This window comes from Alistipes sp. ZOR0009 (assembly GCF_000798815.1).
In the GTDB taxonomy this organism is placed as follows: Bacteria; Bacteroidota; Bacteroidia; order Bacteroidales; family ZOR0009; genus Acetobacteroides.
On sequence record NZ_JTLD01000012.1, the window covers coordinates 1 to 57,671 of the forward strand.

Annotated in this window: 53 protein-coding genes and 4 tRNA genes (1 of these 57 running past the window's edge); 32 read left to right on the forward strand and 25 right to left on the reverse strand. The window is 44.9% G+C overall.

The annotated features are described in order from the left end of the window. Window positions 1–676 precede the first annotated feature (676 nt). The 8 genes from L990_RS03670 to L990_RS03705 form a co-directional block, all read right to left on the reverse strand. A complete protein-coding gene (locus tag L990_RS03670; protein ID WP_047445672.1) occupies window positions 677–1,021 on the reverse strand; it encodes a hypothetical protein in 345 nt (114 codons plus the stop codon). Between the two features lie 322 nt (window positions 1,022–1,343). Then, window positions 1,344–2,882 (reverse strand): M28 family peptidase, encoded by a 1,539-nt coding sequence (locus L990_RS19070; RefSeq protein ID WP_052180695.1) that lies wholly within the window; start codon window positions 2,880–2,882, stop codon window positions 1,344–1,346. 167 nt (window positions 2,883–3,049) lie between these two features. Beyond that, entirely contained in the window at window positions 3,050–4,417 is a 1,368-nt protein-coding gene (locus tag L990_RS03680) for a DUF3570 domain-containing protein (RefSeq protein WP_047445674.1), read from the reverse strand. Window positions 4,418–4,441: 24 nt separating this feature from the next. Next, a complete protein-coding gene (locus L990_RS03685; RefSeq protein WP_052180697.1) occupies window positions 4,442–4,666 on the reverse strand; it encodes a DUF4266 domain-containing protein in 225 nt (74 codons plus the stop codon). A gap of 38 nt (window positions 4,667–4,704) precedes the next feature. Beyond that, complete coding sequence (locus L990_RS03690; RefSeq protein ID WP_047445676.1) at window positions 4,705–5,646, reverse strand: FAD:protein FMN transferase; 942 nt, start codon at window positions 5,644–5,646, stop codon at window positions 4,705–4,707. Window positions 5,647–5,649: 3 nt separating this feature from the next. Continuing rightward, window positions 5,650–6,075 (reverse strand): thioredoxin family protein, encoded by a 426-nt coding sequence (locus L990_RS03695; RefSeq protein ID WP_047445678.1) that lies wholly within the window; start codon window positions 6,073–6,075, stop codon window positions 5,650–5,652. 241 nt (window positions 6,076–6,316) lie between these two features. Next, window positions 6,317–6,389 (reverse strand) — tRNA-Met (locus L990_RS03700). A 143-nt stretch (window positions 6,390–6,532) separates the two neighbouring features. Then, window positions 6,533–6,605, reverse strand: a tRNA-Met gene (locus L990_RS03705). A 170-nt stretch (window positions 6,606–6,775) separates the two neighbouring features. Between L990_RS03705 and L990_RS03710 the strand changes: the two genes are divergently transcribed. The 8 genes from L990_RS03710 (at window position 6,776) to L990_RS03745 (ending at window position 12,784) form a co-directional block, all read left to right on the forward strand. Continuing rightward, window positions 6,776–7,159, forward strand: a complete 384-nt coding sequence (locus L990_RS03710) for a desulfoferrodoxin family protein (RefSeq protein ID WP_047445680.1) — start codon at window positions 6,776–6,778, stop codon at window positions 7,157–7,159. A 116-nt stretch (window positions 7,160–7,275) separates the two neighbouring features. Continuing rightward, window positions 7,276–8,139: a murein hydrolase activator EnvC family protein gene (locus L990_RS03715; protein ID WP_047445681.1), complete on the forward strand. Its 864-nt coding sequence runs from the start codon at window positions 7,276–7,278 to the stop codon at window positions 8,137–8,139. A gap of 3 nt (window positions 8,140–8,142) precedes the next feature. Then, entirely contained in the window at window positions 8,143–9,294 is a 1,152-nt protein-coding gene (locus L990_RS03720; RefSeq protein ID WP_047445683.1) for a 1-deoxy-D-xylulose-5-phosphate reductoisomerase, read from the forward strand. Window positions 9,295–9,297: 3 nt separating this feature from the next. After that, window positions 9,298–10,608 (forward strand): RIP metalloprotease RseP, encoded by a 1,311-nt coding sequence (gene rseP / locus L990_RS03725; RefSeq protein ID WP_047445685.1) that lies wholly within the window; start codon window positions 9,298–9,300, stop codon window positions 10,606–10,608. Window positions 10,609–10,636: 28 nt separating this feature from the next. Next, on the forward strand, window positions 10,637–11,635 hold the full coding sequence (locus L990_RS03730) for a DUF4837 family protein (RefSeq protein ID WP_047445687.1): 999 nt from the start codon (window positions 10,637–10,639) through the stop codon (window positions 11,633–11,635). Next, entirely contained in the window at window positions 11,625–11,996 is a 372-nt protein-coding gene (locus L990_RS03735) for a hypothetical protein (RefSeq protein WP_047445689.1), read from the forward strand. Before L990_RS03730 ends, L990_RS03735 begins: the two co-directional genes overlap by 11 nt. A gap of 276 nt (window positions 11,997–12,272) precedes the next feature. Then, a tRNA-Ser gene (locus L990_RS03740) sits at window positions 12,273–12,357 on the forward strand. 342 nt (window positions 12,358–12,699) lie between these two features. Next, a tRNA-Ser gene (locus tag L990_RS03745) sits at window positions 12,700–12,784 on the forward strand. A 378-nt stretch (window positions 12,785–13,162) separates the two neighbouring features. On the opposite strand, the gene L990_RS03750 is transcribed toward L990_RS03745, so the two are convergent. The 4 genes from L990_RS03750 to L990_RS03770 all read right to left on the reverse strand — a co-directional run bounded on the left by L990_RS03750 (window position 13,163) and on the right by L990_RS03770 (window position 15,697). Continuing rightward, window positions 13,163–13,498: a hypothetical protein gene (locus L990_RS03750; RefSeq protein WP_047445691.1), complete on the reverse strand. Its 336-nt coding sequence runs from the start codon at window positions 13,496–13,498 to the stop codon at window positions 13,163–13,165. Window positions 13,499–13,959: 461 nt separating this feature from the next. Further along, window positions 13,960–14,640 carry a carboxypeptidase-like regulatory domain-containing protein gene (locus tag L990_RS03755; RefSeq protein ID WP_047445693.1) on the reverse strand — a complete coding sequence of 227 codons (681 nt, stop codon included), beginning with the start codon at window positions 14,638–14,640 and terminating at the stop codon, window positions 13,960–13,962. Then, window positions 14,634–14,927 carry a hypothetical protein gene (locus L990_RS03760; protein ID WP_047445695.1) on the reverse strand — a complete coding sequence of 98 codons (294 nt, stop codon included), beginning with the start codon at window positions 14,925–14,927 and terminating at the stop codon, window positions 14,634–14,636. The genes L990_RS03755 and L990_RS03760 overlap by 7 nt, the downstream gene beginning before the upstream one ends. A gap of 518 nt (window positions 14,928–15,445) precedes the next feature. Beyond that, window positions 15,446–15,697: a hypothetical protein gene (locus L990_RS03770; protein ID WP_047445698.1), complete on the reverse strand. Its 252-nt coding sequence runs from the start codon at window positions 15,695–15,697 to the stop codon at window positions 15,446–15,448. A gap of 150 nt (window positions 15,698–15,847) precedes the next feature. Between L990_RS03770 and L990_RS03775 the strand changes: the two genes are divergently transcribed. The 6 genes from L990_RS03775 to L990_RS03800 all read left to right on the forward strand — a co-directional run bounded on the left by L990_RS03775 (window position 15,848) and on the right by L990_RS03800 (window position 24,191). After that, window positions 15,848–16,474, forward strand: a complete 627-nt coding sequence (locus L990_RS03775) for a TetR/AcrR family transcriptional regulator (RefSeq protein ID WP_047445700.1) — start codon at window positions 15,848–15,850, stop codon at window positions 16,472–16,474. A 5-nt stretch (window positions 16,475–16,479) separates the two neighbouring features. Beyond that, the gene (locus L990_RS03780; RefSeq protein ID WP_047445702.1) at window positions 16,480–17,109 is read left to right on the forward strand and encodes a TetR/AcrR family transcriptional regulator; all 630 of its coding nucleotides are present in this window, start codon (window positions 16,480–16,482) and stop codon (window positions 17,107–17,109) included. Between the two features lie 58 nt (window positions 17,110–17,167). Further along, window positions 17,168–18,472, forward strand: a complete 1,305-nt coding sequence (locus L990_RS03785; protein ID WP_047445704.1) for a TolC family protein — start codon at window positions 17,168–17,170, stop codon at window positions 18,470–18,472. A 26-nt stretch (window positions 18,473–18,498) separates the two neighbouring features. Beyond that, window positions 18,499–19,629: an efflux RND transporter periplasmic adaptor subunit gene (locus tag L990_RS03790; protein ID WP_047445706.1), complete on the forward strand. Its 1,131-nt coding sequence runs from the start codon at window positions 18,499–18,501 to the stop codon at window positions 19,627–19,629. Between the two features lie 18 nt (window positions 19,630–19,647). Next, window positions 19,648–23,058 (forward strand): efflux RND transporter permease subunit, encoded by a 3,411-nt coding sequence (locus L990_RS03795; RefSeq protein WP_047445707.1) that lies wholly within the window; start codon window positions 19,648–19,650, stop codon window positions 23,056–23,058. Window positions 23,059–23,261: 203 nt separating this feature from the next. Further along, window positions 23,262–24,191, forward strand: coding sequence for a TerC family protein (locus tag L990_RS03800; RefSeq protein WP_047445709.1), 930 nt, complete (start codon window positions 23,262–23,264; stop codon window positions 24,189–24,191). A gap of 39 nt (window positions 24,192–24,230) precedes the next feature. On the opposite strand, the gene L990_RS03805 is transcribed toward L990_RS03800, so the two are convergent. From L990_RS03805 to L990_RS03820, 4 genes are all read right to left on the reverse strand, one after another. After that, entirely contained in the window at window positions 24,231–25,529 is a 1,299-nt protein-coding gene (locus L990_RS03805; RefSeq protein WP_047445710.1) for an NAD(P)/FAD-dependent oxidoreductase, read from the reverse strand. A gap of 141 nt (window positions 25,530–25,670) precedes the next feature. Further along, a complete protein-coding gene (gene gltX, locus L990_RS03810) occupies window positions 25,671–27,203 on the reverse strand; it encodes a glutamate--tRNA ligase (protein WP_047445713.1) in 1,533 nt (510 codons plus the stop codon). A gap of 117 nt (window positions 27,204–27,320) precedes the next feature. Continuing rightward, complete coding sequence (locus tag L990_RS03815) at window positions 27,321–27,983, reverse strand: hypothetical protein (protein ID WP_156121327.1); 663 nt, start codon at window positions 27,981–27,983, stop codon at window positions 27,321–27,323. 157 nt (window positions 27,984–28,140) lie between these two features. After that, window positions 28,141–29,103 (reverse strand): NAD-dependent epimerase/dehydratase family protein, encoded by a 963-nt coding sequence (locus tag L990_RS03820; protein ID WP_047445717.1) that lies wholly within the window; start codon window positions 29,101–29,103, stop codon window positions 28,141–28,143. Window positions 29,104–29,562: 459 nt separating this feature from the next. Between L990_RS03820 and L990_RS03825 the strand changes: the two genes are divergently transcribed. Then, a complete protein-coding gene (locus L990_RS03825) occupies window positions 29,563–30,063 on the forward strand; it encodes a cupin domain-containing protein (protein ID WP_047445719.1) in 501 nt (166 codons plus the stop codon). Window positions 30,064–30,102: 39 nt separating this feature from the next. On the opposite strand, the gene L990_RS03830 is transcribed toward L990_RS03825, so the two are convergent. Next, window positions 30,103–32,025 (reverse strand): LTA synthase family protein, encoded by a 1,923-nt coding sequence (locus L990_RS03830; protein WP_052180699.1) that lies wholly within the window; start codon window positions 32,023–32,025, stop codon window positions 30,103–30,105. Window positions 32,026–32,541: 516 nt separating this feature from the next. Between L990_RS03830 and L990_RS03835 the strand changes: the two genes are divergently transcribed. The 7 genes from L990_RS03835 (at window position 32,542) to argH (ending at window position 40,870) form a co-directional block, all read left to right on the forward strand. Next, window positions 32,542–33,210 carry an N-acetyltransferase gene (locus tag L990_RS03835; RefSeq protein WP_047445720.1) on the forward strand — a complete coding sequence of 223 codons (669 nt, stop codon included), beginning with the start codon at window positions 32,542–32,544 and terminating at the stop codon, window positions 33,208–33,210. 98 nt (window positions 33,211–33,308) lie between these two features. Further along, on the forward strand, window positions 33,309–34,508 hold the full coding sequence (locus tag L990_RS03840; RefSeq protein ID WP_047445722.1) for an argininosuccinate synthase: 1,200 nt from the start codon (window positions 33,309–33,311) through the stop codon (window positions 34,506–34,508). 101 nt (window positions 34,509–34,609) lie between these two features. Next, window positions 34,610–35,584, forward strand: a complete 975-nt coding sequence (argC, locus tag L990_RS03845) for an N-acetyl-gamma-glutamyl-phosphate reductase (RefSeq protein WP_047445724.1) — start codon at window positions 34,610–34,612, stop codon at window positions 35,582–35,584. Window positions 35,585–35,675: 91 nt separating this feature from the next. Further along, window positions 35,676–36,803 carry an aspartate aminotransferase family protein gene (locus L990_RS03850; RefSeq protein WP_047445726.1) on the forward strand — a complete coding sequence of 376 codons (1,128 nt, stop codon included), beginning with the start codon at window positions 35,676–35,678 and terminating at the stop codon, window positions 36,801–36,803. A gap of 509 nt (window positions 36,804–37,312) precedes the next feature. Continuing rightward, a complete protein-coding gene (argB, locus tag L990_RS03855) occupies window positions 37,313–38,104 on the forward strand; it encodes an acetylglutamate kinase (protein ID WP_047445727.1) in 792 nt (263 codons plus the stop codon). A gap of 150 nt (window positions 38,105–38,254) precedes the next feature. After that, entirely contained in the window at window positions 38,255–39,319 is a 1,065-nt protein-coding gene (locus L990_RS03860; RefSeq protein WP_047445729.1) for a M20 family metallo-hydrolase, read from the forward strand. 219 nt (window positions 39,320–39,538) lie between these two features. Next, window positions 39,539–40,870 (forward strand): argininosuccinate lyase, encoded by a 1,332-nt coding sequence (gene argH / locus L990_RS03865; protein WP_047445731.1) that lies wholly within the window; start codon window positions 39,539–39,541, stop codon window positions 40,868–40,870. 45 nt (window positions 40,871–40,915) lie between these two features. Here argH and L990_RS03870 read toward each other — a convergent pair whose 3' ends face one another. Next, window positions 40,916–41,137, reverse strand: a complete 222-nt coding sequence (locus L990_RS03870; protein ID WP_047445732.1) for a hypothetical protein — start codon at window positions 41,135–41,137, stop codon at window positions 40,916–40,918. A 211-nt stretch (window positions 41,138–41,348) separates the two neighbouring features. On the opposite strand from L990_RS03870, the gene L990_RS03875 reads away from it, so the two are divergent. The 8 genes from L990_RS03875 to L990_RS03910 all read left to right on the forward strand — a co-directional run bounded on the left by L990_RS03875 (window position 41,349) and on the right by L990_RS03910 (window position 49,799). Then, a complete protein-coding gene (locus L990_RS03875) occupies window positions 41,349–41,702 on the forward strand; it encodes a YraN family protein (protein ID WP_047445734.1) in 354 nt (117 codons plus the stop codon). A 79-nt stretch (window positions 41,703–41,781) separates the two neighbouring features. Further along, complete coding sequence (locus L990_RS03880) at window positions 41,782–42,135, forward strand: MmcQ/YjbR family DNA-binding protein (protein WP_047445735.1); 354 nt, start codon at window positions 41,782–41,784, stop codon at window positions 42,133–42,135. A gap of 21 nt (window positions 42,136–42,156) precedes the next feature. Continuing rightward, window positions 42,157–42,972, forward strand: a complete 816-nt coding sequence (locus L990_RS03885; RefSeq protein WP_047445737.1) for a hypothetical protein — start codon at window positions 42,157–42,159, stop codon at window positions 42,970–42,972. A 233-nt stretch (window positions 42,973–43,205) separates the two neighbouring features. Beyond that, a complete protein-coding gene (locus L990_RS03890; protein WP_047445738.1) occupies window positions 43,206–44,414 on the forward strand; it encodes a hypothetical protein in 1,209 nt (402 codons plus the stop codon). 64 nt (window positions 44,415–44,478) lie between these two features. Further along, window positions 44,479–46,563 (forward strand): hypothetical protein, encoded by a 2,085-nt coding sequence (locus L990_RS03895; RefSeq protein ID WP_052180701.1) that lies wholly within the window; start codon window positions 44,479–44,481, stop codon window positions 46,561–46,563. 99 nt (window positions 46,564–46,662) lie between these two features. Further along, entirely contained in the window at window positions 46,663–47,865 is a 1,203-nt protein-coding gene (locus L990_RS03900; protein ID WP_047445740.1) for an L-serine ammonia-lyase, read from the forward strand. Window positions 47,866–47,961: 96 nt separating this feature from the next. Next, window positions 47,962–48,834 carry a CPBP family intramembrane glutamic endopeptidase gene (locus L990_RS19075; RefSeq protein ID WP_052180703.1) on the forward strand — a complete coding sequence of 291 codons (873 nt, stop codon included), beginning with the start codon at window positions 47,962–47,964 and terminating at the stop codon, window positions 48,832–48,834. Window positions 48,835–48,863: 29 nt separating this feature from the next. Beyond that, window positions 48,864–49,799, forward strand: a complete 936-nt coding sequence (locus tag L990_RS03910) for a ketopantoate reductase family protein (protein WP_047445742.1) — start codon at window positions 48,864–48,866, stop codon at window positions 49,797–49,799. A 76-nt stretch (window positions 49,800–49,875) separates the two neighbouring features. Here the strand turns inward: L990_RS03910 and L990_RS03915 are convergent, their stop codons facing one another. From L990_RS03915 to L990_RS03945, 7 genes are all read right to left on the reverse strand, one after another. Then, entirely contained in the window at window positions 49,876–50,313 is a 438-nt protein-coding gene (locus tag L990_RS03915; RefSeq protein ID WP_047445744.1) for a hypothetical protein, read from the reverse strand. A gap of 101 nt (window positions 50,314–50,414) precedes the next feature. Beyond that, window positions 50,415–51,296, reverse strand: a complete 882-nt coding sequence (locus tag L990_RS03920) for a hypothetical protein (RefSeq protein WP_047445746.1) — start codon at window positions 51,294–51,296, stop codon at window positions 50,415–50,417. 143 nt (window positions 51,297–51,439) lie between these two features. Next, window positions 51,440–51,841: a lipocalin family protein gene (locus L990_RS03925; RefSeq protein ID WP_047445747.1), complete on the reverse strand. Its 402-nt coding sequence runs from the start codon at window positions 51,839–51,841 to the stop codon at window positions 51,440–51,442. A gap of 142 nt (window positions 51,842–51,983) precedes the next feature. After that, a complete protein-coding gene (locus L990_RS19080; protein WP_052180705.1) occupies window positions 51,984–53,537 on the reverse strand; it encodes a fibrobacter succinogenes major paralogous domain-containing protein in 1,554 nt (517 codons plus the stop codon). 282 nt (window positions 53,538–53,819) lie between these two features. Next, entirely contained in the window at window positions 53,820–54,692 is an 873-nt protein-coding gene (locus L990_RS03935; protein ID WP_047445749.1) for a hypothetical protein, read from the reverse strand. Between the two features lie 395 nt (window positions 54,693–55,087). Beyond that, complete coding sequence (locus tag L990_RS03940; RefSeq protein WP_047445751.1) at window positions 55,088–55,558, reverse strand: hypothetical protein; 471 nt, start codon at window positions 55,556–55,558, stop codon at window positions 55,088–55,090. Between the two features lie 28 nt (window positions 55,559–55,586). Further along, window positions 55,587–55,979, reverse strand: a complete 393-nt coding sequence (locus L990_RS03945; RefSeq protein WP_047445753.1) for a hypothetical protein — start codon at window positions 55,977–55,979, stop codon at window positions 55,587–55,589. A 372-nt stretch (window positions 55,980–56,351) separates the two neighbouring features. Between L990_RS03945 and L990_RS03950 the strand changes: the two genes are divergently transcribed. Continuing rightward, window positions 56,352–57,308 (forward strand): sensor histidine kinase, encoded by a 957-nt coding sequence (locus tag L990_RS03950; protein ID WP_047445755.1) that lies wholly within the window; start codon window positions 56,352–56,354, stop codon window positions 57,306–57,308. Window positions 57,309–57,353: 45 nt separating this feature from the next. Further along, window positions 57,354–57,671 carry the 5' portion of a response regulator gene (locus tag L990_RS03955; protein ID WP_047445757.1) on the forward strand. It continues 303 nt past the right edge of the window, so only the first 318 of its 621 coding nucleotides appear in the window; the start codon lies at window positions 57,354–57,356; its stop codon lies off the right edge, out of view.

A 57,671-nucleotide genomic window follows, 5' to 3' on the forward strand; every position in this document is an offset into this window, starting at 1 on the left:
CCTTTTTTTGTTTATTCCCCTAACGGAAGGCTTCCCCTGAGCTCTGTGTCCTAATTCTTCCAGCCCGCTCCACGCGGCGCTGCCGGCCGCCCAAGGCGCTTCGGGGAGTTGGTATGGTTGGCGCCCTTTTCGGGTAAAATGGGGTCGTTTTACGGTGAATTTAGCTTTCTATCTTTCCCCCTTTGGTACTACATCCTCGAATTTGGCGCATGCGGCCGGAGGCCGTACCGAACCCAGCTTAGCGAGGACGCTAAGCCGAGCGGTGGTGGCCTCTGCGCAAGTTGAAAGAGCTAGAGGGAAGTTGCAAGAGGTTCTGCGCAGGTTGCAAGAGCTAGAGGGAAGTTGCAAGAGGCTCTGCGCAGGTTGCAAGAGCTAGAGGGAAGTTGCAAGAGCCTCTGCGCAAGTTGCAAGAGCTCGTGGAGAAGTTGCAAGAGCTTCTGCGCAAGTTGCAAGAGCTCGTGGAGAAGTTGCGAGAGCTTCTGCGCAGGTTGCAAGAGCTCGTGGAGAAGTTGCAAGAGTCTCTGCGCAAGTTGCAAGAGTTCGTGGAGAAGTTGCGAGAGCTTCTGCGCAAGTTGCAAGAGCTTGTGGGAAATGGCAAGACTATCTGTTAATAGCCAAAGGCGCTTAGGTGCTGGCCTATCATCTTTGTAAAATCTGAACTGGCTGTTTTTATGAGCTAAGTTAGCTTGCCAGCGAAGTGGCGATGAAGCGTAACGATTGTGTTTTTTAGGTTGCTGCGTAGAACTTCCGAAATGTCACTTTCTGTTATATAGAATTCGGAGTGGTTATTTTGAATATACAGGCGGAGGACTTTAAAGTATTCTTCGGGTTGATTTGGGGAGAACTTGATGTAGATATGATCGAGGTGAAGATTGATGCTACAAAAAAAGAGGCAGGATGTGTCGTGCGTTGACCATATTTCGAAGCTGGCTTCGGTGTTTTTGGTGATGCAGCGAGGCTGAACAATGGTGCTAAGATTTGTTTTTATGTCGTTGTAAAAGGATTCTAGTGTTTGGCTCATGGCTTTCTTTTTTTTATTAAACACTATTGGCGTTTTAAGGGTTTACTGGAGCACGGAATTTTTATTGGTGGGAGAATATGTCTATAGAGCAAATCCGAGTTAAAAGCTGCGTGAATTCTACCCTATACAGGAACAGAACCATCGATGTATTTTCCATCTTTATCACTATAATGGGGCTATAGAACCATGATTGTAGCCATAAATATGAAGCTAGGATGAGCTTTAATGGGGTATAAGGAACGGATAATGCTAGATTGGTTGTGTGCGACATTGATAAAAAGAAAAGCCGAGAATTCCTCGGCTTTTTATGTATTGTATCTGCTTACTGGTTGGCTAGCTCCCATACGGTGAAGTAGGTAAACGTGGAAATGCGTTCGAGGCGCTTAAAGTTTATTTTTTGAACCTCATCGGCAGGAGTGTGATAGTCGTCGTGCATCCCGGTTGTAATGACAATTGCCGAGATATCTTTATTTACAAAGGAGGCATGGTCGGATCCGCCACTCCAAAGCAGCATTTCGAACGGAGCTATTTCTTTCCAGATGTCTATCTTAGCTCTTTTGGCCGATCGGTTTAGAACTTTTTGCAGGGTTAGCGTATCTCCAAATGTAAGCGGATAGGCGTACATGTCCGAATCGGAGTGGGATTCATCCGTTCTGCCGACCATATCGAGGTTAACAACCGCTTTTATTTTGCTTAGTGGGAAAAAGGGATTCTGTGCCATATACTGCGATCCCAATAACCCCATTTCTTCGCCTGTAAATGCGGCAAAAAGGATGCTTCTTTTAGGTTGGATTCCCTTACTCTTTGCTTTGGCAAAAAGCCTGGAGATTTCCATTATGGCAGAGGTTCCTGAGCCGTTATCGTCGGCACCATTACAAACTGAATCGGCATTCGCATTTTCTTTTTGGGCTACTGGCTTTACTCCTATATGATCGAAATGGGCGCTTACGACTATGGCCTCCCCATTTGGGTCGGTCCCCTCGAGCTTGGCCACCACGTTGGCTACCTTCTTAAAGGTTACCTTCTCGGGCGAAATTGTTCCGTTCACTAGAATGGTATTCCCGATGATGGCTTTGCTGGTGTTGGATAGATTATCGAGCGTATTGCTGGCAAAAAGTTTTTTTAGAAGGAAGCTGTCGGTTATGCTTAAGGTGATGCTGGGATGCGTAGAGATGAATTTTAGGACATTTGAGAAGTAAATATTTGACGAAAAGGGAATCTTTTCGCCATTTCGTCCTAATGTTATGGTATCGCCAGGGGTATTTGTAAAGGTAACTTTAGCTGCTGTGAGATTAAGGCGCGCCTTATTATACTCGACCATCTTTTTTATGGGAAGCACCAGCATGTACGAGCTTATTGAACTATTTGTTGCGAGCTGCTTTTCGATCTCCAAGATGCCCTCTTCGAAGGATGTGGCTACAATAACCTTTGTATAAAGCTTGCCTTTTAGCGAGTCCGATGCGCCGATAAATGGAATAATGGGGCTGTCGGTAATACTTTTGCCGGTGGCAATAATAATGTCTTTAAGGGGGGATAGCGCTTCGCCAGACTCCTTAATCGTGAGCTGATGGTTGCTAGGAAAGGTGGAGGAGGCAAGGTAAAAGCTTTCGAAGTAGGGATTTTCCTTCTCGTTCGAAACTCCTTTTAGTCCGTGCTCCTTAAACTTATTGGCAATGTAGCTTGCCGCCACTTCCTGCTCCTTACTTCCCGTTGCTCGCCCTTTTAGGCTGTCGGACGAAAGAAAGGTTAGGTCTCTTTTCAGACTTTCGGCCGAAGCCTTTTGCTTGTAGGGGATGCTTTGCGAAAAAGTTAGGGCGGAGAAGGATAGTAAATAGACGAGCAAAGATGCTTTTTTTATCATAAATAGGTTAGTTTAATGGGTTGGGGTACTAAATGCTGCAGATTAAGTATCCATTGGATAGTAAATGTAGCAGATAATTTTTTCCGAGGATGATTTTAGTTAGCGATTATCAAAAAAAAGCGCCTCGAAATTAACTTTCCAAGCGCTTTGTGTATAGCTAAGGTTGCTTACTTAAACTTGAAGGATACTGCAACCATATTGGAGTTTAATCCATCAGACCGGTTGTAGTGTCCGTAACGAATTTCAAGCGCATTGAAGAACTTCATTCCAAGGATGCCATCAGCCGATGTAAACCTTACGTTTAACCCAAAATATTGGCTATCAAACTTAGATAAGTCGTAATCGCTGGTGTAGAATGGTTCGTCTATGGTGTGTACCTTATAGGGGGCAAAATATTTGGCAGCAGATTGCTGGTAGTATCTTCCAAAAGGCGAAATGGAGAAGAAAGGGGTTAGCTTAACCGGCATTTCGAGCTCAAAAGTATTTGCCTTGATGCCCCAGTCGTCCCAATAGTACCTATAGAAACCTTTTAAAATAATACGATCACCAGCAAAGTAGCTTGCTTTTACGCCTACGGGAACCTTATACCGGCTATCCGGAAGATTCTCATAGTTCTCGAAGTTGTTGTTAAAGTAGACCCGCTGATACCGTGTGGCAAGCAGCCCATGCTGGTAGGCTAAGTCTAGTAGTATGGCCAGCTGTAGCCGCGTGGTTACAATCTGAGAAAAGATTAGCGATGCGTTGTACGATGTGCGCGGTTCGTGCTTGATAGGGGTTGGATCTTCCTCTGATCCCGAACCGTAAGGTTTTATCCCTCCATAGCCCGACTCCCTCAGCTCTTTGGGGATGATAACTCGCCACTCATCAAAGTATCCTGAAAGCTTAACGGCAAGCTCCCTATTGTTATCCTTCGAAAATTTTGCAAACGATATGGTTGCACCCTTCGATTCGTAGTCGAACTCGTGGGAGTAGGCCAGGTTGGCGCCGATTTGAAAGTGCTTCAGCTCATTTTTGAGGCTGTACGATAGCGATGGGTAGATATGGTTATCGCTGCGCGAGGCTCTAGAGTAAACCGACGAGGAGGCTCCTGTTTGGGGAGTAGTCGGGTTGATGCTTGAAGCTTTCGAAACGGGGCCGCTCTTTAGTAGGTTGGATTTTTTCTCGAACTCATCGTTATCGTCATCTGTGGTGCCGCCCGAAGGAAGCTTTCCGCCCCTCCATCCGTCAATCATATCCGACGATGCGGAGGTATAGTGGTCGATACCCACGTCCAAAGAAAAAGTATGCAGCTTATGCTTGCTTCTTTTTGATAGATTTAGGTTGATGACATTCGAGAAGTTGGTGAGCTCCTCTGTGCCCACACCTCCCGTAACTGCCGAGTGGTTTCCGTTCTGCGAGTAGTACCCAGATACAAAGTTAACCTCGTCGAATTTAAGAGGGGTAGATTTGTAGCTGCTGGTATCCTTGTTCGCTTGTCCAAAGGCCATTAAAGCCGAAAGGTAAATCCCCAATAGGGATAAGGTGATTTTCTTCATAAACCTTAGCTGCTAAAATTTGGGCTAGTTGCAGCCGCAACCTCCACCTGTTTTTCCTCCGTTTGCACCCGATGCTCCCTCGCGATACATCAAGAAATTGCTCTCCAGCAGCTGTACTCGGCGTGCTGAAAGCTCCATCTCGGAGTCGTTAAGGTACATCTTTTGGTACTCCTTGACTGTTGCACAGGAGGGGAGCAGCAATACTAGCAGCAGCACTACTCCTAATCCGATCGATTTTTTTCGTCTCATCCTATTTGTATTAATGATGATGGGCAGCCAGAGGGCTGCTAACTGATTCTAACGTTACTGGAACAAAAAAGCTGATTTTCGTCGGTAATTATAATACAGGCAATGTCTCTCATTTGGTTGATAAGGTTTAATCCAACCTTTACCCCCATTACCGTTACGGGTGTAGCCATGGCGTCGGCCAGCTCTGCCGATGTGGTAATTATCGTAACGCTTTTTATACCAGATACCGGAAATCCTGTTTTGGGATCAATGGTATGCGAATATCTCTTTCCATCTATAACTGCGAATTTCTCGTAGTTTCCAGATGTTGCTACCGAGGCGTTATCAATCTTGAAAGAGGAGAAGGACTCATCTGCCAGATCGGGATTGGCAACCCCGATTGTCCAGGAGTCTCCGTTGGGCTGTTTCCCCCAAACGGTTAGGTCTCCAGAGGCGTTAACCACACCGCTAGCGACCCCATTTTTTTGCATAACCAGCTTTGCCCTGTCGGCAGCATAGCCTTTGCCTATTCCACCAAAGCCAATTCTCATCCCGCTCTTTTTCAGGAACACGGTACACCTCTCGTTATCGAGAATCACATTTTTGTAGCTGATTAGAGACACCGACTGCTTGGCGACTTTAGGGTCGGGTAGCGAAGTCATCTTTGTATCGAAGTTCCAGAACCGCTTATCTAGCGAGCCGTAGGTTATATCGAAAGCTCCCTGTGTAAGAGCCGAAATTCTAACGGATCGGCTGATTAAATCGAAGACCTCCCGATCTACAGCAACTGGTGCTATGCCAGCGTTCTGGTTAATGCGGTTGGTTTGGCTGCTATCCTTAAAGGTGGTTAGCAGCTCTTCGATGCGCTGTATCTCCGTTACGGCTTCATCAATACGTTCGTTTGCCCAAAGCTCGTCTGCGGCAACAACGCTTATTTCAAAGCGGTTGCCCATAAGCTTCATTGCACGCGAGAAAAGTTGAAGTTCGTGGGGACTACTCATCGGCTACTTAGCCTTAATTTGTTCTATAAAGCTGTCGGGCTGGATTCCGTTGTTGCCCTCCCATGTTTTAAGAACTTTACCATCTGCATCGAGCAGCAGGGTAAGCGGAAAGATGCCCTTGGGGTTGTACCTTTCGGCCAAGGCTTCGTTTTGGGTGATTTGGGCCTTGCTTAGCTGGTTCTTCTTTAATCGGGGGAAGTCGGCATTGATAAGCACTAGGTTTTGCTTTGCAAAATCTTGGAATACGGATGCTTCGAATACATCCCGATGGAGCTTAATGCAGGGGCCACACCAGTCCGATCCCGAGAAGTTTAGAAGAATTAGCTTGTTCTCCTGCTTGGCCTGCTGTTTAGCCTGTTCAAAATCGTTTGTCCAAATAGAAGCTGCCGATAGTACGGCAGAAATTACAAATGCGGTAATGATGTTCATACGCTGCTTTTGATAATAGCGATACGCTGTTTTCCTTAGTTAACAAATTTCCCCACCTTCAGTTTGCAAACGTGACAAATAGTTTTGTTAAAACCATTTAATGCTTTGTTAAAGCTCCTAATTTGAATGTAAGGTAGAATTGCTGATTTAAGTAACAGGAATATAGGCTGGTAGTAGTATAACCTATTTGTTTAGTAGGGAAAAAGAAAAAGCCCCTAGAATTTCTAGAGGCTTTTGGTAGTAGCGGGGACAGGACTCGAACCTGTGACCTTTGGGTTATGAGCCCAACGAGCTGCCAACTGCTCCACCCCGCAATGTTATATCTTTAGATTACTATCTTTCTTTTCTTAAATGTTTGGCAAAGGTAACTTTCGCAGCGTACACTTCCAAGCCAATTAGTCTTAAATGTCTCTCCATAAATAAGAAAGCCTGATAAATTGCTTTATCAGGCTTTTAGTAGCGGGGACAGGACTCGAACCTGTGACCTTTGGGTTATGAGCCCAACGAGCTGCCAACTGCTCCACCCCGCAATGTTATATCTTTAGATCGTTATCTGCGTTTCTCAATTGCTCTGCAAAAGTAATGCTTTATTTTAAAACTGCAAGGGCTAACCAAAAAATATATCCATTTAATTTTAGGAGACTCCGCTCGATTTATTGAAAATGATGTTTTAAATTCGTAGAAAAATAAACTTTGCCGTATGCCATTAGTATTTAAACCTGTTGATATCAGCCTAGAGGAGAAGGAGTGCCGTAAGGACTACTTCGATCGTCACACGCCCTTTGTTGTTTGCGAAAAGGAGACGAAAAGAAATGAGAAGTTTAAGGTGAAGGTTACCCTTGGCGATCAGTATACCCATCCCGACGATTACGATCACTACATTAGCACCGTTCAGCTTTGGAATAGGGAGACGCTTTTGGCCCAGGTATTCTTTACTCCTGGTGCGCTGGGAAACCAGCCCGGGCATGTGGAGGTTGACTTTTACGTTGTTCCGAAGATGACCATGAACCTAACTGCTATGGCCGTATGTACCAAGCATGGTTTTTGGGAGAGTGAAACCGTAGATGTTAAGGTTGTAGATTAACATCAACAAGAAGCTATAGTATAAGCCGATGGGAGGCATTCGTTGCTGGCCTGTCGGCTTTTTATACGTACTTACCTTAATTCTTATATATTTGTGGTCTCCAATAACAAAGAATAATGGCCGAAAGCAAAAAGAAGAAGCTTATAACAAAGCTACACCATAAGTACCGTTTAAGTATCTACAACGATTCGAACTTGGAGGAGGTTTGGTTCCTTCGTCTTTCGAGAATGAACGTGCTGCTCGTTTTTGGATCACTTCTTATACTGATCATCTTTGGGGTGACCATCCTCATCTCTTTTACCCCGCTTCGCGAGTTTATTCCTGGATATCCCGATAAAAACACCCGAAAGAACATCGTTGCCAATGCGCTTAAGGTCGATTCGCTCGAGCGCGAGCTGGTTATGTGGCAGCGCCATCTGGATAACGTAAACCGGGTGCTTTCTGGTCGGCCAACAGAGGTTATTGAGAGCAAGCCCGATACGACTAAGAAGTATAAGAACTTAAAGCTGGGGCGGTCGAAGGAGGATTCGTTGCTAAGAGCCAAGGTTGAGGCCGAGGAGAAGTATAAGCTCTCCGTGTTTAACGACAATAAAAAGCCTCAAGGTATAGCAGGGGTAAGGTTCTTTACGCCTGCAAAGGGTAAGATACTAAAACCCTACAATGCGCAGGCAGGACAGCTGGGTGTCACCTTGTCTGTTGCGCCAAACGAGCTGGTACTTGCCTCGCTCGAGGGTACCGTTGTCGATGCCGGATGGAGTATGGAAAATGGGTACAGCATCATCATACAGCATAGTGGTAATGTGGTGACTGTTTATAAATATAATTCACGAGTCCTTAAAAAGATAGGCGAAAAGGTACGTGCAGGGGAGGCCATTGCCGTGGTAGGAACTAAAGGTGAGCAAAAGAATACAGCGCTGCTGCTCTTTGAACTTTGGTACAACGGCGTGCCCATTAATCCGCAGCAGTACGTTATTTTCTAGAAGATGAGCAAAAAAGGAATTGCAATTTTAGGCTCTACCGGCTCTATTGGCACGCAAGCGTTAGAGGTGGTAGAGGCTAATCCTGATTTATTTGAAGTAGAGGTGCTAACGGCCAACAACAGCGTAGAGCTGCTTGTTCAGCAGGCCATCAAGTTTCAGCCCAACGCCGTGGTAATTGGCAACGAGGCAAAGTACCAGCAGGTGGCCGACGCCTTAAGCAGCTACCCCATAAAGGTGTATGCCGGGAGTAAGGCCATAGAGCAGGTGGTGGAGATGGACACTATTGATACGGTACTTACCGCAATGGTTGGCTACTCTGGCCTAATGCCAACCATCAACGCCATCAAATCAAAGAAAAAGATAGCTCTTGCCAACAAGGAGACCTTAGTGGTGGCCGGAGAGCTGGTTATGGGGTTAGCCGACGAGTATCGGGTTCCGATAATACCTGTCGATTCGGAGCACTCCGCCATATTTCAGTGCCTAGTTGGGGAGATGAGCCCCATTGAGAAGATTCTGCTAACGGCATCTGGAGGCCCATTCCTTCATACCCATATTGATGAGCTGAAAAATGTGACCGTTGATGATGCCCTAAAGCATCCCAACTGGAGCATGGGGGCTAAAATAACCATCGATTCGGCTTCGATGATGAATAAGGGCTTTGAGGTGATTGAGGCTAAGTGGCTTTTCGATGTGAAGCCCGAGCAGATTGAGGTGGTGGTACATCCGCAGTCTATCGTACACTCCATGGTGCAGTTCCAGGACTCCTCCATTAAAGCGCAAATGGGATTACCAGACATGAAGCTGCCCATACAGTATGCCTTTACCTTTCCCCAGCGTTTGCATACCGATTTCAAGCGGTTAGATTTTAGGGATTACCAAACGCTCACCTTTTTGGAGCCCGACATCAACAAATTCCGGAACCTTGGGTTTGCCTTTGAGGCAATGCGACGAGGTGGAAACATGGCCTGCATCCTGAATGCGGCCAACGAGGTGGTGGTCGATGCCTTCCTAAAGCGTAAGGTCGGATTCCTTCAGATGTCCGACATTATTGAGCAGGTAATGCAGAAAGCTACCTTTATAGAAAAACCAACCCTTGCCGACTACTGCGACAGCGATGCAGAGTGCAGGCAAATTGCTATATCGTTAATTCAGTAAAAAATGGAAATACTTGTTAGAGTAGCACAGCTACTTTTAAGCCTTTCGATTCTGGTGCTTCTGCACGAATTTGGCCACTTCTTTTTCGCGAAGCTTTTTAAGACGCGGGTGGAGAAGTTTTACCTCTTCTTTAACCCTTGGTTCGAGCTGTTTAAAATTAAAAAGGGCGAAACCGAGTATGGGGTAGGTTGGCTTCCACTTGGTGGCTACGTAAAGATCTCGGGAATGATAGACGAGAGCATGGATAAGGAGCAGATGAAGCAACCTGCCCAGCCTTGGGAATTCCGCTCTAAGCCATCGTGGCAGCGCCTGCTAATCATGATTGGTGGTGTTTTGGTAAACTTCCTTCTGGCTCTGTTTATCTACATTGCCGTTTTGTACACTTGGGGCGAGGAGTATATTGCCAACAAGGATGCCAAGTACGGTATTCAGGCCGACAGCTTAGCCCAACGAATTGGCTTCCGCAACGGCGATAAGATTATCTCTTTGGATGGAAAACCGTTGGAAAATGTAGCCACCCTACAGGCCGACATTATTTTTAATGAGGTAAAGAACGTAAAGGTGGAGCGTAATGGCCAGCAGGTAGATGTGCCTATTGCCAGCAAGTTCGTACCCGAGATTTTGAACGCTAAGGGGATGTTTGCCCCTCGCGTGGTGTATAAAGTTGGCGATGTAGCCAAGGATATGCCAGCTAAGGCGGCTGGCGTGCAGGTGGGAGACGTATTTATCTCTGCCGACACCACCAAAATGACCTTTGTTGATGAGTTTCGCTCGTACTTCCAAGCCCACAAGGAGAAGGTAGTTGCAGTTACGCTTCTTCGTGGTAAGGATACCGTAAAAATAAACGTAAAACCCAATGGCGATGGCCTTATTGGTACCATGCTCGACTTCGATCAGTTTAAGATTAGCAAGATAGAGTATGGCTTCTGGGAGTCTATTCCTGCTGGTATAAGCCACGGAATCGACAAGGGGGCTAACTACCTAAAGCAGCTAAAGCTGATCTTCTCGCCAGAAACCAAAGCTTACGAGTCGTTGGGTGGCTTTATTGCCATAGGGAAGATTTTTCCTGGAACATGGGACTGGTACGCATTCTGGAATATGACTGCTTTCCTATCCATCATCTTGGCAATAATGAATATTCTTCCTATTCCTGCTTTAGACGGGGGACATGTTATGTTCCTGCTTTACGAAATGGTTACTCGCCGCAAGCCTAGCGAAAAATTCATGGAATATGCGCAGATTGTTGGAATGGTAATTCTGTTTTCGCTACTAATTTATGCCAATGGTAATGATATCGTAAAGCTATTTCGTTAACTTTATGCATTATCTCAACTGTTGAGCCATGAATATATTTAAAACATTAATTATTGCCCTTACCCTGCTGGCTGTAACAGCCGGCTGTAATAAAAAGAAAAGTAGCTCATCTTCACTACCTAACCCTGCTGGTGCCATCTGCGATGTGCTGGTGGTGCTCAACGAGGAGAGCTGGAAGGCTGAGCTTGGTAAAACATACAAGGAGGTACTGGAAGACCAGTACCCCTACCTTCCTCAGGCCGAACCATCCTTTAAGGTTAACCACGTAACCAAGGATGTTTTTGCCAGTACGGCTCAAAAATACCGTAATCTGATCATCAATAAGTTTGGTGCAGAGTACAAGGAGCCAAAGTTCATCATCCAAAAGGATGTGTATGCATCCTCACAGGTGGTGATAACCGTTCAGGCGCCAAGTCCACAGGAGGCTGCCATTTACGTAAAGGAAAACGGGGCGCGCCTTCGCGAGATCTTCGATCAGACCGAGAAGGATCGCTATGCTGCTGTCGTTAAATCTTCTGCTTTGGCTGAGCTTACCGCCGCTGTAAAGGAAAAATTCGGGTTTGAGCTCTTTTTCCCCAGCGGATATGCGCTTCGTACCAGCAAGCCCAACTTCATGTGGCTTTCGTTGGAGACCAACTACTCCAGCCAAGGGCTGCTTATTTTCACCTCGCCCTATAAAAGCGAGCGCGACCTCTCCGATAAGGGTATTATTGCCGTTACCGACGAGCTGATGAAGCAGTATGTGCCCGGGCCAAGCGAAGGAAGCTACATGATTACCGAGAATATGGTTCCGCCAAAAGCCGAAAAGGTGACCTACAAGGGGCGCGAGTGGGTTCGCATGCGCGGCTACTGGGATGTGGAGAAGGAATTTATGGGCGGACCGTTTATCAGCTATAGCACCCTAATTAAGGAAAAGAACGAGGTGCTTACCATTAGAGCTTACGTGTATTCTCCTAAAAAGGATAAGCGCAAGCCGCTGCTTCAAACCGAAGCCATCATCTTTAATTTGGATTTGGATGGAAAGTAAGCCCGAACGATTTGGTGGTATGATTACCCGCGAGCAGATGGAGGATGCCCTGCTCCGCGAGGAGATTGTTGCCGATGTTGCTCGTCAGCTCGAAAAGGATTTTGGCATGTGGGGCATGGCTATCACCTTTAGCCACGACATCTCAAATGCCTACGAGGAGCTATACGGGCAGGTTTTTCATCATATTACCGAGCTTTCGGCTAGGGATACCAGCATCCTGAAAAATCTGCTTTACCAAATAGACATCAGCGCGGCAAAAATGTTGCGCCAGCCTATTAACGGTACGGTGGAGGAGGAGCTCTCGCATAAGATAATAGAGCGCGAGCTGCAAAAGGTGCTTTTACGACGGTTTTACAAGTAAAACATACAATGCCGAGCTTAGTCTCGGCATTTTTTTTGGCTGTAGGCGCCCCTTGGGACTACCTAAACAGGAGGTTTTTCGTTTTTATTTTGTGCTTAGGGACTCTTTTTTTGGTAGTAAGGCTTACTCTATTTCGCTCTACTACCAGCTTATTTCTGAGGAGAGTCCATAAAAAGAGGTCAATTTGAACTATTTTGCCCCTATTATTCATATTTTTTTGAAAAACAATAGCAGGTTGCTATTGCAGGAATAAAAAATGGCAGTACTTTTGTGCCCGGAGAGGTGGCAGAGTGGTCGATTGCGGCGGTCTTGAAAACCGTTGAGGGTCAAACCTCCGGGGGTTCGAATCCCTCCCTCTCCGCAGAAGTTGCCGAGCATTGTCTCGGCATTTTTTTTACCCCTACGCTAAGCCTACGTCGCTTTAGCCAAAGTAGGGTAGCCTTACCTACCTTTGGGCAGCAAATAAATCCGAACAATTCACCATATTTTTTTGGCAGGCCGATGGCTCTGGATGCTCATAGGCTTCCCGCTTACGGTATGTCTGTTTTCCTCCTTGTCCAGATTTTTTCCCTTTTTTTATCCCATTAACCGCTCTTGTTGCCCGTCGATTCTCAGAAAACGGAATCCCTATTATTCATTATTTTTTTAAAAACAATAGCCGGAAGCTATTGCAGGGAACAAAAATGGCAGTACTTTTGTCCTCGGAGAGGTGGCAGAGTGGTCGATTGCGGCGGTCTTGAAAACCGTTGAGGGTCAAACCTCCGGGGGTTCGAATCCCTCCCTCTCCGCAGACATTTTCGGTAAAAGATTAAACCCTGTAGAAGTAATATCTGCAGGGTTTTGTTTTTTGCTAAAGCTGTATTTGCTTTCGGCTATCGGCTTGTAATGCCATTCTCATAGCCGCTTTACAAGGTTTAGGTTTAGCGGCTGCGGTTTAGCCCGTAAAAAGTAGCGAGCAGCTATATTTCCGAAAGTATTCATTTTGTTTCTTCTCTTTATAAGCGTAGTAATGCAGGGAAAAGGGGAGCCTTCTTTAGCCGAAAAAGAGGTTACCCTTTTCGGAGTAACCTCTTCAATAAAACAGGATTTAGTATCAAGGAATGCATATAGGGTTATAAGCAAATTCGGATATCTTCTTTCAGCTGGGTAGTGGCATAACGGGTAGCCTATTCAATTTTTTTGCCTTCGTTATCCAGTATCACCTCCATCTTCGATTTATCCGCATTCGACGAAATGACTACTTTGGTAATTTGGCGAGCTTCGTTATACCAAACTTCGTCGATTTGATAGCTCTCCGCCAACTTTTTTATTGCCGATTGCACGTTCTCGTTAAGCTGATTTACGTCTATCCTTTTGAATTCATCCACCTTCTTGGTTGTTGTATCCTGCTTTGCTAGAGACGGAATTTCTGTACTAGCAAGGAAAGGCTGGTGTGCCGATATGCTTGCAATGGCAAAGTTTGCCGCAAGCAAAACCAATGTGATAATCGTAATTCTCTTCATAATTGTGTGTTTTAATAGTTAGTATGACTTTGTAAATGCATTTACATTAAAATATGATTCAAATTCTATACAATATACCTGCAGCAGCGGCTGTAAATGTAGAAAGTGGTAGCAACCAGTTTTTTACGGCATTGTAAATATACTGCTGAACGGCAAAGGTATGTTGAGGTTATTGCAGCAGTAGGGGAAAAAGCTCCCCTGTTTTCCTCAAATGGCTGTTTGGCGGATGGGATGGTAGGGTGAGCAAAGCCTGCTGCTTTTTGCGGCTGGCACAATCTATTTTTGGGGGAGGAAAGAATGCCTTTATCGAAGGTTTAGCCCATGGCTGCCCTGCTTACGTAGTCTCGCAAAAAGAAGAAAGAGGAGCAACGCCTTGCCACTCCTCTTTCAGATACCGCCCACCACCAATCACTGCGGTATTGCGGCAGCGTTGTTATTCAAATCAGACATTTTCTTTTATATCAGCTAAGGTTTACAAGTTTCACGTCTATTCTAAAGGTGTTCATAGGGTTTATGTACATCTTTAGCACCACCGACTTATAGCCATTCATCGAGATATGCACCGTGTAGCTGCCCGGTTCTAGGGTATGGCAAATAAACACCCCGTTTTTGGTGGTTATTTTGATGCATACTGGCTTTTCCTTGATGTTGGCTATTGGTACCTTTTCTTCTACCAGCTGCTGGTAGATGCTTCCATCTTCGTCCCTAAATATCTCCGTTTTGGCGCAAACCATTGGTTGGCTATCGGTGTCGGTAATGCTTGCCATAACCGACCACTTTCGGCTGGCAGGCTTACGCTTATTCTCTAGCAGCCCGCTGATGTAGCTTGCCTCCTCGGGAAACTCGCGCGAGAACGACGGAATCAGGATCTTTAGGTCGTCGAACACCCTGCGGTAGGCAGCCTCCATCTCGTTAACTATGGCAACCGACATGGTGTACTTCCGCTTATGGTCGTTTTTCTCGTTGAGCAGCATCCGATAGCCCTTAGATCTATCATCTAGGTTTTTAAAGTTCTCCTCTTGGTAGAAGTAGTCTTTTAAATCGGTCTTAATCGGTTTTATTAGGGTTACCAGCTCCTCCGCAAAGGTGGCAAGCGCTGGCTGAGTCATGTTCTTCAGGTCGTTCCTGCCCTGCTTCACCATGGTGGTGATTTTAGGTTTTTTTCCATGTGGGCGTAGGCCAGCAGCTTCTCGCTGGCAAAGCGTACCTCCTCTACAAGCCCTGCTCGTAGTGGTCCAAACAACCCTTTGCTCGAGTAGCGCTCCAAGATGAGCTCCGGAAGCTTTTCCTCCAACGCGAGGTTTCTGTTTTGTAGCGTTTCCTTAACTTTTATGACTCCGGCATGCGTCAGTAGCTCGGGAGTTCTTGCAAGGCATTGATCGATGTCCATTGCCTTTGAATAGGAGTTAAAAAGATCATCACCGACCATAATATAGATGGTTTAAATTTATTTCTATCTGATTTTTATAACATTGCTTAGTAAAAATAAAAATTAGAAAAGAGAAATTCAAAATGGAGATTAGCCCTTCAAATTGGATGTGCAATTTTTTGAACAACTTTTGTGGATAACGTGGCGTGGTTTCAAATCGTAATTGCAGCTTTCTCGGAATCTTTCGATATGTAACTTTAGGGTTGGCTCAATTTTTAATGTGTTACCAATTGTTGGTGTTAAAACAAAAAATATTCCCGACAGTACTACCGTTATTCCCAGCCCATCAATCGTTATTCCCGTAGTGGCAAACAGTATTCCCGTCGCGTCAAACATCTATCTCCAGCTGGCAAGCCTGTTTTTTTTGAGGCTAATCGGGCTAAAAAAGGCGAATATTTATGAATTATTAACGTTTAAATGCAATTTTCTTATTATTAAGCCAGCCTTTTTGGCTGTCAGGTGGCAAAAGCGGGCAGCCTAACGGCATTTCCTTCAGCTCTAACGCTACTCCCCGCTGGTTAAACGGCGTTTCCTAAATGCCAATCGGAGTATGGCGGCTTGCCCAACGGCATATCCCGAAGGGCAAGCTGCGTTGCGGTTCTTCCAGCCTTCGCTTTTTTTGAGGTCAGCTTGGCTTTTGGCGGAGCCAACGGTAGGCTTTTAGACGTTGGGGCTGCTCCTCCCGATTCCATCTCCTTTTTCCCCCCGTTCGTCGCCCTTTTATGGCTGCTTGTCGAATTTATCTTGAGCCGATTTGCTAAAAATTCCATTTTTGTTGCTGAAATTAGGTTGGTATGCAGAAATCATGGCTCAAAAACATGCAAAAACTTAACGTTAATTAGAGGTCGGCGGGAGCTAACCAAGCATTAATACTCAGGAAACTATTTATATTGCCAAAGTTTCCATAGTATATTAAGTTTATGACTGAAGAGAGAAAAGAGTTGATTAATAAGATAATGGGATTATTCACGAAGTACGGCATTCGTAGCATTACTACGAACGATATTGCCCGAGAGCTGGGTATTTCCAAGAAAACACTTTACGAGTACTTCAAGGATAAGTCCGAGATAGTGGAGTGTTCGCTCAACTTAATTTATGAAAATAGGCTGAAACAGTTCGAAGAGATTAAGCAGAAGAAGCTAAATGCCATTGAGTCGTTGCTTGAGATCTACCAGCTCGTTACCGAGATGATTAAGACCACGAGTCCGACGCTGGAGCACGACCTCCGCAAGTACTATCCCGAGACCTTTACTAAGGTATACGGAAAGGGGAAGGAGATGCTTTACAAAATGCATGTCGAGAACATACGCCAGGGGCAGGCAGAGGGGCTGTTTAGGGATGTAGATCCCGATATCATTGCCCGGTTGGTATGCCACCGAGCGCAAACCTTCATGCTGGAGGTTTTTAGCACCGAGGAGATATACTCGGGCAAGATTCACCGCGAGCTGTTCCTGTACCATCTCTTTGGGATGTGCAGCGAGAAGGGGTATGCGATAGTTGCCAGCCAAATGGATAAGTTTAATGCAAGTACTACAACACAAAATTGAGGGCCATGAAATCAAAACGTTTACACTACACCAACAAGATTGCCGAGGTTTTCATGAAATTCGGTATCAGCACGCTTACCGTTGATGAGATTGCCGAAAAAATTGGCGTTACCAAAAAAACCCTATATAACTACTTCGAAAGCAAGCAGCAGATGGTAGAAAGTTTTCTGGACTACATTTCGATGAAGCAGAAGACCGAGATATCCAGCGTGCTGTCTAAAAATATGAACCCGATAGAGACGCTGGTTGCCATCACCAAATCGATTTACAACCTATCGCAAACCTACCATAAGCGGTTGGAGGCTGATATTATGCCCAAGTACCAGGAGAATCTGCAGAATATCATCTTTAAAAGAAGGGGAGAATTATTAGATTTTATAAGCTTTAACATCAACAAAGGGGTTCATCTTGGGTTATTTGAGAACGATTTGGATGTGGACCTAACCAGCAAGTACTACCTCTTCGAAATGGAGAATCTGTTCCTGTCTCAGTACCGGTTTATGCCGCTAATAAAGGGCGAGAACGAGATAGACCAGCTTCTCTACTACCAGCTTAAGGGGGTTTGTACGCCAAGTGGTCAGGTTTTGCTCCGAAATTCGATAAATTTTAGGGTTAACCTAGAAAAACAAGCGTAAATATAGATATCCAGCCGACTCGAAAGGGGCGGTGCATACAAAGAAAACAGAGAATTAAATGAAACAGGTTACCACACTCTTAGCCCTGGCGTGCTTGCTGGTGGGTAAGGGCGCCTTTTCGGCGGATAACGAGGCAAAAAAAATGCAGCTGAGCCTTAAGCAGGCGCAGGAGTATGCCATGGAGAATTCCTTGACGGTTAAGGATGGTCTCTACGATTTGGATATTGCACAGAAGAAGATTTGGGAATCGACAGCCATCGGTTTGCCCCAGGCAGAGGCAAAGCTGATGTACAACCACAATCCTGGATCTATACCAACAATTCAATTTGGGAACGATTTGGTTCCTGTTGGCGTTAAGAACTCTACCAACGTTACCGCAACGGTTTCGCAGCTGATCTTTAGCGGTTCCTACATTGTTGGGCTGCAGGCTTCGAAAACCTACAAGGAGATGGTGGCGCAGACGCTGGAAAAAACCAGAATCGATCTTCGCGAATCGGTTGCTCAGAGCTACTACCTTGTTTTGCTGATGTCGGAAACCAGCGCCGTTTTAAAGGACAACCTAACCAACCTTCAAAAAACGCTTTTCGATACCGAAAAAATGTTGGAGAAGGGGTTTGCCGAGTCTACCTCGGTCGATCAGCTTAAGATTGCGGTAAACGACCTGCTGCTTTCGCTATCTACCACCCATAACCAGGAGCAGGTGGCGCGTCGCCTGCTAAACTACCAGCTGGGGCTAACCCTCGATTCTGAGATTGAGCTTACCGATAAGCTGGAGAACATTGCCCTAAGCTTTAACCGTGATCGAATTATCGAAACCCCTTTCGATATCTCGAAGAACATCAACTATAACATGGCCGAGACACAGGAAAAGGTGAAGAAGCTGCTTTATAGGTTGGAGCTTACCAGCTACCTGCCAACCGTTGCAGGCTTTTACCAGTTTCAGAAGCCGCTTCCTGCTCCTCCCGTAAACTTTCAGCCAGTTAACATGCTAGGTCTTAGCGTTACGCTACCTATTTTTAGCAGCGGTGAGCGCTACTCTAAGGTGGGACAGGCTAAGCTTGCTCTTAACAAGGCGCAGCTGGCCAAGGAGCAGGCCACACGTGGGCTCAACATGGAGTACCTCCAATCTCGCGATGACTTTAATACCGCGTGGGACAAGTACCTAAATAGCAAGAGCAGCCTTGCCCTAGCGCAAAAGGTGCTCCGCGAGGTTACCATTAAGTTTAACAACGGTTTGGCAACCAGCATGGATGTTACCCAAGCTAACGATAAGCTGCTCCAATCGGTTGGCAACCTGTACAGCGCAGAGTTCGACATGCTTAAGGCTAAGCTACACCTCGATAAGGTTACCAGCAATTTATAGTACCGTAAAATAAAACAAACCAGTATATGAGAACAGGATTACTATCAGCGGCCGTTATCGTTCTACTGCTTTCGGGATGCTCCCAAAAGCCCGATGCTGAGAAGATTCGCGCAAAGATTACCGAGCTAAAGGGAGAATCTTTTAAAATAGAAAAGGAAATTAGCGATTTGGAGAAGCAGCTTGCCGAGCTGGGAACCAAAACTGGTGCCGGCTTGATACCTGTGCAGGTTAAGGAGGTTAACCCCGAAAACTTTAACCACTACCTCGAGCTTAGCGCAATGGTTGAGGCCGAGAATGATGCGATGGTTAGCCCCGAGGCATCCGGACAAATTAGAAAGATACTAGTAACCAAAGGCCAGTCGGTTAGAGCAGGGCAGCCGCTAGTGCGCCTTACCACCGAGATTATGGACAACTCCATCATGGAGGTGAAGAATCAGCTGAGCCTAGCTAAGGATATTTACGAGAAGCAGAAGGCTCTTTGGGATCAGAAGATTGGTTCTGAGGTGCAGTACCTTCAGGCAAAGAATAACAAGGAGGCAATGGAGCGTAAGCTGGCCACCCTACGTTCGCAGCTAAACCTTTCTACCATCAACGCAGCATTTAGCGGCGTGGTTGATGATATTTTTCAAAAGGAGGGAGAGCTTGCCACTCCTGGTAAGCCTGTACTTCACCTGGTTAACCCTTCATCGATAAAAATTAAGGCAGAAGCCTCTGAAAGCTTTATCGGAAAAATAAAGAAGGGCCAAATGGTGGAGGTTCGCTTCCCTTCAAATCCGGATATCAAGCTGAACCTACCCATTCAGCGTGTAGGTAATGTGGTAGACATGCAGACTCGTACCTTCCCGATAGAGGTTAGCTACAGCGGCAACGGAAGCCATATCCTTCCCAACCAGATGGCCTCCATCGTGCTGAAGGATTTTAGTAGCAACACCTCGTTTGTGGTTCCATCCATCATCGTGAAAAACGACGAGAAGGGGCAGTTCCTTTTTGTTGCCGATAAAACGGCCAAAGGGCTAGTTGCTAAGAAGGTTTACGTAAAGGCTGGTGTTAGCTACCAGGATAATAGCACCATTGAGCGAGGGCTAAAAGCAGGCGACAAGGTGATTGTGGCCGGATACAACCAGGTGGCAACCGGGAGTCCTGTTAGCATTAAGTAAACTAATTGACCCAAATCTATGTCAGAAAGTTTAGAGCGTGAGATAAAACGCAGCTTTGGGCCTACCAACTGGGCGCTGAAGAATAAAATAACGATTTTCTTGGCTACGGTGATGATTTCCATCTTTGGAATCTTCAGCTACACGAGCCTTCCGAAGGAGCTTTTCCCTGAGCTGGTAATTCCCACCATCATGGTGCAAACCATCTACCCGGGTAACTCTCCTGTAGATATTGAGAACCTGATAACCCGCCATCTCGAAAAGGAAATCGAGTCGGTTAAGGGGGTTAAAAAGCTTTCCTCCACCTCCTACCAGGATGTGTCGATGATTATTGTGGAGTTTAACACCAATATCGACATCAAGGAGGCAAAGCAAAATGTAAAGGATGCGGTTGATAGAGCTAAGCGCGATCTTCCTAACGACCTTAAGCAGGATCCGGTTGTAAACGATATCGACTTTTCGGAAATTCCGATCATTAACGTCAACCTTTCGGGCGACTTTAGCCTTGAGGAGTTGAAAAAGTACGCCGACTACCTGCAAGATCAGTTTGAGGCGCTTCCTCAAATCTCGAAGGCCAACATCCAAGGGATAGAGGATCGCGAAATCAAGGTTAACGTAGACCTTTCCAAGCTCGAGTCGTACAACCTTTCGTTTAACGATATCGAGGGAGCCATTGCAGGCGAAAACCTTTCGGTGTCGGGTGGCGAAATTAAGCTTGGACAAACGCAGCGCTCGGTACGTATCGATGGCGAGTTTAAGAGCATTGCCGATATAGAGGGCATCATTGTAAAAAAGGATAACGGCAAGACCGTTTACCTAAAGGATGTGGCCGAAGTTAAGGATGGCTTTGCCGAGGCAAAGACGATTGCTCGTCTCGACCACAAGCCAGTGCTCTCCATTCAGGTGGTTAAGAAGAGCGGACAAAATCTGCTCGAAGCGGTAGAGAAGATTAACCTAGAGCTGAAGAAGGCGCAGGACAACAATATGGTGCCCAAAAACCTGATGGTAACGCTTACCAACGACCAAAGCGACGCCATCAACATGCAAATCGAGGACCTGCAGAATAACATGCTGCTGGGTATTATCCTTGTGCTGCTGGTGCTCTACTACTTCTTGGGTACACGTAACGCCATGTTTGTGGCTAGCGCCATCCCGCTATCCATCCTTATTACCTTTATTGTAATTAAGGCTCTTGGCTTTACGGTAAACATGATGACGCTCTTCTCGCTAATCCTTGCGTTGGGGATGCTCGTAGACGACTCCATCGTGGTGGTCGAGAACATTTACCGATTTGTTGACAACGGCTACAAACCGTTCGAGGCGGCTAAGAAGGCCACCGGCGAAATTGCCATACCAGTTATTACCACCACCATGACTACCCTAGCTGCGTTTATGCCGCTTATGTTCTGGGAAGGTATAATTGGCGAGTTCATGAAGCAGCTCCCCATTACGCTTGTAATTGTAATGTCGGCCTCGCTTTTTGTTGCGCTGGTTATTGTGCCCGTTTTTGCAGCGGTATACATACGTATTGATAAGAATGAGGACTTTGTGGCTAAACGTAAGGCTGTACTAAAGCGCTCGCTAATTCTTATTGGGGTGGCAGTGCCTCTATATGCTATTGGCTGGATGTTTATTGCCAACGTGCTGGTAATTATTGGGGTGATAATGCTCCTCAATATCTACTACTTCCACCGCCTGCAAAGCTGGTTTATGGATATTGGCCTTGTACGCCTAGAGGAGAAGTATAAGCAGGCGATTGGCTTTGCGCTTAAGGGGAAAAATCCTCGCAAATTCTTTGCCCTAACGGTCATCCTATTTATTGTTGCCATCGCTCTTTTTGCTATCAGGCAGCCCAATGTGCTTTTCTTCCCCGAGAACGATCCTAACTACATATCGGTGATTGTGGAGCTTCCTGCAGGTTCGGATGTTAGCGCAACCAACGTGGCTCTAACTCGCATCGAGAACGATTTGGATAGCATCCTTAAGCCTAACAAGTTTATGGTGGAGTCTATGCTTACCACCGTTGGTAAGGTGGTTCGCGACAATGAGTTTTCGGGTACCGAGCAGCCCAACAAGGGGATGGTTACCATCTCTTTTGCCAAGTATGTGGAGCGTAAGGGTGTTGATACCAAGAAAATCCAAAAGCAGGTGGCTACCGAGCTGGTTGGAAAGTACCCCGGTATCATTGTAAGCGTAGAAAAGGAGGCGAGTGGCCCTCCCGTTGGTAAGCCAATCAACCTCGAGGTGGCTGGCGAAGACTTCGACCGCCTGATATCGCTATCCGATTCGCTAATTGGGTTTATCAACTCTAAGCGTATGGATGGTATCGAAGGGCTTAAGATGAATATTGATATCGGTAAGCCAGAGCTTCGTGTAAATATAGACAGGGATAAGGCCCGCCGCTTTGGTCTTTCGACTGGACAGGTGGCCATGGCCATACGTACTGCGCTTTACGGTAAGGAGGCTTCTAAGATGAAGGTGGGAGAGGACGACTATCCAATCCAGATAAGGCTGATGGATAAGTATCGCTACAACCTTTCGACGCTGCTGAACCAAAAGATTGCCGTGCACGATAACAACCAGGTACAGATGATTCCGCTTTCGGCCGTTGCCTCGTTTGTTCCAGATAATACCTACATGTCGGTAAACCGTCTCGATCGTAAGCGCGTGATTACCGTATGGAGTAACGTTATTGAGGGATATAATGCAACCGCCATCAACGATCAGCTGCGCATGATCCTTCCTAACTTTAAGCTGCCCGAAGGCTATACCATCTCGCAGACAGGTGAGCAGGAGAAGCAGGAAGAGTCTATGGCGTTCTTGGTATGGGCACTTCTGATTGCTTGTGCGCTTATCTACATCATCATGGTGACCGAGTTCAACTCTACGTTGCTGCCCTTTATCATCATGGGTACGGTTGTCTTCTCGTTCATTGGAGTAATTGGTGGTTTGGCAACCTTTAAGATGGATTTCATTGTCATCATGACGGGTATTGGAATCGTTTCGCTGGCGGGTATCGTGGTTAAGAACGGTATTGTGCTGGTAGACTACATCGAGCTGCTAAAAAATCGCAAGGCGCACGAGCTTGGGCTCAGCTCTCCTTTCGATCTTCCATCGGACGTTGCCCGCGAATGCGTGAAGGAGGCCGGAAAGGTGCGTATGCGACCTGTAATTCTTACGGCAATCTGTACCATGCTGGCGTTGGTGCCAATGGCTATCGGGTTAAATATCGATTTTGTGGGATTCCTTACCCATCTCGATCCGAACATCTACTTCGGTGGCGATATCGTGGCCATGTGGAAGCCTATATCGTGGACTATCATCTTCGGATTATCGTTTGCGACCTTCCTAACGCTAATTATCGTGCCTGTAACCTATACCTTGGTTATCGACATGCAGATTAAGTTTAGAAAAAGATTTCGCAAGCACTAGGATTTGACAAAATAACACAGCTAGAAAGGGTCGTACTCCGTTGGGGTGCGGCCCTTCCTTTTTCAGGGGGCATACTCCAGAAGCTATCGCTATATCCTGCCAAATGAATATCTTTGCGAGCCCTTAGAAAGCAGCGTTAGGCAAACATTAGCAGCCTAACGCTGTTTATCTCGGAATAAAAATTAAAAACTAAAGGATTAAAAATGGGTAGCAATGCTCTTCTGTGGATTGGCTTCAATCTGTTTGTTGTATTTATGCTTGCGCTCGACTTGGGCGTGTTCCATAAAAAGAACCACGAGGTAAAGGTAAAGGAGGCGCTAACGTGGAGCGCGGTTTGGATTGCCCTTGCGCTGCTGTTTGCTGGTGGTGTCTACTACTTTATGGGAACCCAAAAGTCGTTAGAGTTTCTTACGGGTTACGTGGTGGAGAAGGCGCTTAGCATCGACAACCTTTTTGTGTTCATTATGCTTTTCGGATTCTTTAAGGTGGAGCAGAAGTACCAGCATAAGGTTCTTTTTTGGGGTGTGTTTGGGGCCATTATTCTTCGCGCGCTGTTTATCTTTTCGGGCGTTGCCCTTATTAATAAGTTCCACTGGATTATCTACATCTTTGGGGCATTTTTGGTTTACTCGGGCATAAAGCTGATTTTTGAGGAGGAGGAAAAGGAGATTCATCCCGATAAAAATCCGCTGGTAAAGTGGATAAAGAAGGTTTATCCCGTTGCCGAGAACGACGAGAAGGGGAGCTTCTTCCGCCGTATCGATAAGACGCTTTACATTACGCCTCTTTTTATTGTGCTTGTGCTTATTGAGTTTTCCGACTTGATATTTGCGGTGGATTCGATCCCTGCTATCCTATCAATATCCAACGATACCTTTATAGTATATACATCCAACATTTTTGCCATCTTGGGTTTGCGCTCGCTTTACTTCGCCGTTTCGGAGGTTATGGGGCTATTCCGCTTCCTAAAGTTTGCGCTGGCAGGTATCCTCGCCTTTGTGGGGGTAAAGATGTGTATATCCGGGTTTTTCCATATTCCAATTGGATTGTCGCTGCTGTTTATCCTAGGGTCTGTGGTGGTTGCCATTTTGCTATCTAAGCTCTTCCCCGAAAAGGTCGAGGAGTCTAAATAAAGGTTATACAAAAAAGGCTGTCGGAAGACAGCCTTTTTGCTATTGCTCATTTTCGTTTGGGATAACCTTTCTAATTTTTCGTGCTGGACGAATCATAAGCCCTAGTGGGCGGTCGTAGTTTACGTAGTTAATCATCCAGTCCACCAAGGTGATGACCTTATTTCTAAAGCCAACTAGCGACATTATGTGGACAAACATCCAAACGTACCAGGCAAATGCGCCTTGGAATCGGATGTTGGGAAGGTCAACCACGGCTCTTCGTCTTCCAATGGTGGCCATAACCCCCTTATTTTTGTACACGAAAGGAATGGGCGCTTCGCCCTTTGTTTCGCGTACTAGGTTGGCTGCTAGCAGGTGTCCTTGCTGCATGGCAACAGGGGCAAGCATGGCATCTCCGCGTGGGTTGGCCTCCGTAATGCAGGCAGCCACGTCTCCTATGGCAAAGATGCGTTCGGTTCCGGGTACACGGTTAAACTCGTCGGTTTTAATGCGCCCGTTGGGTAGCAGCACGTCGGTTGGGATGCCATCAATGGTAGCACCCTTAACGCCAGCTGTCCAAATTACGGTTTGTGTGTCAACAATGCTGCCGTCCTCTATGGTTACATGGGCACCGTCGTAGTCCATAACCTTCGAGTTCACTTTTACAATAACGCCCAGCTGTTCGAGGTACTCGTAGGTCTTTGCCGAGCCTGCTTCGGACATGAAGGCTAGCAGCTTGGGTGCCGCCTCTATCAGGTAGATCTTCATTCTCTCAAAGTCGAGCTCCGGAAAATCTTTTGGGAGTACGTACTTTCTCATCTCGGCTAGCGCTCCTGCCAGCTCCACTCCGGCAGGCCCCCCTCCAATAATTACAATATTTATGGGTTGAGGGGCTCCCTTTTGGTCGGTCTTGTTGGCCGCACGCTCGATATTCTGAATTATGGTGCTGCGCATATCTAGCGCCTCGGGGATAGACTTCAGCGAGAGTAGGTTCTCCTTTATTCTGTCAAAACCAAAGAAGTTGGTGGTGCTTCCTGTTGCAATTACCAGGTAGTCGTACGGTATGTCGCCAATGGAGGTTTCCAACTTTTTTTCGTCAGCCTTAACCGAATGAACTTCGGCCACCCGAAACTTTACGTTGCGTGCTTTTCTAAAGATTCTACGGATAGGAAATGCGATGCTATCGGGCCCAAGACCTCCGGTAGCCACCTGATACATCAGAGGCTGGAAGTTATGGTAGTTGTGCTTGTCTATTATTAGTACGGAGAAAGGTTTCCCTATTAGCTTTTTTGCCAGCTCTACCCCTCCAAATCCTGCTCCTACGATTACTACAACAGGATGGCTGTTGTTACTTGTCATGCTGCTAATGTTTGTTTGCAGAATAACAATATCAGCGCAAATTGTTCGGGGTGCTTTGTTAATTTTCGCTTTATTCTTGCTCCTAATGGGTATAAAAAAGAAGGGTGCCCGCTGGACACCCTTCGTATGTTTTTGTCTAAGCTACTTGCTTAGCGCATTCTTTCCGTTTACGATTCGGCTGATGGCCTCTTCGCGGCCAACGATGGCGATGATATCTGCAATGCCAGGACCTTTGCTGGCGCCAACAAGCAGCAAGCGAAGGGTGTTCATTACCTGTCCCATCTTTAGTCCGCTATTGTGGATATACTCCTTAATTGCCGTTTCGATGGTGTGGGTATCAAACTCGGCAATGGAGGTAAGGATTTGGGCAACATCTTCGGTTGCTTTTACCATATCTTCGCTCCAGAATTTGGCAGCAACCTTTTCGTCGTAAGAGGTTGGAGCATCAAAGAAGAACGATGCTTGCTCCCAGATATCTTTAGCAAATACTAGGCGATCCTTAACGGTTGAGGTAACCTTGGCGACGAACTCGCTTGCGGCATTTACATTTAGCTTTGCCAGTTCGGCCTGCACCATTGGTGTAAGCTCCTCTACCGATAGGCGCTGGATATGCTGCTGGTTAAACCATTTGGCTTTTTCTGGGTCAAATCGAGCTCCCGACTTGCTAACCCTCTCAAGCGAGAATAGCGGGATAAGCTCCTCGATTGTGAATAGCTCCTGGTTGTTTCCGGGGTTCCATCCTAGTAGGGCAAGTAGGTTTACGAACGCTTCAGGAAGGTATCCTGCTTCGCGGTATCCGCTTGCTGTCTCACCCGTTTTTGGGTCTGTCCAAAATAGGGGGAATACGGGGAATCCAAGCTTGTCGCCATCGCGCTTGCTAAGCTTTCCTTTGCCGCTTGGCTTAAGAAGCAGCGGTAGGTGGGCAAACTGAGGCATTTTATCTTCCCATCCAAACGCACGGTATAGTAAAACGTGTAGCGGTAGCGATGGTAGCCACTCCTCTCCACGAATTACGTGCGAGATATCCATTAAATAGTCGTCTACAATGTTGGCCAAGTGGTAGGTTGGTAGCAAGTCGGCCGATTTATATAGCACCTTGTCATCGAGCGTTGAGGTATTTACAACAACCTCGCCACGAATAAGGTCGTGCATTACAACTTCCTTATTTTCGGGCATCTTAAAGCGTACTACGTACTGTTCGCCAGCCGCAATCTTTTGCTCTACCTCTTCAGCCGATAGGGCTAGCGAGGTGGCGAGCTGCTCTCTAACTTCGTAGTTGTAGGTAAAGGTTTTGCCTTCGGCTTCGTAGCTGTTTCGAAGCTGCTCCAGCGCTTCGGCAGAGTCGAAAGCGATGTAGGCATTGCCGCTGGCAATTAGCTGGTCGGCATATTTCTTGTACAGATCTTTGCGCTCGCTTTGGCGGTATGGCGCATGTGGCCCCCCAACCGAAACGCCTTCGTCGATCTGGATACCACACCACTTCAGCGATTCTATAATATACTCCTCTGCTCCTGGTACAAATCGGTTAGAGTCGGTATCTTCGATTCTCAGCAAAAAGTCGCCACCATGCTGGCGGGCAAATAGGTAGTTGAATAGGGCTGTTCGCACACCACCCATATGTAATGCGCCTGTTGGACTGGGTGCAAAACGTACCCTTACTCTTCTTTCGCTCATCTTTTTGATAATTTCGTAATGTAGTGCAAATATAGAGCGAAAGTTTGAGGTATAAAGCGATGGGCTACCACTAAAAAGGATAAACAATATAAAAAGGGAACCAATTGGTTCCCTTTTCTACTGTTTTATCTTGTACCGTTTTAGATTCCAAATCTCTGTTGCGCCCGTTTCGGCATTCTTTACTTGCATCTTAATTATCCATCGGTTTCGGGCAATCCAGTAGTGGTTTTCGTAGATTTTATCTTTTAGAAAGCCGCTGAGCCCTTTTACCGCACACTTGACGTGAATCACATCGTTAATTACCTCCTTGCCGATCTCCACTTTTTCGTTTGGAGCAATTATGGAGAAGTCGAGATTTTCAGGTTGATCTATGAAGTCGAGCGGAAAAACGAGGATGGTTTTGACCGATGAAATGGGGCTGTTCTGCTTGTCAAACATCGATATTTTGAGGCAGTTGCCTCGCGGTAGGTTCTTTTCAACCTTGGTGATGTAGTAGCCGTGCTGGCTGGTAATGGTTATTTCGAGCTGCTGCTCGCGAATGGTTCCATTGGCATCTGTTTCCTTCTTGTTGTACTCGTTATATTTCGAAACATAGGTCGAGTCTAGGGTGGTGGTGCCACTTAACTCGTACACCCAGTAGCTACCCTCCTTAAATGCAGTCCATTGGCGGGTCTCATTCTCAATATTGTAGTTGCGAATGGGATCTTCTTTGGTGCACATGGTGAGCATGAGTAGCAGGATGATCGCAATTCCAACAGGTTTCACAGATTTCATTCTCATTTCCCTCTAAATTCGGGCGCTAATATAGTACCGTTTTTTACACTTCCTACACCCAAAAGTAGATTTAACATCAGGATGCTTGGACAGCAACGCTAGTTCTATGAAAAGAAAAAGCCCTGTCTTGGTTAGGACAGGGCTTTTTTCGTTGTTTCCTATTTTAGAATGCGTTTGCAGCAAACTTTTTTCCAATCACTTCGAGCATATCGTCGGTCATATTCTCGATATTCCATTTAGGATTCCATCCCCACTCTTCGCGAGCGCAAGAGTCGTCCATCCAGTTTGGCCAGCTGCGAGAGATAGCCTCCTTAACTGGGTCTACGTTGTAGCTCATGGTAAACTCAGGGATACGCTTTTTGATGGCGGCGTAAATCTCTTCTGGAGTAAAGTGCATGGCGGTGATGTTAAAGCTGTTTCTGTGCTTTAGCTTCGAAGGATCTGCCTCCAAAAGCTGAACCATCGCGTCAATAGCATCTGGCATGTACATCATGTCCATGCTTACGTCCTTTGGAATAGGGCAAACAAAGCTTTTATCCTTTATTGCACCATAGTATATCTCCACTGCATAGTCGGTAGTTCCACCTCCTGGAAGGGTAACGTTAGAGATGATACCAGGGAAACGAACCGAACGGGTGTCAACACCAAAACGGGTATAGTAGTAGTCCGATAGCATTTCGCCAGTTACCTTGCAAACCCCATAAATCGTTGTTGGGCGCATGATGGTATCCTGTGGTGTGCCATCGTGTGGTGTATTTGGACCAAATGCACCGATTGAGCTAGGCGTAAATACGGTACAGCCATTTTCTCTTGCTATTTCTAGCGAGTTAAGTAGGGCTCCCATGTTGATCTTCCACGCCAGCTGCGGATTCTTTTCGCCTGTAGCAGAAAGTAGGGCAACCATGTTGAAGATAGTGTCTACCTTATATTTTTTTACTAGCCCCGCAAATTGTTCGCCATTAAGCGCGTCTAATTCCTCAAACGGACCGTTATCTCCAAGAGAGCCTTTGCACTTGTCGGAAATATCGGTAGCAATTACATTGCTATTCCCATAAATGCTTCTGAGATGAGGAACCAACTCAGAGCCAATCTGTCCACCTGCACCAACTATGAGGATGTTTTTCATACGAAATATAATTGTTTAATGGTCGTATGTTACCCGCAGAACAAGTTTTTACGTACAACTGTTTAATCCTGCGTATAATGCGGGTTGCATAAAATCTGAAGTTTAACGTAAATTCCCCCCGCTTTGGGGTACACAAATGTAGGTATATTTTGATTTACTAGTTATCATCCTTTAGAAAATATTCTCTTTTAGCTCCAATCTGAAAGTTAAAGCATGCAATTTGTTGTAGTATCCCTCAAAACTCACCTTTTTTTGAAATGTTTTAACAGGCCAAGTGCTCCACTGCTGATGTTGGCGCTGAAAATGGGGATGTTGCTGGTGGTGTTTTATCCCTGAAGCATGCATTTTATTAAATATTGGTATTGTCTGCTGTAGGCTTCCATTTATTTTATTGGATTAGATTCATTTCGGGCCATTCCTGCCGCAATAAATATTTTGTATATTTAAAAGAAAAAGACCATGAGTACTGCTAAGGAGGTTGTTGACATGCTGCAGCTGCAACCTCATCCGGAAGGAGGATATTTTAGGGAGATGTACCGTTCGGGCGAATTTATAAGCGGAGATTCGTTACCCATTCAGTTTGGTGATAGTTCTAGATCCATTAGCACCGCCATCTACTTTATGCTCGAGAAAGGAAACTTTTCGGCGTTTCATCGCATTAAGTCAGACGAGGTATGGCATCACTACGAAGGTGCTGCGGTAGAGGTTGTCGTTATTCACGCTGATGGAAGGAGCGAGGTGCTACCACTGGGGAAGGACTACGCCAAGGGGCAACGCCCGTTGCAGGTGGTACCTGCCGGATGCTGGTTTGCCTCGCGCGTAACTGATTGTGGCTTTGCGCTAGTTGGATGTACGGTTGCTCCTGGCTTTTGTTTTGATGATTTTGAGCTTGCCGATAGGGACGAGCTGATTGCGTGCTATCCGCAGCATAGATCTTTAATTGTTGACCTTACTAGATAAAAAAAGGAGACCTCTGGTCTCCTTTTTTATAAGTATCTTTTACTTGTTCTTCATTAGCCCATCTTTGTAGAGCTGGTAGGCTCCTTGATAGTACGAAACGGCCTCGTTGAGCAGCTGCTTATCCTCTTTAGAAGGCGTAAGGTTGTTGGTGCCCTTATCGTAGGTAAAGAATTCGCTTTGGCGTTGTACGTCAAGAAGCACAAACTTGCTGCCTTTTAGGTAGCCCAACTTTTGGTAGGTACCAACAAGCGCACGCTGCTCCTCTGGTTTCATGGTGAGGATGTTCTTTCCAAAAAACTTAGACTGGTAGTTCCATCCCATAATACCTAAAATTGTTGGGGCAACATCAATCTGGCTGCAAAGCGTTTCTACTTTTACTGGTTTGATGATGTTTGGGTTGTAAACAATGAATGGAATATGGTACTTCTCTAGATTCATGGTTGATTTCCCCGCACTATTGTTGCAGTGGTCGGCTACAATTACAATGATTGTATTCTTAAACCACGATTTCTGCTTAACTTTTTTGATAAGCTGTCCCATAGCATAGTCGGTATACTTAACGGCTCCGTCGCGTCCTGTTCCCGATGGAATGTCAATGCAGTTGTTGGGATAGGTGTATGGGCGGTGATTCGAAGTTGTCATTACGTACTGGAAGAATGGCTTGCCCTGTGCTACCGATTTATCAGCTTCTGCTATTGCCTTGTTAAATAAATCGCCATCGCACACGCCCCAAGCGTTGGCAAAGGTTATCTCATTTTTAGCAAACTGAGCTCTGTCTACAACCTTAAAGCCATTATTTCCGAAGAAGTAGTTCATATTATCGAAGTAGCCATATCCGCCATACACAAACTTGGTGTCGTATCCCTTTTCTTTAAATACAGATCCGAGGTTGAAGAGGTTCTCGTTTCCTGGGCGGCGTACAATGCTGGAGCCAGGAGTTGGAGGAATTGACAGCGTAATAGCCTCCATTCCGCGAACGGTGCGGGTGCCGGTTGCATATAGGTTGGTAAACAGCAATGCCTGCTTTGCAATGGAGTCGAGGTTGGGCGTTATGTTTTGTGTGTTGCCAAACTCTGTTAGGAACGATGCGCTAAGGCTTTCGTTGCACACCAAAATGACGTTATACCTGTTTTCCTTTTGGGTGGAGGTAATGGTACGGGCAATTCCGTCGTTCCCAGTGCTTGCCAGCTCGGTGCTATCGCTAGATACAAGCTTCTTAAGCTCGGTTATAGCCTGCTTGTTATCTATGTTGATGTAAAATTTATGGTAGTCGAGCTCGTTATTGATGTAGGCCGAACCTAGTGAGTATACCCCATTCTTAGCAAGTTCGGTATTGTACATGTTGTCGAATAGACGGTCGATATTTTGTCCAAAAGCGAAGAACGAAAAGATGGGAAATAGAATCAGGATTCCGCCAATCTTAAGGCGCTGAAGTAGCTTGGTTGCTACTTTTTCTTTTGGTGTAAACACCTTGTACTTGATGGCAAAGAACGATATTGCTGCAGTAAATAGCGCCCATAGGCTTATAACCAGCGGCATATTATACGACTCGAAGATGTTGTTGGTAACCTCGGAGGTGTAAATAAGGTAGTCGATGGCAATAAAGTTGAAGCGGGTGCTGAATTCTTCCCAAAAGAAGTACTCGGCAAATGCTCCGAATACGGTTGCTGCAATAAGCAAAACGTAGAAAATGTAGGCGGAAATTACCCTCCAACGCTTGTAGAAAATCTTATCGGTGTAGAACGTTACAAAAAGAGCAAACGGAATAAGAATATATGCTACCGATAGCACGTCGTAAAAGGAGCCAATGGCGTAAACTTTTATCAGATCCCAGATATTCCACGACACATCTGCGTGTGAAAATATCAAAAGGAAGGTGCGGGTGGCCATGGTAATGGCCATGTAAATAGCAATGAAGCTAATTACACCTCTGAACCTGTTTTTTAAAATTTGTAGAAGCATTTGATTTTAACTTGTGGTGTTACACTCGGGGCGAAAATAGTGAATTTAAAATATATTAGTGCCTACAGAGCTATTTATATTAACATTAAAAGATGAAAGGCTCTTACTGCGTGTAAATTGGAAACAGATAAATTGTGCTGATATAGTTAAAAACATAGAATTTAAGCTGGTTGAATAACCATCAAAATAAAATATACATACATTTGCCCTGTTTTATTAAGGCAAGTAACGATGAACAACAAACAAACAATGGTAAGCATCCCTGCTATGTTGAGCGATTTCGCCCAGCTGCCATTTGTTGTGTCATCCTCTCTTCTAACTTCAAGCCTTAACCGACGGGAAAGCCGGCGGTAATATCTTTTGGCCCTAGCGGCAAGATCAACCAAAATTTCAAGCAAACAGTAGGCGTATAGGTTTATCCTATTCGTATGCAAGTACTACGCTTCCTGTATTCCATCCAAATAGCCTCCCAGAGGTTCGTTAACTTTTTATTTCAAGCTCAACTATTTAGGCAACATGCAAATTGAAGATTTTGTGGTTTTGGTAGCAACCTCCGACCACATCAAGTACAGCCAAGAAATCGTAGACGAGATGGCCGAATCGGCTAAGCAGCGCGGTACTGGTATTGCCAAGCGTACTCCCGAGTATGTTTCGCAAAAAATCGAGGAGGGGAAGTCGGTTATTGCCCTCTATAAAGGAACGGAATGGGCTGGCTTTTGCTACATCGAAACGTGGGGTGGTAAGCAGTATGTGGCCAACTCAGGCTTAATTGTTTCCCCAAAATTTCGAAAGGTTGGATTGGCAAAAGCTATTAAACAGAAGGCTTTCGAACTTTCAATAGTGAAGTATCCGGAGGCCAAACTTTTTGGGTTAACGACAGGGCTCGCCGTTATGAAGATTAACTCGGAGTTGGGCTATGTGCCAGTTACCTACTCGGAGCTAACCGACGATGAGGCTTTTTGGAAGGGGTGCCAAAGCTGCGTAAACTTTCCAATACTGATGAGCAAGGAGCGTAAAAACTGCCTTTGTACAGCAATGATCTTTGATCCTGCAAAGAAGAAGACGGAGAATGCTCCTTTGGAGGAGTTCACCAAGCATTCGAAGCTGTACGAGCGTTTTATGAGCTTGAAAAAGTTTATTCTGCTAAAGGGGAAAACCATAAAGGCAGCCTTATTTATCTGGTAGCCTACCCCAATCATTTAAAGTACTATTTAGAAACGGGAGTCAGCCTGCCGCTCAGCAAAAGCTACAAAAGTAGGCTAAGCTCCACAAATCAAGAAAAGATGTCAAAGCAAAAAGTTGTTCTAGCATATAGCGGTGGATTGGATACCACCTTCTGCGCCCTATTTTTAAGCAAGGAGTTAGGGTACGAGATTCATGCCATTATGGTTGATACCGGCGGATATACGGCCGACGAGCTCGAATCTATCAAAAATAAGGCGCTTAGCTTAGGTATTGCCTCGTACAAGTGCGTGCACATTACCGACGAGTTTTACCAAAAATGCATCAAGTACCTTATTATGGGTAACGTGCTTAAAAATAACACCTACCCGCTTAGCGTTAGCGCCGAGCGTGTTTTTCAGGCAATTGCAATTGCCAAGTATGCTAAGGAGATGCAGGCCGATGCCATTGCTCACGGTAGCACTGGTGCTGGTAACGATCAGGTACGCTTCGACTTGGTGTTTAACACCATTGCGCCTAAGGCAAAAATCATCACCCCCATACGCGATTACAAGTTTTCGCGCGAGTACGAGCTCGATTTTCTGAAGAAGCATGGAGTAGAGTTCGAGTTTAAAAAAGCAACCTACTCGCTAAACGTAGGCATTTGGGGAACTTCAGTAGGAGGTAAGGAGACGCTCTCGTCGCATGGTCAGCTGCCAGAGGAGGCTTACCCAACCCAATGTACGGCGACAGCACCGCTTAATGTGGAGCTAACCTTCGAAAAGGGTGAGCTAAAAGCTATTGATGGAACCGTGTACGAAAACCCCGTTGAGGCAATACATGCGCTAAATGCCATTGCAGGACCTTACGCCATTGGACGCGATATTCATGTGGGCGACACCATCATTGGTATCAAGGGACGTGTAGGTTTTGAAGCAGCCGCTCCATACCTTATAATAAAGGCACACCACCTTCTAGAAAAACATACGCTTACCAAGTGGCAGCAATTTATTAAGACGCAGCTGGCCGATTGGTACGGAACGTTGCTCCACGAGGGGCAATACCTTGATCCAACGCTGCGCAATATCGAAGCCTTTTTCGAAAGCTCGCAGGAGTTTGTTAGCGGAAAGGTGTTTGTTACGCTTCATCCATACCATTTCCAGCTTAACGGCATAGAGTCGGCTCACGATTTGATGTCGAGCAAGTTTGGAGCTTACGGCGAGGAGAATAAATCGTGGAGTGGTGATGATGTGCGTGGCTTTGCCAAGATTCTAGGCAACCAGCTTTCCATCTTTCATAAGGTAAATGGGGTAGAGTTTTAGATGTTAGATATGAGATTTGAGATGTGAAGCAATAATTAGGAGATGATAGGCATGAGCCTGTTTTTCTCAAATCTCAAATCTATTGTCACAATTCGAAAAGTATGATTAAAGTAGGAATTATTGGTGGTGCAGGATATACGGGCGGAGAGCTGATTCGCCTGCTGATTAACCATCCTAGCGTGGAGATTGCATTTGTTCACAGCAACTCCAACGCCGGAAACTATGTGTATGACGTTCACGCCGATCTTTTTGGCGATACCGATATTCGCTTCTCTAGCGAGGTTAACATTGATGTCGATGTGCTCTTTCTTTGCGTGGCCCACGGCGATGCCAAGAAATTCTTATCGGCAAATAAGATTCCTGATACCGTTAAGATTATCGATCTAAGTCAGGATTTTAGAATTAAAGGAACATCGTTGGAGGGAACCAACTTTGTGTACGGTCTACCCGAGCTAAACAAACAATCTATACAAACTGCTACACAAATCGCAAACCCAGGTTGCTTTGCAACCTGCCTGCAGCTAGGGATTCTTCCCTTAGCTGCACATGGTTTGCTTAAGGACGATGTGCATGTGACAGCAACTACCGGGAGTACTGGCGCTGGCCAAAAGCCTACCGCCACCACCCACTTTAGCTGGCGTAACGATAACCTGTCAGTTTATAAGGCTTTTGAGCATCAGCACATGAGCGAGATTTCGCAAAGCGTAATGCAGCTGCAGCCCAGCTACGGCTATCAGGTAAACTTTGTGCCCTACCGTGGCGACTTTGCCAGAGGCATTATTGCCAGCATCTATACCAAGTTTTACGGCTCTATAGAGGAGGCTGTTGCGCTGTATCAGAGCTACTATGAGGATGCAGCCTTTACGCATGTATCCACTAAAAATGTCGACTTAAAGCAGGTGGTAAACACCAACAAATGCCTGCTATATCTCGAAAAACACGGACAGTATCTGATGGTGGTAAGCATTATAGACAATTTGCTTAAAGGCGCATCGGGACAAGCCGTTCAAAACATGAATATCATGTTTGGGCTAGACGAACGTACTGGCCTAAAGCTTAAACCAGTAGCTTTTTAAAATAAGATGTGCGATGTGCGATATGTGATGTGCGATTTTCCTCTGCACACAAATCACATATCGCAATTCGCAGATCACAATATGCAAGAAAATGATTCCATTCGACGTATATCCCGTTTACGATGTAAACCCAGTTAGGGCAGAGGGCTCCTACATATGGGACGATAAGGGAACTAAATATTTGGACTTCTACGGAGGACATGCCGTGATATCTATTGGCCACAGCCATCCGCACTACGTAAAGATGGTTGGCGAGCAGCTGACAAAAATTGGGTTTTACTCCAACTCGGTGAAGATGCCCATGCAGCAGGTGCTGGCCGAAAAGTTAGGACAGCTAAGCGGCTATACCGATTACCAGCTATTTCTCTGCAACTCCGGTGCCGAAGCCAATGAGAATGCGCTTAAGTTGGCCTCGTTTCTAACAGGTAGGAAGAAGGTGATTGCCTTTGGAGGCGCATTTCATGGGCGCACATCGCTGGCTGTTGCCGCCACCGATAATCCTAAGATTGTAGCGCCCATCAATCAAACCGATAATATTGTATTTGTGCCTTTCAATGACACTGATGCATTCTTAAAAGTGATGGATGAAGAGGTTGCTGCTGTAATTATAGAGGGAATTCAGGGAGTTGGAGGAATACAAATACCGTCCACCAGTTTTATGGAGCTAATTCAGGCTAAGTGTAAGGAGCATGGTTCTCTGCTTATTCTCGATGAGGTGCAGTCTGGTTATGGTCGTACGGGAAAGTTTTTTGCCCATCAGCACTACAACGTAAAGCCCGATATTATCACTACCGCTAAGGGCATGGGCAACGGGTTTCCGGTTGCAGGCGTGCTTATCAGCCCCGATATTAAGCCGGTTGCCGGAATGCTAGGAACAACATTTGGTGGTGCCTACCTGGCTTGCGCTGCTGCAACGGCCGTTTTAGAGGTGATGGACAAAGAGCTGCTGATGGCAAATGCCGCTAAAATGGGCGATTACCTAGTTGCTAAGCTAAAGGCAATGGGTGGCATTAAGGAAATTAGGGCACTGGGCTTGATGATTGGTGTTGACTTGGATCAGCCAGCAGGGGCTGTTCGCCATTCGCTAGTATTCGATCATAAGGTGTTTACAGGAGCGGCAGGTACGCATACGGTGCGCTTACTTCCTGCATTAAATATCACCCCAAAGGAGGCTGATGAATTTTTGGATGCTTTCGAACTGGCTATACAAGGCAGGTAGATCTGTCAGAAAATGTATTCGAGAGTTTTGTGATGAAGTATTCCGCGTGCGCAACGGTGCATTTGTACCCTCCAAATGAGGAATTCCGTGTGCGGAAAAGTGAATTTGTACCCTCTAAATGGAGAATTCCGCATGCGCAACAGTGCATTTGTACCCTCTGAATGGAGAATTCCGTAGCGGAATTGTGCTTTTGTTGCCTCCAAATGGAGAATTCCGCATGCGCAACGATGCATTTGTACCCTCCAAATGGAGAATTCCGTAGCGGAATAATGCATTTGTTGCCTCGAAATGGAGAATTCCGCATGCGCAACAGTGCATTTGTACCCTCTGAATGGAGAATTCCGTAGCGGAATTGTGCATTTGTTGCCTCCAAATAGAGAATTCCGCATGCGCAATAAAATTTTAGAAAATGAATTAAGCTCAACTATCCAGTGAGTTGCGTTGTATATTTTGAGTGCATTCGGATTATTTGGGGTGGATTGTTATCCTTTAGAACAAAGAAACAGAATATGGTAACAGTAGTAAAAATTGGAGGAAATGTGATAGATAGCCCAGAGCTGCTAGCAACCTTCCTCGAACGATATATCAAAATAGATGGTCTGAAGGTGCTCGTGCACGGTGGTGGCAAAATTGCCTCTGCTGTGTCGCAGGCGCTGGGTGTAGCACCGCAGATGGTGGATGGCCGACGCGTTACCGACGCTCAAACCATAGATATTGTGACCATGGTGTATGCTGGGTTGGTAAATAAGCGTATGGTAGCTTCGCTTCAGGCGTTGGGGTGTAACGCCATTGGCCTTTCGGGTGCTGATGCCAACCTTATTTGTGGGGTAAAACGCCCTTCGCAACCCATCGACTTTGGCTTTGTGGCCGATCTAACGGATAGTAGCATAAATACGGAGGTGCTTACACAGCTGTTAGAGGTCGGCATCTGTCCCGTATTCTCAGCTATTGTCCACGATGGTAACGGGCAGCTGCTTAACTGTAATGCCGATACCATCGCCTCTAGTATTGCAGTGGCGTTGGCCCGACAATCGGAGGTAAAGCTAGTTTACTGCTTCGAGAAAAGGGGGGTACTTGCCGATGTTGAGGATGACACCTCCGTGATTAAAACAATAAAAAAAGACCAGTTAAATGAGCTGGTGAGCACGGGTGTTGTTGCTAAAGGTATGCTGCCTAAGCTGCAAAACTCATTCGATGCATTAGATCATGGGGTGGCCTCGGTGGTGATTACGCAGGCAGAGGATGTGCTTTTGGCTGCATCAGCAGATGGTAGCTGCGGTACAACTCTGTGCATTGAGTAAAAAGGTTTGTGCGTTATACAGAAATGTTACGTAACCATCATTTCTCCTTTGCGGGAGTAAATAGTAGCACAGAGTCCAACCAGCGTCAGGCTCCCTTGGATAAGAGGGAGGAGAAATTATTCTCAAGTAGAACGTCTAACATCTAGAATTATGGACTACAAAAGTCTTTCCAATAGCGCCATCGAGCTGCTGAAGCAGCTAATCGCGACTCAGTCGTTTAGCGGAGAAGAGGCGGCGGTTGCCGACCTCATGAACGGCTACCTAACAGCTCGTGGCATTAAAACCGAACGATATCTGAATAATGTATGGGCGGTAAATGAAGATTTCGATGCTTCTAAACCGACTGTGCTGCTTAATTCGCACCTCGACACGGTACGACCTAATACGGGCTATACCCGTAATCCGTTCGATCCCACTGTCGAGGGCGATAAGCTCTACGGCCTCGGCAGCAATGATGCTGGTGGCTGTTTGGTTTCGTTGGCAGCGACGTTTGTTCACTTCTACCATCAAAAGGGGATGAAGTACAACGTGGCTTTTGCCGCCACTGCCGAGGAGGAAAACTCGGGCAAGAATGGGCTGGAGTGCCTTTTACCTAAGCTGCCACCTGTAAGCTTTGCCATTGTTGGCGAGCCTACCCAAATGCAGCTGGCTGTTGCCGAAAAGGGTTTAATGGTGCTCGACTGTGTGGCGCATGGCAAATCGGGTCATGCTGCGCGTAACGAGGGTGTTAATGCCATCTTTAAGGCAATGAAGGATATCGAGTGGTTTAACACCTACCGTTTTCCAGAAGCCTCGGAGTTTCTTGGCGAGGTAAAGATGAGCGTCACCATGATAAATGCTGGTACGCAGCACAACGTGGTGCCCGATAGGTGCTCCTTTGTGGTGGATGTTCGCCTTACCGACACCTACACGCTTGAGGAGGTGTACGAAACCATCAAGCAGCAGGTAACGTCCGATGTTACATGCCGCTCCATGCGCCTTCGTCCATCAAAAATAGAGGTTAGCCACCCTATTGTGCAGGCTGGGTTGGCACTTGGACGAACAACCTACGGTTCGCCAACCACTTCCGATCAGGCGTTGGTTGATGCTCCTTCGTTAAAGCTAGGTCCTGGTGATAGCGCACGTTCGCATACTGCCGACGAGTTTGTCCATCTATCAGAAATACACGAGGGGGTGGAACTCTACATTAGAATGCTCGAGAAGGTGATTCTTTAGAGGAGTTAAAAGAAGTAGAGCGAAGCGACATCCCGCCATTGCGGGATTATTCGGAAGTTAGGCGGACGAATTATAAAGTCAATGAAGTTAAAGAATAACACGTAACTCTGAATCAGTGCTCATTATCCTCTTCTTAGGAGGGGTAGGGATGGGGTAAGACGATGTAAGCGATAATCGTGATACGCATATCGTGATACGTGATACTAAAATGAAACGACAATGAAACTTTGGCAAAAGAACTATCAGGTAGATAAGTCAATCGACACCTTTACGGTGGGCGACGACCGCGATCTCGATCTATATATGGCTAAGTTCGACGTGCTTGGCTCCCTTGCTCATACGCGTATGCTCGAAAAGGTAGGTCTGCTTACGGCCGAAGATTTGGAGCAGGTACAGCAGGGGCTAAAGGATATTTACTACGAGATAGAGGCTGGTAATTTTACCATCGAGGATGGCGTTGAGGATGTTCATTCGCAGGTGGAGATGCTGCTAACCCGCCGATTGGGCGAGGTTGGTAAGAAGATACACAGCGGCCGCTCGCGCAACGATCAGGTGCTGGTAGATATAAAAATGTTCATGCGCCACGAGCTGATGCGCATCGTTAGTAGCTATCAGCAGCTTTTCGACGTGCTTCAAGGCTTAAGCAACGAGCATAAAGATAAGCTGCTACCGGGCTATACGCACCTTCAGCTGGCTATGCCATCGTCGTTTGGCATGTGGTTTGGCGCCTACGCCGAAGCCATTACCGACGATATGGAGGTGCTGCTGGCGGCATACAACTCCACCAACAAGAATCCGTTGGGTTCGGCAGCGGGCTACGGTTCCACGTTTCCGTTGGATAGGCAGCTAACTACCGACCTTTTAGGTTTTGATACGTTAAACTATAACGCAGTATTTGCGCAAATGAGCCGTGGTAAGGCCGAGCGTAATGTGGCCTTTGCCATTGCCTCTGTGGCGTCTACGCTTTCTAAGTTGGCCTACGATGTGGTGCTATACATGAACCAAAACTTTGGTTTTATCTCGTTCCCCGACGAGCTAACCACCGGGTCGAGCATCATGCCGCATAAGAAAAATCCGGATGTATTTGAGCTAATTCGAGGTAAGTGCAACGTACTGCAATCGCTTCCTAACGAAATTATGCTGCTTACCAGCAACCTTCCATCGGGCTACCATCGCGATTTGCAGCTAACCAAGGATGTTATCTTTCCTGCTTTTGCTAAAATTATCAGCTGTATCGATATGACCACCTACATGCTCTCGCAGGTAAAGGTTAAGGATGGCCTACTTGATGATGAAAAGTATGACGTTCTTTTTAGCGTGGATGCGGTAAATAATTTAGTAGTTGAGGGAAAACCCTTTAGAGATGCCTACAAGATAGTGGGAGGCGAAATAGCGGAGGGTAAATTTAAACGTCCTGCGCAGCTTAACTACCAGCATTTGGGTAGCATTGGCAACTTGGCCAACGAAAAAATTGCGGAGCTCATGGAGCAAAAGATGGCGTCGTTTAATTTCGAAAAGGTATCCACAGCGCTTGAGTCGCTTGTTAGATAAAAAAATCCCGGATGAAGATCCGGGATTTTTGCTATAATCGGCTGATTATTTCTTGTCAGCTTTCTTTTCTGCTTTCTTTTCAGCGCAGCAAGCTTTCTTCTCGCCTTTCTTCTCTGCGCATTCCTTTTTATTAGCGCACTCTTTCTTCTCTGCGCAGCACTTCTTTTCTGTCTTTGTACATTCTTTCTTAGCAGGAGCTTGAGGAGTTTGTGCAAATAGGGCTCCTGCTAGTAGTAAAGACATTGATAAAATAGCAATCTTCTTCATCGTAGTGACTTTTTTGAGTTATAAATAGATTCTCAATCGAGATGCAAAATAGGAAAAAACTTCATATTTGATGATCGATTTTTCACTTTTGGGGTACCCTTAACAAAACATTAACGGCATCTGCTTTCTTTTTAACCTGTATGATTTTTTGGATCATTTTGCTAACTTACCAGCAGGTTAGATCGTTATATATTTACTAATATAGGCAGCGATGAACGAGCTTGGTAAAAAAGGAGAAGAGTTGGCCGTCCTTTTTCTTAGAAAAAATGGCTTCAAAATAAGGGCTACCAACTGGACTTTTGGTCACAAGGAGGTGGATATTATTGCAGAGAAGGATGGCGTCATTCATTTTGTAGAGGTTAAGGCTCGTAGCCAGAATTACCTCGATGAGCCCAAGCAGGCCGTTGTTCGAAAAAAGCAGAATAACATTATTCTGGCCGCCGATGGGTATATGCAAAAGTATGAAATTGAGCTCGAAGCTTGTTTTGATATCATCAGTATCGTCTTTTATGCCAGCCATCACGATTTGGAGTTTACTGAAAATGCGTTCGAGCCGAATTTCTAGAAATACATTTATTGTCGTACACAGTTGTAATAACTTTTAATTTAAAAGCTATATTTACACTATAACTTGTATAGAGGGTATGAATATAGAAGAGTTAAGAGACTATTGCTTATCAAAGAAAGGGGTGGAGGAGTGCTTCCCTTTTGATGAGGTAACCTTGGTTTTTAAGGTTGGTGGTAAAATGTTTCTTCTTACTGGGCTGGATGGCGATTTTAGCATCAACATAAAGAATACCCCAGATAAGGTTGTAGAGTTAAAGGAGCGGTATGCTTCGGTAATTCCTGGTTATCACATGAATAAAACATATTGGGTAACGGTGCTCATAAATGGCGATATTCCCGATTCTGCCATATATTCTTGGATCGATGAATCGTATATGGAGGTTGCAAAATCGCTAACTAAGAAGGCTAGGGCTGATTTGGGAATAAGTTAATCACTTAAAAAGGGGTTGGGTATGGAATCTATTGTGAAATTACTGGTTGGATTTGCGCTGTTGTTTTTTTCGAACGATGCACTTTCTCAGGGTACGTTCTACATTACGGCCGTAAAAGGAAGCATTAGTACTTCTTCTGGGGCAAGATTGGCTCCAGGGATGGTAATAAAGGCAAAGGAGCAGCTTACTTTTAACGATTCGCTGGCTTCTGCAAATGCAATAGACGATAGAAGCGTCGTGTTTACGCTAATGCCGATTTACACGCAGCCAGGATATTCTGATGCTGCAAATGTGGTGGCAACCCTTGCTCGGAAGCCCCTCAAGGCCAATACCGAGATGTTTATTCCTGACTATCCGATATCCGACTTGTCCTACCTGTTTGGAAACGATCGGTTGGCGCTGATTGCCGATATTACAACCATTCCTATAAATACCAGCAAGGTGAAGCTTGCTAGCAACGAAATGCTTGTATTTACCTTTAAAGATCAGGGAGCAACCCTTTCGAGGCGTATTCCGATGGAAAAGGGGAGCTTGATAGTAGATAAAAGCAAGTTTTGGAACAAAAAGCTGCAACAAACGGTGAAAATCGAAAAGGTAGATTTTTACATTGTTAATAGCGTTACAAAGAAGTATTCAGAAGTAGCCAGCATTCAGGTTAACTTGGTTGATGCTGCTGAAGTGGCTGCCGAGCTGCGGCTTGTAAAAGGTTACCTGCAGTCCAAAAATATTAGTAATGATCTGATTAAATCCTACTTAAAAACCTACTTCTACGAAATCTACGGGCGGGTATTTTCCAAGCAGCTTGGCGATTTGGTGGATAGTGTAATGAATAGCTAAAAAAAAGCGCTTCGTAAGGGTGATTCTTAAGGCAAGACTGTTATTTTTGTAAAATAAAGGTCGGCTAGCAATGAATTTAAACGACTCTTTTGGCGCGCTTGTCTACATGCCACTTGAATAAGATATTACGCTAGCCGACTTTTTGTCCTTCTACCCTTCCTACTCCATTCGTGCAATATTGTAGTTGATCTGAGCGCAATAATTTTTATTTTTACAACTTCACATTAGTAAGCATGAGCAAATACTCGATTGTAGAAGTTGTAGACAGGAGCTTGGAGCAAAAGTTTCTCGAAATGCCTCTTTTAATCTATAAAGATGATAAAGTTTGGGTTCGTCCCCTTGACAGCGATATTGAAGAGGTTTTTGATCCTAAAAGAAATAAGCGTTTTCGTAAGGGAGAGATAGCCCGTTGGCTGCTAAAGGACGAAAAGGGGAGCTATGTAGGGCGAGTTGCTGCATTTGTAGATCCTGTTACCTTTAAAACGGGAGAGCCTTTAGTTGGTGGGATGGGCTTTTTTGAGTGCATTAACGACCAAGAGGCCGCCAACCTACTTCTCGATACCGCAAAAGCGTGGCTTATCTCTAGAGGGATGGAAGGAATGGACGGTCCTGTTAACTTTGGGGATAGGGATCGTTGGTGGGGAAGCCTGGTAGAAGGATTTCTAGAGCCAACCTACTGCATGAACTACAACCCAGCTTACTATAATGATCTCTTTACTTCCTATGGCTTTCAGAACTATTTTAATCAGTATACCTACACCCGTTCGGTAAGCAAGGAGGGGATGGCCGATGCGCTCAACGAGCGAGGCGCCCGTATGGAGGCCAACCCTTCGTACGTGTTTAAGTATATAGATAAGGGTAACTACGAAAAGCTGGCGGTTGATTTCAACATAGTTTTTAATAAGACGTGGAGCAAGTTTGTTGGTGCAGGGGATATGTCTTTGGCAAACACCAAGCTGCTCATAAAGTCGATGAAACCCATTATTGATGAAAAGCTGCTCTACTTTGCCTACCACGAAGGGGAGCCTATTGGCTTTTTCATAATGATTCCCGACCTAAATCAGGTTGCCCGTCGCCTAAACGGACGTTTCGACTTATGGGGTAAGCTCAAATTTCTCTACTACCTAAAGGTAAAGAAGGTTGCTAAAAGAGCAGTAGGCATAATTTTTGGAGTGGTTCCAGAGTTTCAAGGGAAAGGCGTTGATGCCGGAATGATTCGTAAGTTTGCAGAGGTTGCAACCCAAAAAGGATTTCAGTATAACGATTTGGAATTTAACTGGGTTGGCGATTTTAATCCTGTAATGATGCGCCTAATGACGCAAATTGGCTGTAGTGTACGGAAGCGACATGTGACCTACCGTATCTGGTTCGACCCGAACAAGCCTTTTGAACGTTGCCCAAAGTTTGGGAAAGCGCGCAAGCCATCGCCAGAGAACGAGTAACCTAGAGCTAACCGAACCTACTGTATAATAGCGGCACCTGTTTGTCGTAAAATTTGATAATCGTATGAGAAAGATTGCCTTTACTTTCCTGCTTGTCCTAGCTGTGGCCCGTGCTTTAGCCCAGCATGATGTCAACACGACGCTTTGCTTTTCGGATACCGTTAAGTTCTCCTTTAGCAGCGAGTGGCAATATCTCTCTACCGACATTTACCTTTTTAATGGGGAGAAGTTTAGCAAGCTAATTAATGAGATGAACTTTGAGCCTAAAAGGGGCTGGTTGAAAAAAAATTGGTCGCAGGAGGAGCTGGAGTACCTATTTATCACTGCTCAACTAAAGGATGTCAAGTTTTTTGGGGACAAGGATATTGCCTACCCGATATACAACTTTCAGGTAAATAGGGATAAGGATAACAAGTATCAAACTTTTGTAAGCGATAAGATAGACAAGATTCGTATAATAGATAATCTTCCGCTATATACGGCATCCGATAAAATAGATGCAGAAATTAAGGTGCGAGCGATTACCACCAACGAGCGAGATCAGCTCATTTCGCTGGTGGCAACACAGCTACAAACCATGTCTAAGATTCCAACACCAACAACAGCGGTGTTTTCGTTGCTAAAGGAGTTTGGAAACTTTTTGGAGGCTAACTCTAAACGCAAGGAGTATCGCTTTAGCTCTACCATTCGCCTTTTTGAGCAGAAAAACTTTGATACTCGCCTGCATTCCATAAAAATATATTCGCTAACTACCGATAAAAGTAGGCCTTTAACGCTCAATACGAGTAACCTTAAATCTTATATGGATACGGTTAGAACGTCGGAAATTAACCGCGACGTTTTAGACTCCTTGCTTAGGTACAGGCAGTACCCGTTAATTGTGGTGGCGAACTACAAGTCGCTTTATAAGATGGAGCAGATTCGTGGCGATGAGGTAAACCAGTCCAATATCGATAAGCGTAAGCTTCGCATTGAGAACGACTTTAAGGCAGGGTTGATTAACGGCGAGACTTACCGTCAGGAGAAAGACTTTATTAATTTTCTTACCGTTTTCTCTGGATTAAAGGGGATGATGGAGATTTACAGCCTAAACTACCGCATGGGTAATCCAGATGCGGTAACCAACGGTTTGTTTAAAGTTCTTCAAGGATACCGACAGCTGCTAAAGCTGTACGATGAGATTGAGTTTAAATACCGTAATAATAGTACGTTCCTAACGGTGTTCAAGTCGGAGTATACCTCCATTCTTGGGTTTGCCAGCTTATATTTGGAGGATGATCAGAATTTGAAGCAAACGAAGAATCTGGTTAAAACCATGGTTGCTTTAGAAAAGGAGATCAAGCTGGTTGATCCTTACGTTTGCGAGAACAATCTGAGAAATCTACGCTTTTCTGATATTTTTAAACGGGCAAATTTGGAGCAAGCCATAGAGGGACAAATTATCATAAATCAAATTGGCCTGCTCGAGAAATTTATCTTTGAGAAGAGTTTTGCCCCCGAAATAGCAAAGTTGGGAACCGTTAAGCCGCTTCCTCAAAACGTATCGGCACCCGAAAAGTTAAAGGAAAAGGCCAACAACACCGCTTGCGTTACCTGTCGCGAGCAGTCGTTGGCGGCGATAAAAGATTTTTACGATGGGCTAAACTCCTACTATAAGGCTATTGCCCTACGCAGGCGCGATAGCATAGCGCTAGTCGTTGAAAATAAGCTATTCAGTTACTTCGACAAGACAGAGCTAATAGAGAAAAATATTAAGTATCAGTATAGGGATACGCTACCTGCAAGTGTAGAGTTTTTGAGAGGCAAGTTGCTCGAAATAAAGCGTGATATGGGGAACTTAAACGATTTTACGAAAATCAACGTTGCCGATAAGCCGCTAAATATTATTGATGAGCTTAATAGCAAGCTTGTTGGTTTGATTGGTAGCATCGAGGAGAACCTTTCCTACATTGCAGAAAAACGTCCCGATTTTGTGAAGCCAGTTCCTGTGCAGCCCGCCAAAGTTGATAAACCGGTAGAGGAGATTAAAACTCCTGCAGCGATAGAAGATAAAAAGCCTGCAGAAGTTGAAAATCACCCAACTACAGAACATCCGAAGGTGGAGGTAAAGCCAGTAGAACCTACTAAGCAAGAGGTGAAAACGGAGTAGCCTTTTTAGGGTTATTTATGTATTTAGATTGGCTGTAGCTAGCCAAGCCTCCAAGAATGCGTACATTTGCAGTATTAACGGCACTATATAATATAGTACATGCAGTCCATAAAGGAGATTTACAAGATTGGGTATGGTCCGTCGAGCAGCCATACCATTGCACCAGGAAGAGCAGCAACGATATTTAGCAGCAAAAATCCAGATGCAAAAAGGTTTAAGGTAACTTTGTATGGAAGTCTTGCGGCTACAGGCATTGGGCACCATACGGATAAGGCTATTCTGAAGGAGCTGATGCCAAAGGAGGTTCAGTTTGTTTGGAAACCCGATGTTTTTCTTGAAACACACTCCAATGGTATGGAAATTACCGCTTACGATGCTGATGGAAACGAAATGGACACGTGGGAGGTCTTCAGCGTTGGTGGTGGCGATTTGTTGGATGCCAACGGACGATTATTTGAGAATAATGTCTATCCGCATCAGTACCTAGCCGAGATTATGGAGTACTGCAAAGCCGAAGGAAAAACCTTTTGGGAGTATGTTGAGGATCACGAAGGTCCTGAAATATGGGAGTACCTAAAAGGTATTTGGGAGGTTATGAAGGATAGCGTTCGTCGAGGTATCGACAACGAAGGTATTCTTCCAGGACCTATAAAACTTCAGCGTAAGGCTTCTGGACAGTTTATGAAGGCTTCCAACTCTTCGGGAACAATTAAAAGCATGGGGCTACTATTCTCTTTTGCCCTTGCGGTTTCGGAGGAGAATGCAGCCGGGGCAAAGGTAGTTACAGGACCAACCTGTGGAGCTGCAGGTGTCCTTCCAGGCGTTTTATTCTACCTAAATAGGGACGAAAATCTATCTGAACAAAAAATACTTCGTGGTTTAGCAACCGCAGCGCTTGTTGGCAATATTGTAAAGCACAATGCCTCCATTTCTGGAGCCGAGGTTGGTTGTCAGGGAGAAATAGGAACCGCCTGTGCGATGGCTTCTGCCGCCATGGCTCAAATAATGGGAGGTACAATTAATCAGATTGAGTATGCCGCCGAAATGGGCTTCGAGCATAACCTTGGTCTAACCTGCGATCCGGTGTTGGGATATGTACAAATTCCTTGTATAGAGCGTAATGCTATTGCAGCAGGAAAGGCATACGAGTGCGCATCTTACGCGCTGTTCTCCGATGGTGGCCATAAGATTCCTTTCGATCAGGTGGTGAAAACAATGGCAGAGACTGGAAATGACATCCAGGTTGCCTATCGAGAAACGGGAATTGGAGGTTTGGCAAAAAGCTGGGAAGAATTTATTTAAGCAAAATATATCAAAGCGGATTGGTTACCAATCCGCTTTTTTTTGCTGCTTTTAGATTATTACTATATTCACTTATTCAATATAAAATATACCAATATGAATAGTAGCGAAGATATTGTTGCAGCTAACACGCGGACGATACCCGTATGGGCTCGTATCATTCTTATATTTCCTGTCACGATGATTTTAGGCATCCCATTCTTTTTCTTCGAATTTTTTTTCGAAAGTATTAAGGGAGCATTGCCTAACGAGCTAGCCGTTAGCTTAGACCTGCTGCTAACATCTCTATTTCTCACTATTTGTGTTACGATTGGTGTTTACATTTTTAGGAGGAATCTTGATCGTGAAAGCTTCTTTTCGCTAGGTTTTGATGTAAAGCATATTTGGAGGCACTTACTTTATGCCCTAATAACCGTTTTATTTATTATTGGTGGGGGTACTTTCGTTTTGATTTATCTCGATGCTGTACAAATCTCCTATGCTGGAATGGGGGCGGGCATCTTCTTTATTAATGTTTTAACGTTCGCGCTTGTTGCCTTTAACGAGGAGCTGCTGTTTAGGGGATATATTCTATCCAACCTTCTACGTAAAATGGGGCGCTTTTGGGCGCTAACCCTCTCGTCTGTTTTGTTTGGCCTTATGCATTTGGGAAACAATCAGATTGATTGGCTTCCCATTATCAACCTAATTCTAGCCGGATATCTACTTGGAGTAACCTACATCTATACCCGTAACCTGTGGTATCCTATCTTTCTTCATTTTTTCTGGAATTTTATTCAGGGTCCCATTTTGGGTTACGAGGTGAGCGGCAGTCAAACAATATCCATATTTAGGATGGAGGCTGGCAGTAACGTCTACCTAAGTGGAGGCCTCTTTGGTTTCGAAGGCTCTGCGGCTTGCTCCATATTGACCTTACTTTTTATTGTGCTACTAGCCGTCTGCTACAAAAGAGCTCAAGTAAAAGGCTGAAATCGTTATATTGCATAAAAAACACAAAGATGAAATTTGCCATTGTAGGAACAGGAGGCGTTGGCGGATACTTTGGAGGAAAGCTCGCCGCTGCTGGATATGATGTTACTTTTATAGCCCGAGGGGCGCACCTAAAGGCGATCCAAGACAAAGGGTTAACCGTAAAAAGCATTAATGGCGACTTTGTGGTTAGTCCCGCAAAGGCAACCGACTCAATATCTGAGGTTGGTGTTGTTGATGTTGTTTTTGTGTGCCTAAAGGCGTGGCAGGTAGCTGCAGTAGCAGCGGAGCTAAAGCCTTTAGTTGGAGCGGATACGGTGGTTATTCCTCTTCAAAATGGGGTAATGGCAACCGACGAGCTGCGCAAGGCTTTAGGAACCGATCATGCAGTTCGTGGCCTTTGCCGCATATTTAGCAAAAAGGAGGACGATGGCGTTATCAACCATTTTGGAATAGAACCTACGATTATTTTTGGAGAGGATAGCAATCTCCTTACGCCACGAATTCTGAAGATTAAGGAAGCGTTGGAGAAGGCTGGTGTTAAGGTTATAATTCCTAAAGATATTGAGGCCGAGGCTTGGAAGAAGTTCCTATTCATTTGTAGCAGCGGACTTCTGGCTGTGATGCGCTCGCCATACGGCGTGGTCCGAGAGATTCCTCAAACCCGCCAAATGCTGTACGACCTATTTGTTGAAATATATCAGGTGGCCATAGCAAAAGGCGTTCATCTTAACCCCGAGATTGTAGATAAAACCATGGCAATGGTAGATACCTTCGACTACAATACCACCTCTTCGCTTACCCGCGACGTTATGGAGGGAAAACCATCGGAGATTGACTACCAAAATGGAACGGTGGTAAGGATGGGAGAGATGCTTGGCGTAGCCGCTCCTGTCAATAAGTTTATTTACGACTGTATAATACCCATGGAGCTAAAAGCAAGGGGCTTTATCGAGGTTGAATAAAAAAATTATATCGGAGAGCCATTAAGTTTAAGATTAAACTTAATGGCTCTTATTGTGTCTTCTCAATTTAACTTGCTTATGGGACTCTCTTTAAGCAAATAGTGGTATTTTCTGTATATGATAATCCCTTTACGGTAAATCGATCCTCCCTTTTAAGCGTTAGCATATTTCCCGAAAGGTAGACGGTGAAAGAATTATGAGTCTCGAATGCCAAAGCCTTATTCAGCACAATTTCGTTACGATTTACGGTGTAGGTCATTGTAGCTACAGAGCCAAATAGATTGCTGCTAAGGGTACCATCGCTCTTAAATTCAACTGTTGGGCGTACGGTCGCATTCTTGGTGTCATCAACGGTCTCCCCCGAATTCTCGAAATTAGCGATTTGGTAGGAAATTACCGTCCATTTTCCAATGAGCGAATTGGCGCTAATTTCGTTCGAATCATCCTTACCGCAGCTGGTTAAAAGTATTGCTACTAAAACTAAGTGTAAAATGCTAAAAATTAATTTTTTCATATGGTTGATTTGCCCTTAACTACTTTGTTCGTTTGCATTAAACTAGATTCGTTTGAAGCATTGAGCGTAACTTGATAGGCTGTGCTTAAAAAAAAATTTTTTTAGATCACATCAAAATCCCAATACTCTTTAGGCATTTTCGGAAAGAGGATGATGTAGTGACCCTTTTCAAGGTTTTCGGTTACTGTAAAGCCCCAGCTACCATCCTGCATTTTTTCGAGCTTAACCCTATTTTCCACAGGCTTTTTGAACTTTCCAGCAAGAGTAAAACCAGCACCATATGGGTTGGTTCTAAGTCCTACTATTCGCTTTTCTTTCCAAACTTCAACCTTACATAATTCTGGTTGTCCATACTGGTTCATGGATTTGGGATCGTAACCTTCAAGTAGAACTGATTTAATCGTATTAGGCACCTTAACATCACTTTCTACACCAGGCATTAGATATTCAAATACACTACCTGAAAATCCACTACTAAAGTAGTTTCCCACACGGCTACCAACATTATTACCCTTTAGTTCAAGGGTTCCATAGCCAAGTTCAATACGCCCTGCATTCCCATTTGCAAAATTACCCACAAGAAATGGTCGTATTGCATGTGGAGTTTCGCTAAAGCCTCCATCCCTATTTTGGTCAATGCTTCTAGAAGTCTGAGTGGCAGTTAAACCTGTGGAAGATCCAGAATTAGTGGTAGTCTGCTTAGGATTACTCACCGTTTTGGAGCCACTTTGTGCCTCAATCATTGCAGCAATGACAGCATCAGAAATTCCATTCTTCTTAAGCAGCTTCATGCCTTCTACCGTCACATCGTAATTACCGGGTGTTGAACGAATTTTAGCAAGTATTGCTGCATTACCTATTCCCAACTTGCAAAGCTCTACAATGTTCTTGTTCGTTAGTACCTCTACGGTCTGCTGAGCCAGTAGATGATTTGATACAAGCATAAGAGCTGTAAGCACAACTGTTAATACTACTCTTCTCATTCTCTTTATCTTTTAATTGCAATTTGAAGCATCGAGCCTATACTAATTCTTTACAATCTACTTTTCTATTGTCCAGAAAAGGTTGTTTGAATCGACGTAAAAAGAAGTGGTAACCATTTCCTAATTACTTGAATTTTGGTTTTCTAATTTCTGATCCAAGTGAATTTGGGACCATATGCATAAAAGGCAGAAGTAATCATTTCGTTATTTGAAAAGGAGTAAATCCTAAAAGCAGTTTGTGCTTTATTACTACCATCTACCCAAACGGCTTCTAGCCAGAAATACATCATATCTGTTGAGTACTTATAGCTACCAGAATAGATTTTATAATCATTACTATTTTGGTTCCCATAATCAATTCGCAAGGTAAACGTGCTATTACTGTTAAAAGTAAGCATGTAGTAATCAACGTCCTCATTTTTATCAATAGCAGTCCAACATCCTACTAGATTTATAGCCTCTTTTTCTTCTTTTTTGCATCCGGTTAAAAACAGGGTTAATGCAACAAAAAATAAGAATGTCAACTTTAATAATAATCGGTTCATGTTGTTTTTTATGTTTCCTTTACTCGACTTAGGCGGTGCCTAAGCCTTTTTGATTCTTGCAGGCTAAACCTACGGTGATAGTCAGGACGAGGTAGGACCTCGTCCAAACAGGGAGCAGTATACGTCATACATACAAGAATTATTAATTCTTAATACAACGGACTGGTAATCCCATCGTTTTGGGATCTGTCAATGGAAATAAATTATCACTAAAACCTAAAAAAATCTCATAGGCATCTGAAGAAGAATACGACGAAGAAGTCCACCAGACAGTACTAGAACTATCATAGTTGAAAGGTCCACCCCAATTACGCCAACCTGCAGGTAGAGCAGTAAAACCGCTACTATTGTCATTTTGGACAAGAGATGAGTGAGTATACCAACCTGTTGTTGCTCTCAAAGATTTCCCACCGGCATCACCTCCTGAATAAGCTAAAAGTCTAGTCCAGTCATCTTTTGTTGCTACATGCCAGTTTACAGGACAAAGATTACGGCTATCTATAACAGTATAGAAGTTGTATAACGCACCATTATTTTTATTTGCAATATTATTTTCGTACCAACAGTATGCTCCTTTGGTCTGGCTACGCCATTCGGTATCGCCTATTACATTGGGTATGTCGTCACCATTTCGATACTTGGTTGTTTTTAGGTTTTCAACCATCCATGTTTGAGTGCCAATAACCGCAGTATTGTAAATATTGCCAACAATATCCGTTACTGTGTTTAGAGTTGTAAAACTTATCTGATTACCGTATTGAGTGCTATATTTATTAGTGACGTAGGCTCGAACATAGTAGTTAGTATTTGACTTAAGAGTTGTCAGGTTACTTACAAAGTCCCAAAGTACAGTGGTTTCAGAGGTTTTGCCTTCACTATTTTCTAAAGTAGGGTTTTGTGACCTACTCCAAACTACTCCTCTTCCTATAATTTCAGGAACTCCCTTTTCTGATGAAATATTACCTCCACTAATTGCAGATGAAGAAGTGATGCTAGTCGCAATTGTGGTTGTAATATTCATTTCAACAATTGAGGTTTTAAATGTTTGTTGATTACCATAAGTTGTTCCAGTATTGTTTGTAGCATAGGCCCTAACGTAATAAGTGGTATTTGGAATAAGATCTGTTAAACTACTTGTAAAGTTTCCTATGCCAGTGCCATCGGTTGTTTTGCCTTGATTATTTTCAAGTGTTGGGTTTTGCGATGTGCTCCAAATTGTGCCACGGGCAATTATTGAAAATCCTCCATCGGAGCTAATACTGCCTCCGCAAAGAGCTGTTGTTATAGTAATTGCTGAAATATTTGCAGTAGTTAAAACAGGAAGCCCAATTTGAGTTCTAAATGATTGCAGATTACCAAAGTTAGTGCCTACTTTATTAGTTGCGAACGCCTTTACATAGTATGTAGTATTAGGCTCTAAACCAATTAGAGCAATACTAAATGGACCGATGTCAGTTTTTTTTGCAAATTTTTCTCCTGTTGTTTCGGGATTTAATAAGGTACCAATATAAACTCCACACTCAGTAACAACAGAACCTCCGTCGCTGATCACATTACCACCGACAGTTACTGAGTTTGAGGTGACGAATTTTACACTTTCAGTCGTTATGGTTGGTTTTTGCGCTGTTTCTTCTTTTTTGCAAGCATTGAGTGCTAAAAAGCAAGAAGCAATTGCTATTAATTTAAGATTTTTCATTCACGCTTAAAATTTCCCGCTACTCATCTGGCTTTTCGGCAACCGCCCCGTTTTTTTGCGTGGTTTCTGGGCTCCACACTATCTTGTTTCAAAGCTACCAACACACATTGCTAGCCATTCTCTTTTGCTAACTTGATCGTTTTATATCAGGTCAGAAGCCTTGGGTACGTAAGCGTAACGAAGACGACACGCTAAGCGGAGCTTCACATTATTTTGTTGAAATTCTAAATCCTTGCTTCGTTTTATTGTTTGTGCGACTAATCAACACAAATGATTAGACATTTATTCATTTATAGGCTTCTCTCTTATTATATTACCTTTACTATCATGGTATTCTATATACTTTTTATCTTGAAATATACCTGGTTCGGTCTTAATCCGTGAAGTTCCCTCAACGAATCGATCTTTATCAAGATGCTCTATATATTCATCTCCAAAGAATGTTTTACACTCCTTGTCAGAACCGATCTTTTTACCATCCTCGTCACGGTATTCGCTTTCTCCATACTGTTTAAAGTGCCTCTCTTCACGACCATCTTCGTATTGTAAATGATCATACTCTGTTCCATCCCATGTTTTATCTTTGCTGGTAGTGGCATATCTCTGCCCATCTAATCCGTAATATTCTGTTTGTTTATCACCCAACAGACCCTCTGTCTCTTTTGTTTCATAAATTACTTCTCCATTAGGGTTATAGTGTTTTTTCTTACCGTCATTCCATATTTCGTCCCAAAAACTTGTTGCTATTCCTTCTTCCTTTTCAGTTGCTTTTTCGAGCATAGCAATTACAAGTTTATATGCGATGTAGAGAATCAGAATTGCAATGGCTACAATTACAGCAAAATATGATATGAAAAGAATTATAGCTATCGAATATAACATTGCTGTAATTCGAACACCGCTCATTAAACCTGTATGACTAATAGTTTTTGTCCAAATAATTGGTTTCCATATCAACCAAAAATATCCAGCTAAAATAAAAGAGAGCCATCCACTGATATTCAAAGATTGGCTTTGCTGATATTTTTGATCAATCCACTCAGAAAATCGAGATATAACTCGATTAATCCAACTGTTGTTGATTAATGCTATGATTCCAGCGAATAATAATGGAGATGCAAATAATATAACCTCAATAATACTGTCGGTTGTCATAAATTTTATTTTAACAAAGAATTACTTCTCCTTTCTCCCTACTCATCAGGCTTTTCGGCAACCGCCCCGTTTTTTAGCGTGGTTTCTGGGCTCCACTGTATCCTACTTCAAAGAATAAGTGTCTCCAACCTACTCCTGAAAGCCTCCCATCCGCTAATTAGCTTCTTGGACACACGCTGGAGTAGTCTGGCGCCACTCAAGAGTGCCTTCGACCTACTTCGGAGTGTTGTTTACCCACTCCAGAGTGAGATTTTGCCACTCAAGAGTGTCGGTGAGACCAGCAGGAGTGGTACAGAGCCACTCATTAGTGTTGCTTAACCACTCTGGAGTACCTTAGAGGCATTAGGGTGTGGCCTAAAGACTCTAAGGAGTAAAGTGGGGAGGCTGGTTTGGCGCTACTTGACAGGAGCAGCCGCTTTTACCTTGGTCTTCTTAAAGAACAGGCCCATCTCGTCGGCGGTTATGGCTAAGCCAGGCACCTTATCCTTGTTCTGCTTCACGGCGCTGTAAATCTCCAGGGCCGCAACCATGGTATCGCTACCAACGGCCATGAAAGTCTTTTGAACGCTTTCGGCCAGCTCGTTAATCTGGTTGAATATGGGCCGAAGTGAGGTGAGCAGGTTGTAGTCCTTCATAAATTCGTCCTTTTCGAAAACGGCTGGCAGGATTTCGGGATGCGCCACTACGGTTTGGTAGGCCTTTTCGATAAAGGGGAGGTAGGCGTTGCCCACCTTAAAGAGGGTTGAGATGTCTTCGGTTTGGAGGCTGAGCAGGAAGCTAAGCTTCGCTTTTGCATCCGTAAGGCTTTTCTGAATGGCAGCGGCATCCTCTGCCGATAGTGCTGCCGAGATGAGGTTTTGTGCCATGGTAAAAAGTGTTAGTTGAGTTATGTTTTTACTTGCGTGTCCAAATCATATAGCTGCCATCTGCTGCATCGTTCTGCCATTTGGTAGCCGAGAGGATTTTGACCCCCTTGTAGGTGCCACCCCACGAACTGCCATTTGAATTGCCTTCGACGAATGTTAGCGTATGAGCGGTCTCATCGTAGGTATAGGTTGCCTTAAATACAGCGGTCTCCACACCATTCGAAGTAAAGTGTTTGCTGATGTAGGTGTTGTCGCTATTTAGGGTTAAGCGCATGATGTAATCGGGACCAGTGTTCTCCCAAGTGCCGATAAGGGTAAGGGGCTTGGGGGCAGGCTCCTCGCTCTTCGAACAGGCAGAAAATAGCATTACCATTGAAACGACTGCAATAGCAGCTGCTGAAAAGAAGCTTTTGGTTTTCATGATGGATTTTTTTGTTTTCCTACTCCTGTGGCTTTTCGGTATCCTTCCCGTTTTTTAGGGTGGTTTCCTGCATCCACCAAGCAATACCCAAACCTACATAACACCAACAGCCTACTCAACCCCTGCTTTTCGGGTTTTTATCCCCCCGAAAACGGGGTGTTTTTTTCTCTTTTTTCGGAGATTGGCACATTTTTTATATATTGCAACTGTTTAACTACATTTAACTATACATCCTAAGGATAATACAAATGTTTAGAAGGCTAGTATTAGTCATCTCAGCCCTTCTCTTTACGTTGATATTTATAGGGATATCCGTGTGCCGTACTTATGGTTCGGGGGGGGGCTGTTGTGCATCCGGATAGTCTGCAACCGATGTTTTTGGCAGAGGATAGCTTATCTAGTAAGGATCTTTACCACCAGAGCTGTATTAACAAGCTTTCTGAGCAGCTGAAAGAGGAGAAAGCGGGTGCCGAGAGCTTGAGGCAGATTATTCGATATAGGAACGCGCAGCTTTGGAAGGAGGGGCAAAAACGAGCGGAGGTTTACCAGCTTTATGGTTTTTCCGTTGCTGTTCTTCTGCTGTTGGCCGCTCTTCTTTATCTTTTTTACCGTCGATCATTTAGAAGGCAAGTTGCCGATATCGTACAGCGAAACAAAATGGAGCAGGATCGCCTGCTTATGGTCGAAAGGGTGCGGGTACGAATGGAGTCGCTTGACGAGGAGCGAGAGCGTATATCCCGGAATTTGCACGATAGCATATCCAACAACTTGGTTTCTTTGGGGCTTCGCCTACGGGCAATGGAAGCAGGGGTGGGGCAGAAGCAGGAGCTTCTTTATATGGTGGAGAGTACGCATCGGGAGATTAGAGCCATCATGCACAACCTGAGCTCCCCGAGTCTGGACGCCATGCCGTTCGAGCAGCTCTTTCGATACCACATCGAGCTGATGAACGGCAAATCTGAATTTCAGGTAGAGGGGATGCTGCTTCCCGAAGAGGGTTGGAGCGAGCTTCACCTAAAGTTTCAAACCGAGCTGTTTCGGGTGGTGCAGGAGGTTACGGGCAACATCGTTAAGCACTCGAAAGCGGCCAGAGTTACCATTACGCTGCGTCGCGATCAGGATGGTATTAGCTTGATGGCAGAAGACGATGGGGTAGGAATGAATGCTGGTTTAACCGCTGTTGGGTTTGGAATGAAAAATCTAAAGGCAAGAGTAGAATACCTTGGAGGCGATATCCAGGTTAGCTCCAAGCCAATGAGCGGCACGGTTGTTCGTATTTTTATTCCTACCAATAAGGTTCCCTATACCGCAGTAGCTGCTTTAGATTAGTGGGTATGCATGTGAAATTCGTGATATAAAGTAAATAGGTTAACGATGAAGCAAAAAATATTTTTACTAGACGATCATCCGATGGTCATAAATGGGATTGCAGAATTTCTTTCTACCATATCCGATGTGGAGGTGGTCGGGATTTGTACCGATCCACAAGTTGCCGTAAAAAGCATCGAGGAAGCGGCTCCCGATCTGCTGATTTTTGATTACCAGCTTCCCGGGACTACGGGGATGGAGCTTTTTTGCAAAGTTCGATCGGTGTTCCCATCCCTGAAAGGGATTTGCTACACGCAGCATTGCGAAGCTTGGATTGTGCAGAGTATCCTGAAGGCGAAGGTAAACGGCATCGTGCTTAAATCG

Coding starts and splice junctions, on each gene's coding strand:
- gltX (WP_047445713.1), bottom strand. CDS start 27,203: ATGAGCGAAAGAAGAGTAAGGGTACGTTTTGCACCCAGTCCAACAGGC.
- L990_RS03820 (WP_047445717.1), bottom strand. CDS start 29,103: ATGAAAAACATCCTCATAGTTGGTGCAGGTGGACAGATTGGCTCTGAG.
- L990_RS03920 (WP_047445746.1), bottom strand. CDS start 51,296: ATGAGAAGAGTAGTATTAACAGTTGTGCTTACAGCTCTTATGCTTGTA.
- argH (WP_047445731.1), top strand. CDS start 39,539: ATGAAACTTTGGCAAAAGAACTATCAGGTAGATAAGTCAATCGACACC.
- L990_RS03835 (WP_047445720.1), top strand. CDS start 32,542: ATGCAAATTGAAGATTTTGTGGTTTTGGTAGCAACCTCCGACCACATC.
- argB (WP_047445727.1), top strand. CDS start 37,313: ATGGTAACAGTAGTAAAAATTGGAGGAAATGTGATAGATAGCCCAGAG.
- L990_RS19080 (WP_052180705.1), bottom strand. CDS start 53,537: ATGAAAAATCTTAAATTAATAGCAATTGCTTCTTGCTTTTTAGCACTC.
- L990_RS03760 (WP_047445695.1), bottom strand. CDS start 14,927: ATGGTCGGTGATGATCTTTTTAACTCCTATTCAAAGGCAATGGACATC.
- L990_RS03695 (WP_047445678.1), bottom strand. CDS start 6,075: ATGAACATCATTACCGCATTTGTAATTTCTGCCGTACTATCGGCAGCT.
- L990_RS03755 (WP_047445693.1), bottom strand. CDS start 14,640: ATGGTGAAGCAGGGCAGGAACGACCTGAAGAACATGACTCAGCCAGCG.
- L990_RS19070 (WP_052180695.1), bottom strand. CDS start 2,882: ATGATAAAAAAAGCATCTTTGCTCGTCTATTTACTATCCTTCTCCGCC.
- L990_RS03715 (WP_047445681.1), top strand. CDS start 7,276: ATGGCCGAAAGCAAAAAGAAGAAGCTTATAACAAAGCTACACCATAAG.
- argC (WP_047445724.1), top strand. CDS start 34,610: ATGATTAAAGTAGGAATTATTGGTGGTGCAGGATATACGGGCGGAGAG.
- L990_RS03685 (WP_052180697.1), bottom strand. CDS start 4,666: ATGAGACGAAAAAAATCGATCGGATTAGGAGTAGTGCTGCTGCTAGTA.
- L990_RS03680 (WP_047445674.1), bottom strand. CDS start 4,417: ATGAAGAAAATCACCTTATCCCTATTGGGGATTTACCTTTCGGCTTTA.
- L990_RS03795 (WP_047445707.1), top strand. CDS start 19,648: ATGTCAGAAAGTTTAGAGCGTGAGATAAAACGCAGCTTTGGGCCTACC.
- L990_RS03885 (WP_047445737.1), top strand. CDS start 42,157: ATGGAATCTATTGTGAAATTACTGGTTGGATTTGCGCTGTTGTTTTTT.
- L990_RS03950 (WP_047445755.1), top strand. CDS start 56,352: ATGTTTTTGGCAGAGGATAGCTTATCTAGTAAGGATCTTTACCACCAG.
- L990_RS03770 (WP_047445698.1), bottom strand. CDS start 15,697: ATGGAATTTTTAGCAAATCGGCTCAAGATAAATTCGACAAGCAGCCAT.
- L990_RS03945 (WP_047445753.1), bottom strand. CDS start 55,979: ATGAAAACCAAAAGCTTCTTTTCAGCAGCTGCTATTGCAGTCGTTTCA.
- L990_RS03925 (WP_047445747.1), bottom strand. CDS start 51,841: ATGAACCGATTATTATTAAAGTTGACATTCTTATTTTTTGTTGCATTA.
- L990_RS03890 (WP_047445738.1), top strand. CDS start 43,206: ATGAGCAAATACTCGATTGTAGAAGTTGTAGACAGGAGCTTGGAGCAA.
- L990_RS19075 (WP_052180703.1), top strand. CDS start 47,962: ATGAATAGTAGCGAAGATATTGTTGCAGCTAACACGCGGACGATACCC.
- L990_RS03690 (WP_047445676.1), bottom strand. CDS start 5,646: ATGAGTAGTCCCCACGAACTTCAACTTTTCTCGCGTGCAATGAAGCTT.
- L990_RS03775 (WP_047445700.1), top strand. CDS start 15,848: ATGACTGAAGAGAGAAAAGAGTTGATTAATAAGATAATGGGATTATTC.
- L990_RS03800 (WP_047445709.1), top strand. CDS start 23,262: ATGGGTAGCAATGCTCTTCTGTGGATTGGCTTCAATCTGTTTGTTGTA.
- L990_RS03790 (WP_047445706.1), top strand. CDS start 18,499: ATGAGAACAGGATTACTATCAGCGGCCGTTATCGTTCTACTGCTTTCG.
- L990_RS03880 (WP_047445735.1), top strand. CDS start 41,782: ATGAATATAGAAGAGTTAAGAGACTATTGCTTATCAAAGAAAGGGGTG.
- rseP (WP_047445685.1), top strand. CDS start 9,298: ATGGAAATACTTGTTAGAGTAGCACAGCTACTTTTAAGCCTTTCGATT.
- L990_RS03870 (WP_047445732.1), bottom strand. CDS start 41,137: ATGAAGAAGATTGCTATTTTATCAATGTCTTTACTACTAGCAGGAGCC.
- L990_RS03825 (WP_047445719.1), top strand. CDS start 29,563: ATGAGTACTGCTAAGGAGGTTGTTGACATGCTGCAGCTGCAACCTCAT.
- L990_RS03915 (WP_047445744.1), bottom strand. CDS start 50,313: ATGAAAAAATTAATTTTTAGCATTTTACACTTAGTTTTAGTAGCAATA.
- L990_RS03815 (WP_156121327.1), bottom strand. CDS start 27,983: ATGAGAATGAAATCTGTGAAACCTGTTGGAATTGCGATCATCCTGCTA.
- L990_RS03805 (WP_047445710.1), bottom strand. CDS start 25,529: ATGACAAGTAACAACAGCCATCCTGTTGTAGTAATCGTAGGAGCAGGA.
- L990_RS03840 (WP_047445722.1), top strand. CDS start 33,309: ATGTCAAAGCAAAAAGTTGTTCTAGCATATAGCGGTGGATTGGATACC.
- L990_RS03860 (WP_047445729.1), top strand. CDS start 38,255: ATGGACTACAAAAGTCTTTCCAATAGCGCCATCGAGCTGCTGAAGCAG.
- L990_RS03750 (WP_047445691.1), bottom strand. CDS start 13,498: ATGAAGAGAATTACGATTATCACATTGGTTTTGCTTGCGGCAAACTTT.
- L990_RS03940 (WP_047445751.1), bottom strand. CDS start 55,558: ATGGCACAAAACCTCATCTCGGCAGCACTATCGGCAGAGGATGCCGCT.
- L990_RS03735 (WP_047445689.1), top strand. CDS start 11,625: ATGGAAAGTAAGCCCGAACGATTTGGTGGTATGATTACCCGCGAGCAG.
- L990_RS03710 (WP_047445680.1), top strand. CDS start 6,776: ATGCCATTAGTATTTAAACCTGTTGATATCAGCCTAGAGGAGAAGGAG.
- L990_RS03720 (WP_047445683.1), top strand. CDS start 8,143: ATGAGCAAAAAAGGAATTGCAATTTTAGGCTCTACCGGCTCTATTGGC.
- L990_RS03730 (WP_047445687.1), top strand. CDS start 10,637: ATGAATATATTTAAAACATTAATTATTGCCCTTACCCTGCTGGCTGTA.
- L990_RS03780 (WP_047445702.1), top strand. CDS start 16,480: ATGAAATCAAAACGTTTACACTACACCAACAAGATTGCCGAGGTTTTC.
- L990_RS03910 (WP_047445742.1), top strand. CDS start 48,864: ATGAAATTTGCCATTGTAGGAACAGGAGGCGTTGGCGGATACTTTGGA.
- L990_RS03830 (WP_052180699.1), bottom strand. CDS start 32,025: ATGCTTCTACAAATTTTAAAAAACAGGTTCAGAGGTGTAATTAGCTTC.
- L990_RS03850 (WP_047445726.1), top strand. CDS start 35,676: ATGATTCCATTCGACGTATATCCCGTTTACGATGTAAACCCAGTTAGG.
- L990_RS03900 (WP_047445740.1), top strand. CDS start 46,663: ATGCAGTCCATAAAGGAGATTTACAAGATTGGGTATGGTCCGTCGAGC.
- L990_RS03875 (WP_047445734.1), top strand. CDS start 41,349: ATGAACGAGCTTGGTAAAAAAGGAGAAGAGTTGGCCGTCCTTTTTCTT.
- L990_RS03895 (WP_052180701.1), top strand. CDS start 44,479: ATGAGAAAGATTGCCTTTACTTTCCTGCTTGTCCTAGCTGTGGCCCGT.
- L990_RS03670 (WP_047445672.1), bottom strand. CDS start 1,021: ATGAGCCAAACACTAGAATCCTTTTACAACGACATAAAAACAAATCTT.
- L990_RS03935 (WP_047445749.1), bottom strand. CDS start 54,692: ATGACAACCGACAGTATTATTGAGGTTATATTATTTGCATCTCCATTA.
- L990_RS03785 (WP_047445704.1), top strand. CDS start 17,168: ATGAAACAGGTTACCACACTCTTAGCCCTGGCGTGCTTGCTGGTGGGT.